Annotated in this window: 53 protein-coding genes, 1 tRNA gene and 1 other RNA gene (1 of these 55 only partly in view); 40 read left to right on the top strand and 15 right to left on the bottom strand. The window is 54.2% G+C overall.

The features are described 5' to 3' along the window. Positions 1–150 precede the first annotated feature (150 nt). Together QWJ10_RS04850 and QWJ10_RS04855 are read right to left on the bottom strand one after the other, a co-directional pair. A complete protein-coding gene (locus tag QWJ10_RS04850; RefSeq protein ID WP_289924609.1) occupies positions 151–1,356 on the bottom strand; it encodes an integrase arm-type DNA-binding domain-containing protein in 1,206 nt (401 codons plus the stop codon). Positions 1,357–1,563: 207 nt separating this feature from the next. After that, a tRNA-Leu gene (locus tag QWJ10_RS04855) sits at positions 1,564–1,650 on the bottom strand. A gap of 103 nt (positions 1,651–1,753) precedes the next feature. Between QWJ10_RS04855 and queA the strand changes: the two genes are divergently transcribed. The 6 genes from queA (at position 1,754) to QWJ10_RS04885 (ending at position 7,746) form a co-directional block, all read left to right on the top strand. Continuing rightward, entirely contained in the window at positions 1,754–2,797 is a 1,044-nt protein-coding gene (gene queA / locus QWJ10_RS04860) for a tRNA preQ1(34) S-adenosylmethionine ribosyltransferase-isomerase QueA (RefSeq protein WP_289924610.1), read from the top strand. Between the two features lie 10 nt (positions 2,798–2,807). Continuing rightward, on the top strand, positions 2,808–3,926 hold the full coding sequence (tgt, locus tag QWJ10_RS04865) for a tRNA guanosine(34) transglycosylase Tgt (protein WP_037030442.1): 1,119 nt from the start codon (positions 2,808–2,810) through the stop codon (positions 3,924–3,926). Positions 3,927–3,956: 30 nt separating this feature from the next. After that, positions 3,957–4,295, top strand: a complete 339-nt coding sequence (yajC, locus tag QWJ10_RS04870) for a preprotein translocase subunit YajC (protein WP_010795334.1) — start codon at positions 3,957–3,959, stop codon at positions 4,293–4,295. 63 nt (positions 4,296–4,358) lie between these two features. Further along, a complete protein-coding gene (gene secD, locus QWJ10_RS04875) occupies positions 4,359–6,227 on the top strand; it encodes a protein translocase subunit SecD (protein ID WP_197870935.1) in 1,869 nt (622 codons plus the stop codon). 9 nt (positions 6,228–6,236) lie between these two features. Beyond that, complete coding sequence (gene secF, locus QWJ10_RS04880; protein WP_010795332.1) at positions 6,237–7,145, top strand: protein translocase subunit SecF; 909 nt, start codon at positions 6,237–6,239, stop codon at positions 7,143–7,145. Positions 7,146–7,200: 55 nt separating this feature from the next. Next, on the top strand, positions 7,201–7,746 hold the full coding sequence (locus tag QWJ10_RS04885; RefSeq protein ID WP_010795331.1) for a glycine zipper 2TM domain-containing protein: 546 nt from the start codon (positions 7,201–7,203) through the stop codon (positions 7,744–7,746). 50 nt (positions 7,747–7,796) lie between these two features. On the opposite strand, the gene QWJ10_RS04890 is transcribed toward QWJ10_RS04885, so the two are convergent. The 4 genes from QWJ10_RS04890 to QWJ10_RS04905 are packed head-to-tail and all read right to left on the bottom strand — an operon-like array spanning position 7,797 to position 11,109. After that, positions 7,797–8,369 carry a BON domain-containing protein gene (locus tag QWJ10_RS04890; RefSeq protein ID WP_010795330.1) on the bottom strand — a complete coding sequence of 191 codons (573 nt, stop codon included), beginning with the start codon at positions 8,367–8,369 and terminating at the stop codon, positions 7,797–7,799. Next, complete coding sequence (locus QWJ10_RS04895) at positions 8,366–8,959, bottom strand: phosphoheptose isomerase (protein ID WP_010795329.1); 594 nt, start codon at positions 8,957–8,959, stop codon at positions 8,366–8,368. The genes QWJ10_RS04890 and QWJ10_RS04895 overlap by 4 nt, the downstream gene beginning before the upstream one ends. A gap of 27 nt (positions 8,960–8,986) precedes the next feature. Next, positions 8,987–9,358 (bottom strand): YraN family protein, encoded by a 372-nt coding sequence (locus tag QWJ10_RS04900; RefSeq protein ID WP_239381374.1) that lies wholly within the window; start codon positions 9,356–9,358, stop codon positions 8,987–8,989. Continuing rightward, positions 9,355–11,109: a penicillin-binding protein activator gene (locus tag QWJ10_RS04905; RefSeq protein ID WP_289924611.1), complete on the bottom strand. Its 1,755-nt coding sequence runs from the start codon at positions 11,107–11,109 to the stop codon at positions 9,355–9,357. Before QWJ10_RS04905 ends, QWJ10_RS04900 begins: the two co-directional genes overlap by 4 nt. A 122-nt stretch (positions 11,110–11,231) precedes the next feature. Here QWJ10_RS04905 and rsmI point away from each other — a divergent pair, with 122 nt between their 5' ends. The 18 genes from rsmI to lpxC all read left to right on the top strand — a co-directional run bounded on the left by rsmI (position 11,232) and on the right by lpxC (position 30,500). Next, positions 11,232–12,080, top strand: a complete 849-nt coding sequence (gene rsmI / locus QWJ10_RS04910) for a 16S rRNA (cytidine(1402)-2'-O)-methyltransferase (RefSeq protein WP_150346847.1) — start codon at positions 11,232–11,234, stop codon at positions 12,078–12,080. A 51-nt stretch (positions 12,081–12,131) separates the two neighbouring features. Further along, positions 12,132–12,489, top strand: an RNA gene (gene rnpB, locus QWJ10_RS04915) — RNase P RNA component class A. 289 nt (positions 12,490–12,778) lie between these two features. After that, the gene (mraZ, locus tag QWJ10_RS04920) at positions 12,779–13,234 is read left to right on the top strand and encodes a division/cell wall cluster transcriptional repressor MraZ (protein WP_010795325.1); all 456 of its coding nucleotides are present in this window, start codon (positions 12,779–12,781) and stop codon (positions 13,232–13,234) included. 2 nt (positions 13,235–13,236) lie between these two features. After that, the gene (gene rsmH, locus QWJ10_RS04925; protein WP_289925050.1) at positions 13,237–14,175 is read left to right on the top strand and encodes a 16S rRNA (cytosine(1402)-N(4))-methyltransferase RsmH; all 939 of its coding nucleotides are present in this window, start codon (positions 13,237–13,239) and stop codon (positions 14,173–14,175) included. After that, the gene (gene ftsL / locus QWJ10_RS04930; protein ID WP_125887729.1) at positions 14,172–14,465 is read left to right on the top strand and encodes a cell division protein FtsL; all 294 of its coding nucleotides are present in this window, start codon (positions 14,172–14,174) and stop codon (positions 14,463–14,465) included. Before rsmH ends, ftsL begins: the two co-directional genes overlap by 4 nt. Then, complete coding sequence (locus QWJ10_RS04935) at positions 14,465–16,210, top strand: penicillin-binding protein 2 (protein WP_289925052.1); 1,746 nt, start codon at positions 14,465–14,467, stop codon at positions 16,208–16,210. Before ftsL ends, QWJ10_RS04935 begins: the two co-directional genes overlap by 1 nt. Beyond that, the gene (locus tag QWJ10_RS04940) at positions 16,207–17,670 is read left to right on the top strand and encodes a UDP-N-acetylmuramoyl-L-alanyl-D-glutamate--2,6-diaminopimelate ligase (protein WP_289925054.1); all 1,464 of its coding nucleotides are present in this window, start codon (positions 16,207–16,209) and stop codon (positions 17,668–17,670) included. Before QWJ10_RS04935 ends, QWJ10_RS04940 begins: the two co-directional genes overlap by 4 nt. Then, on the top strand, positions 17,663–19,030 hold the full coding sequence (gene murF, locus QWJ10_RS04945) for a UDP-N-acetylmuramoyl-tripeptide--D-alanyl-D-alanine ligase (protein ID WP_289924612.1): 1,368 nt from the start codon (positions 17,663–17,665) through the stop codon (positions 19,028–19,030). The genes QWJ10_RS04940 and murF overlap by 8 nt, the downstream gene beginning before the upstream one ends. Beyond that, the gene (mraY, locus tag QWJ10_RS04950; RefSeq protein WP_019366777.1) at positions 19,030–20,112 is read left to right on the top strand and encodes a phospho-N-acetylmuramoyl-pentapeptide-transferase; all 1,083 of its coding nucleotides are present in this window, start codon (positions 19,030–19,032) and stop codon (positions 20,110–20,112) included. Before murF ends, mraY begins: the two co-directional genes overlap by 1 nt. Before the next feature lie 7 nt (positions 20,113–20,119). Further along, entirely contained in the window at positions 20,120–21,466 is a 1,347-nt protein-coding gene (murD, locus tag QWJ10_RS04955; protein WP_289924613.1) for a UDP-N-acetylmuramoyl-L-alanine--D-glutamate ligase, read from the top strand. Beyond that, the gene (ftsW, locus tag QWJ10_RS04960; RefSeq protein ID WP_019366775.1) at positions 21,466–22,665 is read left to right on the top strand and encodes a putative lipid II flippase FtsW; all 1,200 of its coding nucleotides are present in this window, start codon (positions 21,466–21,468) and stop codon (positions 22,663–22,665) included. Before murD ends, ftsW begins: the two co-directional genes overlap by 1 nt. Next, positions 22,655–23,725, top strand: a complete 1,071-nt coding sequence (gene murG, locus QWJ10_RS04965; RefSeq protein WP_019366774.1) for an undecaprenyldiphospho-muramoylpentapeptide beta-N-acetylglucosaminyltransferase — start codon at positions 22,655–22,657, stop codon at positions 23,723–23,725. Before ftsW ends, murG begins: the two co-directional genes overlap by 11 nt. After that, on the top strand, positions 23,718–25,172 hold the full coding sequence (gene murC / locus QWJ10_RS04970) for a UDP-N-acetylmuramate--L-alanine ligase (protein WP_289924614.1): 1,455 nt from the start codon (positions 23,718–23,720) through the stop codon (positions 25,170–25,172). The genes murG and murC overlap by 8 nt, the downstream gene beginning before the upstream one ends. Next, positions 25,169–26,119, top strand: a complete 951-nt coding sequence (locus QWJ10_RS04975; protein WP_289924615.1) for a D-alanine--D-alanine ligase — start codon at positions 25,169–25,171, stop codon at positions 26,117–26,119. The genes murC and QWJ10_RS04975 overlap by 4 nt, the downstream gene beginning before the upstream one ends. A 1-nt stretch (position 26,120) precedes the next feature. Next, entirely contained in the window at positions 26,121–26,981 is an 861-nt protein-coding gene (locus QWJ10_RS04980) for a cell division protein FtsQ/DivIB (protein ID WP_010795313.1), read from the top strand. A 24-nt stretch (positions 26,982–27,005) separates the two neighbouring features. Further along, the gene (ftsA, locus tag QWJ10_RS04985) at positions 27,006–28,253 is read left to right on the top strand and encodes a cell division protein FtsA (protein ID WP_010795312.1); all 1,248 of its coding nucleotides are present in this window, start codon (positions 27,006–27,008) and stop codon (positions 28,251–28,253) included. 53 nt (positions 28,254–28,306) lie between these two features. Then, positions 28,307–29,479, top strand: coding sequence for a cell division protein FtsZ (gene ftsZ / locus QWJ10_RS04990; protein ID WP_010795311.1), 1,173 nt, complete (start codon positions 28,307–28,309; stop codon positions 29,477–29,479). 109 nt (positions 29,480–29,588) lie between these two features. After that, positions 29,589–30,500, top strand: coding sequence for a UDP-3-O-acyl-N-acetylglucosamine deacetylase (gene lpxC / locus QWJ10_RS04995; protein ID WP_019366772.1), 912 nt, complete (start codon positions 29,589–29,591; stop codon positions 30,498–30,500). 39 nt (positions 30,501–30,539) lie between these two features. Here lpxC and QWJ10_RS05000 read toward each other — a convergent pair whose 3' ends face one another. After that, positions 30,540–31,004: a DciA family protein gene (locus QWJ10_RS05000; protein ID WP_019366771.1), complete on the bottom strand. Its 465-nt coding sequence runs from the start codon at positions 31,002–31,004 to the stop codon at positions 30,540–30,542. A gap of 205 nt (positions 31,005–31,209) precedes the next feature. Here QWJ10_RS05000 and secA point away from each other — a divergent pair, with 205 nt between their 5' ends. The 4 genes from secA to QWJ10_RS05020 all read left to right on the top strand — a co-directional run bounded on the left by secA (position 31,210) and on the right by QWJ10_RS05020 (position 36,930). Then, complete coding sequence (secA, locus tag QWJ10_RS05005) at positions 31,210–33,951, top strand: preprotein translocase subunit SecA (protein WP_289924616.1); 2,742 nt, start codon at positions 31,210–31,212, stop codon at positions 33,949–33,951. 90 nt (positions 33,952–34,041) lie between these two features. Next, positions 34,042–35,259 carry a bifunctional glutamate N-acetyltransferase/amino-acid acetyltransferase ArgJ gene (argJ, locus tag QWJ10_RS05010; protein WP_197870951.1) on the top strand — a complete coding sequence of 406 codons (1,218 nt, stop codon included), beginning with the start codon at positions 34,042–34,044 and terminating at the stop codon, positions 35,257–35,259. Between the two features lie 91 nt (positions 35,260–35,350). Continuing rightward, positions 35,351–35,989, top strand: coding sequence for a glutathione S-transferase family protein (locus tag QWJ10_RS05015; RefSeq protein ID WP_289924617.1), 639 nt, complete (start codon positions 35,351–35,353; stop codon positions 35,987–35,989). After that, on the top strand, positions 35,986–36,930 hold the full coding sequence (locus QWJ10_RS05020; RefSeq protein ID WP_122041939.1) for a Nudix family hydrolase: 945 nt from the start codon (positions 35,986–35,988) through the stop codon (positions 36,928–36,930). Before QWJ10_RS05015 ends, QWJ10_RS05020 begins: the two co-directional genes overlap by 4 nt. A gap of 39 nt (positions 36,931–36,969) precedes the next feature. Here QWJ10_RS05020 and QWJ10_RS05025 read toward each other — a convergent pair whose 3' ends face one another. Genes QWJ10_RS05025 through QWJ10_RS05040 form a run of 4 tightly spaced genes read right to left on the bottom strand, consistent with a single transcriptional unit; the run spans position 36,970 to position 41,601 of the window. Further along, entirely contained in the window at positions 36,970–38,025 is a 1,056-nt protein-coding gene (locus QWJ10_RS05025; protein WP_289924618.1) for an ion transporter, read from the bottom strand. After that, positions 38,015–38,605 carry a cob(I)yrinic acid a,c-diamide adenosyltransferase gene (locus QWJ10_RS05030; protein WP_289924619.1) on the bottom strand — a complete coding sequence of 197 codons (591 nt, stop codon included), beginning with the start codon at positions 38,603–38,605 and terminating at the stop codon, positions 38,015–38,017. Before QWJ10_RS05030 ends, QWJ10_RS05025 begins: the two co-directional genes overlap by 11 nt. A 17-nt stretch (positions 38,606–38,622) precedes the next feature. Next, a complete protein-coding gene (locus tag QWJ10_RS05035; RefSeq protein ID WP_019366764.1) occupies positions 38,623–40,644 on the bottom strand; it encodes a HAMP domain-containing sensor histidine kinase in 2,022 nt (673 codons plus the stop codon). A 42-nt stretch (positions 40,645–40,686) separates the two neighbouring features. Beyond that, a complete protein-coding gene (locus QWJ10_RS05040) occupies positions 40,687–41,601 on the bottom strand; it encodes a putative 2-dehydropantoate 2-reductase (protein ID WP_289924620.1) in 915 nt (304 codons plus the stop codon). Positions 41,602–41,761: 160 nt separating this feature from the next. Between QWJ10_RS05040 and QWJ10_RS05045 the strand changes: the two genes are divergently transcribed. Together QWJ10_RS05045 and QWJ10_RS05050 are read left to right on the top strand one after the other, a co-directional pair. Beyond that, on the top strand, positions 41,762–42,241 hold the full coding sequence (locus tag QWJ10_RS05045; RefSeq protein ID WP_010795300.1) for a YajQ family cyclic di-GMP-binding protein: 480 nt from the start codon (positions 41,762–41,764) through the stop codon (positions 42,239–42,241). A 120-nt stretch (positions 42,242–42,361) separates the two neighbouring features. Continuing rightward, complete coding sequence (locus tag QWJ10_RS05050) at positions 42,362–43,207, top strand: mechanosensitive ion channel domain-containing protein (protein WP_019366761.1); 846 nt, start codon at positions 42,362–42,364, stop codon at positions 43,205–43,207. A 29-nt stretch (positions 43,208–43,236) separates the two neighbouring features. Here QWJ10_RS05050 and QWJ10_RS05055 read toward each other — a convergent pair whose 3' ends face one another. Further along, on the bottom strand, positions 43,237–44,973 hold the full coding sequence (locus QWJ10_RS05055; RefSeq protein ID WP_289924621.1) for an AmpG family muropeptide MFS transporter: 1,737 nt from the start codon (positions 44,971–44,973) through the stop codon (positions 43,237–43,239). Positions 44,974–45,002: 29 nt separating this feature from the next. Then, on the bottom strand, positions 45,003–45,356 hold the full coding sequence (locus QWJ10_RS05060) for an MGMT family protein (protein WP_289924622.1): 354 nt from the start codon (positions 45,354–45,356) through the stop codon (positions 45,003–45,005). Positions 45,357–45,542: 186 nt separating this feature from the next. On the opposite strand from QWJ10_RS05060, the gene QWJ10_RS05065 reads away from it, so the two are divergent. The 4 genes from QWJ10_RS05065 (at position 45,543) to groL (ending at position 49,433) form a co-directional block, all read left to right on the top strand. Continuing rightward, a complete protein-coding gene (locus QWJ10_RS05065; RefSeq protein ID WP_019366758.1) occupies positions 45,543–46,556 on the top strand; it encodes a DUF481 domain-containing protein in 1,014 nt (337 codons plus the stop codon). 221 nt (positions 46,557–46,777) lie between these two features. Then, entirely contained in the window at positions 46,778–47,257 is a 480-nt protein-coding gene (locus QWJ10_RS05070; RefSeq protein WP_289924623.1) for an FxsA family protein, read from the top strand. Between the two features lie 196 nt (positions 47,258–47,453). After that, positions 47,454–47,747: a co-chaperone GroES gene (locus tag QWJ10_RS05075; RefSeq protein ID WP_019366756.1), complete on the top strand. Its 294-nt coding sequence runs from the start codon at positions 47,454–47,456 to the stop codon at positions 47,745–47,747. Positions 47,748–47,792: 45 nt separating this feature from the next. Continuing rightward, positions 47,793–49,433, top strand: coding sequence for a chaperonin GroEL (gene groL, locus QWJ10_RS05080; protein WP_010795293.1), 1,641 nt, complete (start codon positions 47,793–47,795; stop codon positions 49,431–49,433). Positions 49,434–49,495: 62 nt separating this feature from the next. Here the strand turns inward: groL and QWJ10_RS05085 are convergent, their stop codons facing one another. After that, positions 49,496–50,224 carry a phosphatase PAP2 family protein gene (locus QWJ10_RS05085; RefSeq protein ID WP_289924624.1) on the bottom strand — a complete coding sequence of 243 codons (729 nt, stop codon included), beginning with the start codon at positions 50,222–50,224 and terminating at the stop codon, positions 49,496–49,498. A 174-nt stretch (positions 50,225–50,398) separates the two neighbouring features. On the opposite strand from QWJ10_RS05085, the gene QWJ10_RS05090 reads away from it, so the two are divergent. The 6 genes from QWJ10_RS05090 (at position 50,399) to pncB (ending at position 55,372) form a co-directional block, all read left to right on the top strand. Then, positions 50,399–51,082, top strand: coding sequence for a response regulator transcription factor (locus QWJ10_RS05090; RefSeq protein WP_010795291.1), 684 nt, complete (start codon positions 50,399–50,401; stop codon positions 51,080–51,082). Further along, positions 51,072–52,367 (top strand): HAMP domain-containing sensor histidine kinase, encoded by a 1,296-nt coding sequence (locus QWJ10_RS05095; protein ID WP_197870965.1) that lies wholly within the window; start codon positions 51,072–51,074, stop codon positions 52,365–52,367. Before QWJ10_RS05090 ends, QWJ10_RS05095 begins: the two co-directional genes overlap by 11 nt. Positions 52,368–52,445: 78 nt before the next feature. After that, positions 52,446–53,126 carry a class I SAM-dependent methyltransferase gene (locus QWJ10_RS05100; protein WP_019366752.1) on the top strand — a complete coding sequence of 227 codons (681 nt, stop codon included), beginning with the start codon at positions 52,446–52,448 and terminating at the stop codon, positions 53,124–53,126. Between the two features lie 2 nt (positions 53,127–53,128). Then, positions 53,129–53,854 (top strand): lipopolysaccharide kinase InaA family protein, encoded by a 726-nt coding sequence (locus QWJ10_RS05105; RefSeq protein ID WP_289924625.1) that lies wholly within the window; start codon positions 53,129–53,131, stop codon positions 53,852–53,854. Further along, the gene (locus QWJ10_RS05110) at positions 53,851–54,078 is read left to right on the top strand and encodes a hypothetical protein (protein ID WP_197870969.1); all 228 of its coding nucleotides are present in this window, start codon (positions 53,851–53,853) and stop codon (positions 54,076–54,078) included. Before QWJ10_RS05105 ends, QWJ10_RS05110 begins: the two co-directional genes overlap by 4 nt. A 94-nt stretch (positions 54,079–54,172) precedes the next feature. After that, entirely contained in the window at positions 54,173–55,372 is a 1,200-nt protein-coding gene (gene pncB / locus QWJ10_RS05115) for a nicotinate phosphoribosyltransferase (protein WP_289924626.1), read from the top strand. Positions 55,373–55,402: 30 nt separating this feature from the next. On the opposite strand, the gene QWJ10_RS05120 is transcribed toward pncB, so the two are convergent. Next, positions 55,403–56,434 carry the 3' portion of a DUF1513 domain-containing protein gene (locus tag QWJ10_RS05120; protein ID WP_125887709.1) on the bottom strand. The gene runs 51 nt beyond the window's last position, so only the last 1,032 of its 1,083 coding nucleotides appear in the window; the start codon falls outside the window, past its right edge; its stop codon occupies positions 55,403–55,405.

Consider the following 56,434-nt stretch of genomic DNA (forward strand, 5'->3'; position numbering starts at 1 on the left):
AATAATTAGATGGCTGGTCAGGCGGATGGGAAGTCCGCTTTTCACCCCGTCGGGCTAGACCAGCAAAGCTTTCACTGCATAGATAAACAGTAGTTTCGATTGTATGGGAAGTATAGGGAATTTTGGAAGGCTATTTGCTACTACAACTATTTATGCTTTTCGTAGCGGCACCACATTAGCGCCAGTGCACAGCGCGTCTATTGAATCAGCCCAGTCCTGCATCATCTGGCGGCGCTGCTCCAGGTAGGTGGCATGGTTATAGGTGTCGCGTATCTCGTCGTTATCGCCATGCGCCAGCTGGCGCTCGATCCAGTCCTTGTTGTAGCCCCATCCGTTCAATTTAGTACTTAACAGATGCCGGAAGCCGTGGCCGGTCTGGCGATCCTTGTATCCCAACTCAGCCAAACACTTGTTTACCGTGTTCTCGCTCATTGGCCGTTGTGCATCGTTTCTGCCAGCAAAAACCAGCTCATATGAGCCGGTGATTTCCTGCAGCTGGCGCAGAAGCGCTATGGCCTGTGAGGGCAGGGGAACGACATGTGGGCGTCTGGCTTTCATGCGCTCGGCTGGAATAGTCCAAGTCTTTGACTCCAGATCGAACTCACTCCAGGGGGCGCTGCGTAGCTCTCCCGGGCGAACGCCTGTGAGTAGAAGCAAGCGAATAGCGAGGGCGGTTGGCCTGTAGCAGTTAGACGAGTCAAGTTTTTCTAAAAGAGTAGGAATTTCAGAAAGCGGAACGTGCGGGTGGTGCTTGGTTCGTGGCGCATGAGCAGCCACTACGTCTAGATCAGTTGCTGGGTTCACTTCTACAAGGCCTTTAGCCAATCCAAAGCGGAAGATCTGGCCTAACCATTGGCGAACCTTTCTTGCAGCATTAAATGCTTCGCGCTTTTCCAGGCGGCGCACCAGCTCTACAAGCTCGGGCCGCGTAATGTCTTTTACAGGCCGGGAGCCAATGACAGGAAGAATGTCGCTTTCCAAGTACTGCAATGCCTTGGTTGCCGTTGCCTCAGCCCAGCGGGGCTTGTTGTAGGCGTACCACTCACGCGCCAGCATCTCTAGGGTGTGAGTTTGTGCTGCTAGAGCTATTTTCTCGGCTTGCTTGTTGGCGCTAGGGTCTATGTCATCCGCTAGGAGTTTTCGCGCATCGTCTCGGCGCTCACGAGCCTTGGCTAGCGTAACGGCAGGGTAGGTACCTAGACCTAGCATTTTAGCCTTGCCAGCGAACCGGTACCGATAGCGCCAAAGCTTGGAGCCGTTGGGCGTAATCTCTAGGCAAAGACCCAGTGCATCGCTTAAGCGATAGAGCTTATCGCGTGGTTTGGCGTTCTTGATGGCGGTATCTGTGAGTGCCACGTTGATTCCCTTCAAGCTGCGCCAGACGTGCCGCTCAGCTAAAAATGTGAGTAGAAAATTTGACCGAACTCGATCTACTCACCAATCTACTCACATTAGATTGGGCTTACAAGGGAAGGCTTGGGAATCATAGGCACAAAAAAACCGGCTCTAGGGCCGGTTCTTCTGGGGTTTCGGGACTTGGTGGGAAGTCCTGAAAACTTTGTATGGTGCCTCGGGAGAGACTCGAACTCTCACTCTGTCGCCAGAAACGGATTTTGAATCCGCCGCGTCTACCGATTCCGCCACCGAGGCAATGGCGGCGCAGTATAGGGATGAGATTGTTTCGAGTCAACGCTTTAAATGGTCTTATTTCATCTCTTCCGGTAAGCTGTGCGACCTTTCGAGATGAGCCTGCATGCAAGTTTCCGATTTTTATTTTGAACTACCTGAATCGCTCATAGCACGTCATCCGCTATCCGAGCGCCGCGCAAGCCGGCTGCTGGTGCTGGACGGACCTTCTGGAGCGATCAATCATCAGCAGTTTTCCGACCTGCTGGACTATCTGCGTCCAGAGGATCTCATGATCTTCAACGATACGCGGGTTATTCCTGCGCGATTGTTTGGGCAAAAAGCCAGTGGCGGAAAGCTTGAAATACTTGTCGAGCGTGTCCTAGATGAATTCAGGGTCTTGGCTCATGTGCGTTCCAGCAAGTCTCCCAAGCCGGGTGCAGTCATCCATGTCGAGGGTGGCGGAGAGGCGGAGATGCTGGCGCGGCATGATGCGCTGTTTGAGCTGCGCTTTGCAGAGCCTGTGCTGGGGCTTCTGGAGCGGGTAGGGCACATGCCGCTGCCGCCCTACATTGATCGCCCGGACGATGAAGAGGATCGTGAACGGTATCAGACCGTTTATGCCCGCAATGCAGGGGCTGTGGCTGCACCGACGGCAGGGCTGCATTTTGACGAAGCCATGCTGCAAGCCATTCGCGAAAAAGGTATCGAAACCGAATTCGTGACGTTGCATGTGGGGGCCGGTACGTTCCAGCCCGTTCGGGTTGATCGCATCGAAGATCATCATATGCATCGAGAGTGGTTGCAGGTCAGTCAGGCGGTCGTCGATGCCGTCGAGCGCTGCAAGGGCCGTGGCGGGCGCGTCATTGCAGTGGGCACGACCAGTGTCCGCTCCTTGGAAAGCGCTGCGCGTGACGGTCAACTCAAGGCTTTTAGTGGCGATACGGATATCTTCCTTTATCCTGGCAAGCCTTTTCACGTTGTCGATGCGCTGGTGACCAACTTTCACCTGCCCGAGTCGACGTTGCTGATGCTGGTTTCGGCTTTCGCAGGTTATCCCGAGACAATGGCTGCCTACGCCGCTGCCGTTGAGCAAAACTACCGTTTCTTTAGTTATGGTGATGCCATGTTCATTACCCGTAACCCAAACGCCAAAGGGCCAGAGTCCTGAAATGAGCTTCATGAAGTTTGAGTTGCTGGCGACCGAAGGCCGGGCCCGTCGAGGCCGACTGAGCTTTCCTCGCGGCGTAGTCGAAACCCCTGCGTTCATGCCGGTTGGCACATACGGCACCGTCAAAGGCATGTTGCCACGGGACATTGAGGCGATTGGGGCACATATCATCCTGGGGAATACATTCCACCTGTGGCTGAGGCCTGGGGTCGAAGTCATTGGTCGTCACGGCGATCTGCATGACTTCATGCAATGGAAGGGCCCTATCCTTACGGATTCTGGCGGCTTTCAGGTATTCAGTCTGGGTGCGCTGCGCAAGATCAAGGAAGAGGGCGTCTACTTTGCGTCGCCAGTCGATGGTGCCAAGGTCTTCATGGGGCCGGAAGAGTCCATGGCCGTTCAGCGAGCGCTGGGATCGGACATCGTCATGATCTTTGATGAGTGCACGCCGTATCCTGCCGACTTCGATACAGCCAAGCGCTCCATGGAGCTGTCGCTGCGCTGGGCCAAGCGTTCACGTATTGCCCATGGTGATAGCCCTTCGGCGTTATTTGGCATTGTCCAGGGCGGAATGCATGAGGAGCTACGTCTGCGTTCGCTGGAGGGGCTGGAAAACATCGGTTTCGATGGTTACGCCATCGGCGGGCTTTCAGTGGGAGAGCCGAAGGAAGAAATGATCAGGGTTCTGGACTTTCTTCCGCCGCATCTGCCTGCTGACAAACCTCGTTACCTCATGGGTGTTGGAAAGCCGGAAGATCTGGTCGAAGGTGTGCGGCGTGGCGTCGACATGTTTGATTGTGTAATGCCTACACGTAACGCACGTAATGGGCACTTATTCATTGATACCGGCGTTCTCAAGATTCGTAATGCTGTCCACCGGCATGACGATTCACCCTTGGATCCGACCTGCGACTGCTATACCTGCCGCAACTTTTCCCGTGCTTATCTGCATCACTTGGATAAATGCGGCGAAATGCTAGGCAGCATGCTGAATACAATCCATAACCTGCGTCACTATCAACGGCTGATGTCTGGTTTACGTGATGCTATTCAACAGGGTAAATTGGCCGACTTCGTCGATTCCTTCTATGCGCGCCGCGGCTTGCCTACCCCGCCGTTGGCAGATTGATTTCCAGACTTTGCAACAGGAGTTATTGCAATGAGCTTTCTGATCCCCGCTGCCTATGCCCAGGAGACTGCTCCGGCGGCTGCCGCACCAGGTGGTGAATATATTCAATTCATTTTCCTGATCGGTTTCGTGGTCATTTTTTACTTTCTGATCTGGCGTCCACAGGCCAAGCGTGCCAAGGAACACAAGAACCTGCTGGGCAATCTGCAGAAGGGTGACGAAGTGGTAACGTCCGGCGGTATCGCTGGACGTGTAGTAAAGGTGACGGATGATTTCGTGGTTATCGAAGTATCCGATACTGTCGAACTCAAGTTTCAGAAAGGTGCGATTGCCGCTACGTTGCCCAAGGGCACGTTGAAAGCTATCTAATCCTACCTCTAGGTATATGCACGGGGCGCGCAAGGCGCCTCGTTTCTTAATCCGGGCGGTGTCATGCTCAATAAATATCCCTTATGGAAATACCTGCTGATCCTGGCAGTGCTGGTGGTCGGCTTCATTTATTCCGCGCCCAATCTCTACCCCGATGATCCTGCTATTCAAATCAGCAGCTCAAGCACGGAACTGACGGTGAGTCAGGCGGAATTGGATAACATTACCAAGGCGCTGGCCGACGCCAATATCAGCGTAAAGGCTGTCGATCTTGCCAGTGATGGTAAGCGCGGGCTCATTCGGTTGAGTAAGGCGGATGATCAATTGCCGGCTCAGGACGTAGTGCGCAAGGCCTTGGGTGATGACTATGTCGTTGCGCTTAACCTAGCCCCGACTACGCCCGAATGGCTGCGCAAGCTTGGCGCAAGTCCAATGAAGTTGGGTCTTGACCTGTCGGGTGGTGTGCATTTCCTGCTATCCGTTGATATGGATAAGGCTGTCGATGCACGTATGAAGGTGTACGACAGCGAAGTGAAGACACTGCTTCGTCGCGAGAGAGTCCGCTACCGCAGTCTTCCCCAGCAGGGCAATGTCATTCAGCTAGGCTTTGCTGATGCGCAAGCACTGGAACAAGCGTCCGATCTGATCCGAAAGAATTACAACGACTTCGTTCTGACAAATGAAGCGCGTGACAATCTTCAGGTGCTACGCCTTGAACTGTCTCAGGCGAAGCTGACGGAGATTCGTGAATATTCCATCAAACAGAACCTTACTACGGTTCGTAACCGTGTGAACGAGCTGGGTGTGGCCGAGCCGCTTGTTCAGCGTCAAGGCGCTAACCGTATCGTAGTAGAGTTGCCTGGCGTACAGGACACTGCAGAAGCGAAGCGTATTCTCGGCAAGACGGCGAACCTGGAGTTCCGTCTGGCAGCAACGCAAGATACTCCACGCAGTGCTACAGAAAGCTTTGAGTTCCGTGATGCCGGTCGTCAATCCGTTCCGCTGGAACGCAGTGTAATCATCACGGGTGATCAGGTTACAGACGCTTCTGCAAGCTTTGATGAAAATGGTCGCCCGCAAGTGAACATCAAACTGGATGGTCACGGTGGTGATCTGATGAGTCGTGCTACGCGTGGGAACATTGGACGCAGCATGGCCGTTGTGTTCATTGAGCAGAAGCCGGTGACTCGCTACGAGCGTCAGATCGTTAATGGTGTTGAAAAGGATGTCGCCGTACCAAGCTTCCAGGAAGATCGCCGTATTATCAGTCTGGCTACCATCCAGTCAGCGCTGGGCAACAGTTTCCGTATTACAGGGCTGAATGGTTCTGGTGAAGCCTCCGAGCTTGCGCTGCTGTTGCGTGCTGGTGGTCTTGCCGCGCCCATGTATTTCGCTGAGGAGCGAACGCTGGGCCCAAGCCTTGGTGCAGATAATATTGCCAAGGGCCTTGATGCTGCGCTCTGGGGAATGGTTTTTGTCTCCCTGTTTATCATCGTGATCTACCGCGTCTTTGGCGTGATCGCGACAGTGGCGTTGGGCTTCAACATGGTTCTTTTGATCGGGTTGATGTCTGTCCTTAATGCAACGCTTACGCTGCCAGGCATTGCCGGTATCGTTCTGACAATGGGTATGGCGGTTGATGCCAACGTATTGATCTTCTCGCGTATCCGCGAAGAACTGGCGAATGGTATGCACGTACAGCGAGCCATTCATGAAGGTTTCAGCAGGGCGTTCAGTGCGATTGTCGATGCCAACCTGACTACGCTTCTCGTCGGCGCGATCCTGTTTGCAATGGGCACCGGCCCGGTCAAGGGCTTCGCTGTCACAATGTCGCTCGGTATTTTCACCTCCATGTTCACAGCCATCATGGTGACTCGCGCAATGGTCAACCTGAGCTTTGGCGGCCGTAACATCAAGAAGCTGTGGATTTGAGGAGCTGCGATGAAACGAACCATTAATTTCATGGGCGTGCGCAATGTTGCGTTCGCCCTGACACTGGTGCTTACATTGATTGCCATTGGTAGCCTGGCTATCAAGGGACTCAATTTTGGCTTGGATTTCACAGGCGGAACCCTGATTGAGCTGCGCTATGAGAAAGCAGCGGATTTGGGAAGCATTCGTACTCAACTGGAGCGTTCGGGCTTTAAGGATGCTGTTGTTCAGAGCTTTGGTGCGACTACCGATGTGCTGGTACGTATGCCCGGCGATGATGCGCAGCTAGGTCAGAAGGTTGCGGCTGCACTGCAGCAGGCCAGTAACGATAATCCGGCTTCTGTTACGCGTGTCGAGTTCGTAGGTCCCCAGGTAGGGGAAGAGCTGCGGGACCAGGGTGGACTCGGAATGCTTCTGGCGCTGGGCGGGGTATTGCTTTACGTCGGCTTTCGTTTCCAGTGGAAGTTTGCGTTGGGGGCGATCCTGTCTCTCGTGCACGACGTTATTGTTACGCTTGGCGTGCTGTCGTTCTTCCAGGTTACGTTCGATCTGACCGTTCTGGCTGCAGTACTGGCTATCATTGGCTATTCATTGAACGACACCATCGTGGTGTTTGACCGGGTACGTGAAAACTTCCGTGTTTTACGCAAAGCAAGCCTGATCGATAACATCAACATCTCTACTACGCAGACACTTCTCAGAACCTTGGCGACCTCCATTTCCACATTGTTGGCAATTACAGCATTGCTGGTTTTTGGAGGCGATAACCTCTTCGGTTTCTCGGTTGCCTTGTTTATTGGTGTGCTCGCAGGAACTTATTCTTCGATCTATATCGCAAACGTTGTGTTGATCTGGCTGAATTTGAACTCGGAAGACCTGATACCACCAGCAGCAAAGGAACTTGATGACAGGCCTTGATGTCCAAGGCTTGGAATAAGGTGGATGCCTTGTTGGTGAATCAGGAGAGATTGACGTGAATAAATCGATGCTCGTTGGAACGGTATTGGGCGCAGTTCTGGTTACGGCTGGAGGTGCTGTTGCCTATGGTGTTTCAGATCGAGGTCCAAAGTTCGCTGAGGTCGTAGCCGTCCAACCGGTCAAGGAAACGATCAAAACGCCCCGTGAAGTCTGTAAGGATGTAGCGGTTACACATCGCCGGCCTGTACAGGATCAGCATCAGATTGCTGGGACTGCCATCGGCGCTGTAGTCGGTGGTCTGCTGGGTAATCAGGTCGGTGGGGGTAATGGCAAGAAGCTTGCTACTGTCGCCGGGGCTGTGGGTGGAGGTTACGTAGGTAACAAAACCCAGGAGCACATGCAGAACTCCGATACCTATACCACCACGCAAAAGCGCTGCAGCACGGTTACAGACGCGAGCGAAAAAGTGGTGGCTTACGACGTCAAGTATCTGCTGGATGGCAAGGTGGGGCAGGTCCGCATGGATCGTGATCCCGGTAAGCAGATCCCCGTACAGGGTGGTCAGCTGGTATTGGCCGAGCAGACTGCTTCCGTACAGTAAAAAAGTAACCACAAAAAAACCCGCCATATGGCGGGTTTTTTATGCTCGAATCAGTCAATGTACTCGAAGAGTTTCACGATCCTTTGAACACCAGAGACGCTCTGAGCAACGTTTGTGGCCAGATTGGCTTCTTGGTGCGTCACCAGGCCAAGCATGTAAACAATGCCATTTTCCGTGACTATCTTGATACGAGAGGCAGGCACACTGTTATCAGTAAGCATCTTGCTTTTGATCTTTGTGGTAATCCAGGTGTCGTTGTTGCGAGCTAGCAAAGAAGAGGGCTCAAGTACCTGGAGTTCGTTATGAACCAGCTTTACACGTTGTACGTTGCGCGCAACCTGCTCGGCCTGTGCCTTGAGTTCTGGACGCGGAGTCTGGCCGGCCAGTAGAACTACTCCGTTATAGCTGACAACGACAATGTGCGACTTATCCAGGTCAGGGTTAGCCTTGGATATATTCACTTTTGCCTTGGTCTCGATCAGTGAATCATCAATCTTGCTACCGATGGTCCGCGTACCGCGGTTGTCCGCGATGGGGTCGTCACGGGTTGCGCTTAGAAAGCCGCTGCAGCCGCTGAGTACGACGGTGAGGGCGAGGCAGGACAGTGCCAAGCATTTTTTCATTCTTCACTCCCGAACAGTTGCTGATCTATCTGGTCGCACAGGCAGTGGATGACTAGCAGATGCACTTCCTGAATGCGTGCTGTTACTTTGGCTGGGACGCGAATCTCGATATCTTCTGGCAGAAGCAGCGAGGCCATGCCGCCCCCGTCTCGCCCGGTAAGCGCTACAACTGTCATCTCGCGGTCATGGGCAGCTTGTATGGCCTGGATTATATTGGCTGAGTTTCCGCTGGTGGAAATGGCAAGCAGTACATCGCCAGGCTGGCCCAGCGCCCGAATTTGCTTTGAGAAGACTTCGTTGTAGCTATAGTCGTTCGCAATTGAGGTCAGGGTCGAGCTGTCGGTTGTCAAGGCGAGGGCGGGCAGGCTTGGGCGCTCACGCTCAAAACGATTGAGAAGCTCTGATGAAAAATGCTGGGCATCTCCTGCGGAGCCACCGTTTCCGCAGGACAGGATTTTTCCTTCATTCAATAGTGCATTGACCATTACCTGGCTGGCATGCTCGATGTGAGGAACAAGCACATCCATGGCCTGACGCTTGGTCTCAATGCTGTCCAGGAAAAGTTTGGTAATGCGGGCTTGCGTGTCCATCGGGTTTGCTTGACCTTGTAAAACTACTCAGGAATCGAATGCGTTCTTGATCCATTCGAGATGCGAAGAGGTACTGCCGGCTGCAGGGCTGAGCGCAACAACATCAAAGCGGCAAGGGGATTTAGCCCAACGAGACTCGCTTTGAAGAAAAAGCTGTGCGGTTGCAATCAGACGTTGACGCTTTCTGGCGTCAATGCTTTCAACGGCTCCGCCCCAGGCAATATGACGCCTGGAGCGTACTTCTACAAATACTACTGTATCCCTGTCGAGCATGACCAGATCAAGCTCGCCGCTACGCCGCGACCAGTTGCGGACTACAAGTTTGAGCCCTTGTTTCTGCAGGTAGGCAAGCGCTTGATCTTCGGCGGCCTGCCCACTTTCTCGCGTCGTGGTTTTCACAGCGTACCGGATTGTGAAACAGGCTGAACCTGCCCATTGACGAACTGGGCCCAAGGTAGTCTGCGCATCACGCGCTGCGTCGGGCTTAGTGTCAGGTCACCTGACAGGCCATTTATTTGCGTATTGGGGAGCGCCTTGAGCTGTGGCAGACGAGTAGAAAGCAAGTAAGCATCTGCTCCCATGGCATATAGGCGACCCAGGCTGCTGGACGCTTGGGGCCACTGAGTGACGACCTTGCGGCGAACAGGATCGTTGGTATTAAGCAGCCACGGTGTTTCGCAGAACTGAATTCCGTTCAGGTCCTGATCCTGAGCAGGGTTGCTGCTGCCGGAATACAGGTGTGAAGTGGCGTAGACGGGTATATCTCCAGCATATTGATACGCCAGCGTAGGCTTGATCTGGCGAGCCTGTTGGGGTGTTGCTGCAAGGAAGATAAAGTCAATGCTTTGCCCGCCCTGACGGTTTTGCAGCAGACGCGTAATCTGGCGTGCCAGCTCTACCGGCTGATCGATTCGCTCGGCTCCAAGCAGCATGCCGCCCTTTGCCCGCCACTCCTGGTCAAAGGCTGCCAGTACACGGTCGCCCCAATCGCCGCGCGGAACCATCGCTACCGCAGTGTGCTTGCCTTCTTCTGCTGCGCGGTCGGCCGCTTCGCGTGCCTCATCCTCTGCCGCCAGACCGAACTGATAGAGCTGCTTTGGGCCTACGCCTTGGCTGTCGCTGTAGTTGAGCGCAAGAGTAGGCAAAGGTAGCTGTTGATGATCGCTGAGTTGCTTGACCAGGCTTTTCTCTAGCGGACCAACCACCAGCTGGGCGCCGTCGGCTTTGGCCTGACGATAAAAGTCGTCAATGGAGCGGACCTGTGTGCTGTCGTAAAAGGATACGGCAGGAGGTGTCTGGCCGTTTTGCTGACTCTCGTAAAGCGAAGCCATGAAGCCGTCCTGTAAGGCGCGGGATACATTGGCAAGTTGTCCCTGTTGCGGTAGCAGCAAGGCGATATGTGTCAGCGGCTGCTGCTCCAGGTTGCGCAGCTTTTCAAGCGCTTGCGGAAGATGCGAGGCGGCTGGATGATTTGGATTCTGCTTGCGCCAGTCATCAATGGCGGCGAGCTGATCATCCAGTGAGCCGTTTGAATGAGTGATAGCGGCCAGTGCCAGCCAGCCATTAAGCTCATTGTTGCCTGCCACAGATTGGAGTTGGTCGGCAGGAAGAGCCGAAATCAGGCTCCAGATGGCTTCGTGGTTGGCGCTGGCCTGATCACTTTTGAGAAGCGGGGCAATAAAAATGCGCTCCTTGGCTGCCGCCAGGGTCTGGTTGTCTGCCTGCAGGGCGCGTGCCTTTACCATGGATACACTGATCTGCTGCTCGACAGGCAGCTCGCTCAGGTGTTCGAAGCCAGGCTGTTGGAGTGCTTTCAGAGCCTCCTTTGGCTGATTTTCCGCTAAAGCAATTTCGCCTCTCAGGGTGCTGGCGTATACCTGCGGTATAGGCTTCAATTGCTGCAGTTGAATGCTGCCCAGTATCTGCTTGGCCTGCGTGAAGTTTTGCTGCTTGTAGGCAATCTCGGCAGCGGAGAGGCGCAGCATGTTGGCCTTCTCTGATGTATCACTACCTGCCTGCTCAAGCAATTGCTGTATGTTGGCCTGGGGGATACGAGGCAGCTCACCTAATGTGTTGGAAGGCGAGCTTGCACAGGCGGCAAGTAGGCTAATAAGTGGAACGCTAACTAGCGTACGCAGGCGAACAGTCATGGCGTAATTCCTGGCGCAAAACAATTAATTGGCTGGATTGTAGCGAGTGCTGGTGAGCGGCGCGAATAGCGATGCCTCGAAACGCGTACAATGGAGGCCTTTATTGATACAAGAGTTTCATTATGAGCACTCCCGGCACGCTTTATATCGTCGCGACCCCCATAGGTAATTTGGAGGACATCAGTGCTCGGGCGCTTCGCATTCTGAAAGAAGTGTCGTTGATTGCCGCTGAAGATACGCGCCATTCTTCGCGCTTGTTGCAGCATTTCGGGATCAATACCCCTCTGGCCGCTTGCCATGATCATAATGAGCGCGAGCAGGGTGGGCGGTTCATCAACCGTTTGCTCGAAGGGGGGAGTGTTGCTCTGGTCTCCGATGCAGGAACACCCCTGATTTCCGATCCGGGTTTCCATCTGGTGCGACAGGCGCGTGCTGCGCAAATCCCTGTTGTGCCAGTTCCGGGAGCCAGTGCTGTCATAGCGGCACTGTCAGCGGCCGGGCTCCCATCTGACCGGTTTATTTTCGAGGGCTTTCTGCCTGCAAAGGCCACGGCGCGACGAAGCCGCCTGGATGCCTTGAAGCAGGAAGAGCGGACCTTGATTTTCTACGAGGCGCCCCATCGGTTGCTGGAAAGTGTTGAAGATCTTGCTGCAATCATGGGAGACGAACGCGTTGCTGTATTAGCCCGTGAACTGACCAAGACGTTTGAAACCATCAAGGACGCACCGCTTGGTGAGCTGGTCGACTGGATCCGATCCGATTCCAATCAACAGCGCGGAGAGTGCGTTTTATTGATCTCCGGTTACGAGTCGCCTGAAAAGGATTCCCTGACGCCCGAGGCGGTGCGAATTTTAAATATATTGCTCGCTGAAATGCCTCTCAAACGCGCGGCTGCGTTGGCCGCTGAAATCACAGGAGAGCGTAAGAACATGCTGTACCAATTTGCTTTGGAGCAACAGAACAAGCATTAGGAAAAGATCAAGGTTGTTATACGCCTGGCATCTAGGTACCCTTGCGCCCGGAGAGTCGATCGGACAGTCGCTGCTCCCGCTGCGCAAGCAGCAGGAGGGGAGGAAAGTCCGGGCTCCATAGGGCAAGGTGCCAGGTAACGCCTGGGAGGCGTGAGCCTACGGAAAGTGCCACAGAAAATAACCGCCTAAGCGCGCAAGCGCCGGTAAGGGTGAAAAGGTGCGGTAAGAGCGCACCGCACGGCTGGCAACAGTTCGTGGCTAGGTAAACCCCACCTGGAGCAAGACCAAATAGGAATCCATAGGCGTGGCCCGCGCTGGATTCGGGTAGGTTGCTTGAGGCAGTCAGTGATGGCTGTCCTAGAGGAATGACTGTTCTCGACAGAACCCGGCTTACAGATCGACTCTCCACTCACTCTTCCTTCTCCTGCTTCACATCCTTGCTGATAACCCTATCTGAGAAATTACTTTAACTAGTCGAGGCAATTAGTTGAGTTAATTTCCGTTTGTCGGAAAAGTATGTTCGTCACCGTTTCGCTAAAAGCCCCATAATTTCTGTAACTCCTTAGTCTGCAAGCCTTTTTGTGCCATGGCCTCGCCTTGACGGTGGGGGGAGCGCGTCAATATAGTGTGCCCGGTGGTACGAAGTGGTTAAAAGTGGGATTTAATGGTAGGGAAAGCCAGCCAAAGGAAGAAGCAACTTGTTCCGTGGAGCGAATGCCATCAGCCTTGACGCCAAGGGGCGCCTTACGATGCCGAGCCGGTATCGTGATGAGCTTCTAGAGCGCTGTGCCGGCCAGCTCATCGTAACGATTGATGCCATTGATACTTGCCTTTGTGTTTATCCCCTTCCCGAATGGGAAATCATCGAAAGCAAACTCCGTGAACTTCCATCTTTAAGAGAAGAAACACGTCGTTTGCAGCGTTTGCTAATCGGTAATGCGGTAGACCTTGAGCTGGATGGGAACGGGCGCTTTTTAGTGCCGCCCCGCTTGAGGGATTATGCTCGTCTGGATAAGCGCGCTGTACTGGTAGGGCAGCTGAACAAGTTTCAGCTGTGGGATGAGGATGCCTGGAATGGTCTGTGTGAAAGCGACCTCAAGGCAATCAAGGAACCCGGCGGTTTGCCGGAAGAACTGCGCGATTTAATCCTGTGAATATGACCACTACGTTCAGCCATGTCACTGTCTTGCTCGACGAAGCCGTCGAAGCCCTGGCTGTGCGTCCCGAAGGCCTCTATGTCGATGGCACATTTGGCCGCGGAGGGCATAGCCGTGCAATTCTTGCACGACTTAAAAGCGGAAGCCTGCTTGGTTTCGACAAGGATCCCCAAGCGATCCAGTCGGGACAAGCACTGGCGGCCGAAGATGGCCGCTTTGTCATTGTGCAGCGAAGCTTTGCCGACATAGGCGAAGAACTGTTGCAGCGCGCCTGGATGGGACGTACGGATGGCGTGCTTCTCGATCTGGGCGTGTCCTCTCCTCAACTGGATGATCCCGAGCGCGGGTTCAGCTTCATGCATGATGGTCCTCTGGATATGCGTATGGATCCCTCTCGCGGTATAAGCGCCGCCGAGTGGATTGCAACCGCACCGGAAGATGAAATCAGTCGCGTATTCAAAGAGTACGGTGAAGAGCGATTCGCCAAGCGGATGGCCAGGGCTGTGGTACAGCGCAGGGACGTCACACCCTTTACGCGTACGGCTGATCTGGCCCAGGTATTGACTGACGCGAATCCTGCTTGGGAAAAAGGCAAGCATCCTGCCACGCGAGCGTTTCAGGGTATCCGGATTTTCATCAATAACGAGTTGGGCGATCTGGAAAGAGGTCTGGAAGCGGCCTTTGAAAGTCTGGCCGTAGGCGGCCGGCTCGTGGTGATCAGTTTTCACTCTCTGGAAGACAGAATCGTCAAGCTCTTCATGCGTCGCCTGGCTAAGGGCGAGGCCGATAAGCTTCCACGAAATCTTCCTATTCGTACGCTGGCTTTTGAGCCCCGCGCCTTGCTGGTAGGCAAGCCTGTGTATGCCTCCGAGGCTGAACTGTCCGTCAACCCTCGGTCCCGAAGTGCAGTCATGCGTATTGCGGAGAAGCTGCGATGAGTAGTCTCTTTGTAAAGCGTCTGCCCAAGGGCAGTACGACCATGTTGGTTCTATTCATGGCCGTCCTGCTGTCCGCTGTTGCTGTCGCTTACAGCGCCCACTGGAACCGGCAGTTGCTTAATACCCTGTATTCCGAGTTAAGCGTTCGAGACAAGGCCCAGGCGGAATGGGGGCGTCTGTTGCTTGAGCAAAGCACCTGGACGGCTCACAGCCGCATCGAGGCATTAGCCAGCGATCAACTCAAGATGCGCATTCCTGATCCTGAAGAGATCAAGATGGTGGCGCCATGATGAAGCTGGAGGGCATTCAACATCCATGGCGATTTCGCCTGGTTGTCATTGGCTTGGCAGGTATGGTCGCCGCTATTGGCTGGCGTGTCGTTGACCTGCATGTCATTGATCGTGCCTTCCTCAAGGGGCAGGGAGATGCCCGAAGCGTCAGAACCATTCCCATTGCTGCCCACCGTGGCCTGATCACGGATCGTAATGGTGAGCCGCTGGCTGTCAGTACGCCTGTCAGCACACTCTGGATAAACCCTAAGGAGCTGGCTGGTGCCAAAGATAAATGGTCGATTCTGGCGGAGTCTGTAGGCCAGCCTTACGGCGATTTGGCAAAGCGTCTGGAGCAGAATTCAAATCGAGAGTTTCTTTACCTGGTTCGGGGAATAACACCGGAGCAGGGCGAAGCCGTCATGGCTACGGTCAAGCAGCACAAGATTCCTGGTGTTTATGACATCGAGGAATTTCGCCGTTTTTATCCGGCGGGTGAAGTGGCTGCACATGTCGTGGGGTTTACCGACATTGATGATCGCGGCCGTGAAGGCGTTGAGCTGGCGTTCAATGATTGGCTGGCTGGTGTCCCAGGCAAACGGCAGGTTCTGAAAGACCGGCGAGGTCGGGTCATCAAGGACGTTCAGGTTGCAAAAAACGCTAAGCCGGGCAATTCGATTGCCTTGTCCATTGACCTGCGCCTTCAGTACCTTGCAAATCGCGAATTGCGCAACGCACTGGCGCAGTTTGGCGCAGTGTCCGGTAGCCTGACGATGGTTGACGTTAAGACTGGCGAGATCCTCGCCATGGTTAACCAGCCTACCTACAATCCGAACAACCGTCGCAATCTGAACCCGGCCAGCATGCGCAACCGGGCCATGATCGATGTGTTCGAGCCAGGATCCACCATGAAGCCGCTTTCGATGAGCGCTGCTCTTGAAAGTGGACGCTGGAAGCCATCGGACACGGTGAATGTTTATCCTGGTTATCTGCAGATCGGCCGTTACACGATTAAGGACGTGGCTCGCAGCCAGGGCCCCCTGGACCTGACAGGTATTCTGATCAAGTCCAGTAACGTGGGCATGAGCAAGATTGCTTTCGATATCGGCGGCGAAACCATTTACAACACCATGCGCCAGTTTGGCCTTGGGCAGGACACTGGTCTGGGCTTTCCCGGTGAGCGTGTAGGCAATCTACCCAACTACCGTAAGTGGCATCCAGCAGAAACAGCCACATTGTCATATGGCTATGGTCTTTCCATCACCGCTATCCAGCTGGCGCATGCCTACGCTACGTTAGCCAATGATGGAAGTTTTATCCCGTTGTCCCTGACACGCGTTGAGCGTTCCCCTCAAGGCTCCCAGGTGGTTCCTCAACAGGTAGCCAAAACCCTTCAGGGAATGCTGCAGCAGGTAGTTGAAGCGCCTACCGGTGTGTTCCGTGCTCAGGTGCCGGGATATCACGTGGCTGGCAAGAGTGGTACCGCCCGTAAGGCCGCAGTAGGTGCCAAAGGATATACCCAGAATTCCTATCGTTCCCTTTTTGCCGGCTTCGGGCCGACCAGCAATCCGCGTATTGCCATGGTGGTCGTCATTGATGAGCCCAGCAAGGGCGGATATTACGGCGGCGTGGTCTCTGCGCCTGTTTTCAGCCGAGTCATGGCGGGTGCTTTGCGACTCATGAATGTTTCCCCCGACAATGTCGCTCCGTTGCCAGAGCAGGAGCAAGCCAGCGCTACTGAAGTATCCAGTGGAGGGCGTGGCTGATGATGTCTCTCACCCGGTTGATACCGCAGGCCAGTAGTGATGTTTCTGTAAAAGCACTTTGCCTGGACAGTCGACGTATCCAGCCAGGATCCGTTTTTTTTGCAGTACCTGGCGGAGTGCGTGATGGGCGTTTACATATTGCCGAAGCGATTGCCAATGGTGCCTCGGCAATCGTCTATGAGGCAGATCAAGCCCCCGATTTGCCTCCCGCTTCGGTACCTCTTGTGCCAGTCAAAGAGCTGGGCGCCGAGCTTTCAGCCATTGCAGGGCGTTTTTATGGCGAGCCCAGCGCTGCTCTTACGCTGATAGGCGTTACCGGTACCAATGGTAAGACCAGCGTGACGCAGCTAATCGCCCAAGCCTGTGATCGCCTAGGGCAGCGCTGCGGCATCGTAGGCACGTTGGGGACAGGGTTTTGGGGAGCACTTGAGGCCGGTCGACATACCACGCCAGATCCCTTTGCGGTTCAGGCAGCGTTGGCTGCACTCAAGGAGCAGGGTGCTCAAGCTGTTGCAATGGAGGTTTCTTCTCATGGTCTGGAGCAGGGCCGTGTGGCGGCTGTGCAGTTTGATGTGGCCGTGTTCACCAACCTGTCTCGAGATCATCTTGATTATCATGGCACGATGGAGGCTTACGCCGCCGCAAAGGCCAAGCTTTTCCAGTGGCCGTCTTTACGGGCACGTGTAATCAATTTGGATGATGAGCAGGGCTGTCGCCTGGCTGAAGTCGAGCATGCCTCTCGGCTTATTACGTTCAGCCTGGAAAATCCCGCCGCTACGCTGTATTGCAAACACATCGCTTTTAGCGATGCGGGTATCGAGGCGAGTCTTGTAACGCCAGAGGGAGAGGCCGGGCTGGTCAGCCCATTGATTGGTCGCTTCAATCTCAGCAACTTGCTCGCAGCGATAGGGGCTCTGCTGGGTATGGGATTCACTTTGAGCCATATCCAGCGTGTAATGCCTGAGCTTCAGGGACCCGTCGGGCGAATGCAGCGCCTGGGAGGCGGTACGCAACCCCTGGTCGTTGTCGATTATGCCCATACTCCTGACGCGCTTGAACAAGTTCTGGTTGCCTTACGACCTCATGCCAAGAGGCGATTGATCTGCGTGTTTGGCTGTGGTGGTGATCGAGACAGTGGCAAGCGCCCGCTGATGGCTCGCATTGCTGAGCGGCTGGCCGATGCCGTTATCGTTACCGATGACAATCCTCGTACCGAGTCCAGCGCTCGAATTATCGACGATATCCGTGCCGGTTTTAATGAACCGGCGCGTGCCACATTTATACCCGCTCGCGACGAAGCCATTGCGTATGCCATTGGAGAGGCTTCCCGTGACGACGTAGTGCTCATTGCTGGAAAAGGGCATGAGGACTATCAGGAGGTCAACGGGGTTAGGATGCCTTTCTCTGATCTGGAGCAGGCCGCTCGCGAGCTGGTTGCAAGGGATGAAAGCCATGCTTAAACCAATGTTTCTCCAGGATTTGACCGAACCGCTTTCAGCTTCCCTGAAAGGTGGAAATGTAAGTTTTACAGCGGTCTCTACGGACAGTCGCACACTTGAGGCTGGACAACTCTTTGTTGCACTTACAGGGCCTCGGTTCGATGGTCACGCGTATCTATCCAGCGTAGCGGCGAAAGGCGCTGTCGCTGCATTGGTAGAAAAAGCGCAGCCTGGCCTGGACATTCCTCAGCTAATCGTCAAAGACACCCGTGTCGCCCTGGGGCAGTTGGGTGAGCTTAACCGGCTCTCGTTTTCTGGCCCTGTGGTTGCCGTGACGGGGTCAAGCGGCAAGACCACAGTCAAGGAAATGCTGGCTGCCATTTTGAATACGCTGGGCTCGACACTGGCAACTCAAGGCAATCTGAACAACGACCTGGGTGCTCCGCTGACGCTATTGAGGCTGGAGCAGAGCCATCAGTATGCCGTTATCGAGCTGGGAGCCTCACGCCTGGGCGAGATCGCCTATACCGTAGGACTGACCCATCCCCACGTCTCGATCATTACCAATGCAGGACGAGCCCATGTAGGAGAGTTTGGTGGCGTCGAAAAGATTATCGAAGCCAAGGGTGAAATCCTGGAGGGGTTGGCAGCAAACGGCACTGCCATATTGAATCGAGACGATCAGGCCTTCGAAATATGGAGAAAGCGTGCCAAGGGGCGCAACGTTATCAGCTTTGGCCTGAATGACACGGCTATATTCCGGGCTGCGAATATTGTTCGTGATGCTCATGGCTGCCCTTCCTTCACGCTGCTCAGCCCGGCGGGTTCTACTGACATTCAGCTAAATCTGCTAGGCGAGCACAATGTTGTCAATGCACTGGCCGCGGCCGCGGCCGCCCATGCCCTGGGTGTGGAGCTTGCACATATTGTCCAGGGGCTTGAGGCGTTGCAGCCGGTCAAGGGGCGGACAGTAAGCAAACTGGGTATCAACGATTCACGTGTTATCGATGACAGTTATAACGCCAACCCCGGCTCCATGAAAGCCGCTGTCGATGTACTGACAGGGTTTTCTGGCCGTACCGTTCTTGTCTTGGGCGATATGGGTGAATTGGGCGAATGGGCTGAATCTGCTCACCGCGAAGTCGGCGAGTATGCGAAAGGTAAGGTATCCGCTTTCTACGCCGTAGGTCCTCTCATGAAGCATGCCGCTGAGGCATTTGGGGCCGATGCACGGCATTTCGATGATCGGGCTGCGTTAATCGAGGCATTGTTTCTCGAGGCGGCTCCTGAATCCACATTTTTGATCAAAGGTTCGCGTAGTGCGGCGATGGATAACGTCGTTTTCGCGCTGTGCAATAAAGATGTTGAGGAGAAACACTGATGTTGCTGCTGTTGGCGGAGTTCCTGCAACAGTTTTACAAGGGCTTCGCGGTCTTTCAGTACCTGACCCTACGCGGCATTTTTGGCGTGTTGACAGCGCTTGTGCTTTCGCTTGCCTTGGGGCCATGGATGATCCGTACCTTGCAGATACGGCAGATTGGCCAGGCAGTACGTAACGATGGTCCGCAGTCGCACCTTTCAAAGTCGGGTACACCTACGATGGGGGGCGCGCTCATCCTAACGTCGATTGGTATCAGCACGCTGCTTTGGGCTGATCTTTCCAATCGATATGTGTGGACCGTGCTGGCCGTTACATTCTTATTCGGTGCCATTGGCTGGGTGGATGACTATCGCAAGGTAATCGAAAAAAATTCTCGAGGCTTACCCAGCCGGTGGAAATATTTCTGGCAATCGGTCTTCGGCTTGGGAGCAGCAATCTTCCTTTATGTGACAGCCAAGACACCTATCGAGACGACATTCATTGTCCCGCTGCTGAAAAACATCGAAATCCCGCTTGGGATTTTCTTCGTTGTGCTGACCTACTTTGTGATCGTCGGATCCAGTAACGCCGTTAACCTGACTGATGGCCTGGACGGTCTGGCCATTATGCCGACCGTAATGGTAGGTGGTGCCTTGGGTATCTTTTGCTACCTATCCGGTAACGTGAAGTTTGCTGATTACTTGCTGATTCCCTACGTAGAAGGTTCTGGTGAGCTAATCGTCTTTTGTGGCGCGCTGATCGGAGCCGGACTGGGCTTTCTGTGGTTCAACACCTATCCCGCCATGGTTTTCATGGGTGATGTGGGCGCACTGGCGCTGGGTGCGGCACTGGGCACCATTGCGGTCATCGTCAGACAGGAAATTGTGCTCTTCATCATGGGTGGGGTGTTTGTGATGGAGACCCTGTCAGTAATGATTCAGGTTGCCTCCTTCAAACTCACCGGCCGTCGTGTTTTTCGCATGGCACCGATACACCACCATTTTGAACTCAAAGGCTGGCCTGAGCCGCGCGTTATCGTCCGGTTCTGGATCATCACCGTAATTCTGGTGCTGATCGGCCTGGCTACGTTGAAGCTGAGGTAAGACAACCATGAGCCTGATCGCTTCCGACCAGTTCCGCATTGTTGTAGGCCTTGGCAAGAGTGGCATGTCGCTGGTTCGCCATTTGGCGCGCCAAGGTGTTCCATTCGCTGTGGTGGACACGCGGGAAAACCCGCCTGAGCTGGAAACACTGCGCACCCACTATCCACAGGTAGAAGTGCGCTGTGGTGAATTGGATGCCGATTTCTTGAGCCGCGCCAGTGAGCTTTATGTCAGCCCCGGCTTGTCATTGCAGACGCCTGCAATTCAGAAGGCGGCGGAGCAGGGCGTCAGGCTTTCCGGTGACATTGAATTGTTTGCCCGTCTGGCCAAGGCGCCTATCGTTGCGATTACTGGGTCTAACGCTAAAAGTACCGTAACGACCCTTGTTGGTGAAATGGCCCGCAAGGCGGGCAAGCACGTCGGTGTAGGCGGAAACCTTGGGACGCCAGCGTTGGATCTGTTGGGCGACAATGTCGACCTTTATGTACTTGAGCTGTCCAGTTTTCAATTGGAAACCTGTGAGCGGTTGAACGCTGAGGTGGCCACGGTATTGAACGTCAGTGAAGATCATATGGATCGCTACAGTGGTATGGCTGCTTACCATCTGGCCAAGCACCGGATCTTCAGAGGCGCACGTCAGGTGGTCGTCAATCGGGATGATCCCTTGTCTCGCCCGTTGGTGTCCGAGCAAGTCCCATGCTGGACATTTGGTTGTGGTCAGCCGGATTTCAACGGCTTCGGCCTGCGTGAGCACGACGGTGAGAAGTGGCTGGCTTTTCAGTTCGATCCGCTCATGCCTGTAAAGGACCTAAAGATTCGTGGCGCCCATAATCAGGCCAATGCCTTGGCTGCGCTAGCCTTGGGACATGCTGCCGGATTGCCTTTCGAGCCGATGCTGGAAGCACTTCGCGAGTTTTCAGGTTTGGCTCACCGTTGCCAGTGGGTAGGTGAGAAGGCTGGTGTGCACTATTACAACGATTCAAAAGCTACCAACGTAGGTGCTGCGTTGGCTGCTATCGAAGGATTGGGAAGCGATATCGCAGGCAAGCTGGTGCTTTTGGCTGGCGGCGATGGCAAAGGAGCCGATTTCGAACCGCTCCGCAAACCGATAAGTGCTTTCTGCCGCGCAGTCGTTCTGCTTGGACGGGACGCTGAACGCTTGGCTGAATCCTTGAATACCGATATCGCGATCGTTCATGTCTCCACACTAGAGCAAGCCGTCGAGAGAGCCGCAGCGTTAGCTGAGCCTGGTGATGCTGTTCTCTTGTCTCCAGCGTGCGCAAGCCTGGACATGTTCCGTAATTTTGAAGAGCGTGGGCGGTTGTTTGCTCAGGCCGTGGAGGCGCTTAATTGATGTTTTCCTTGCTGCGCCCTTATCCTTCGCCGCTCATCAGCCGGAACGGTGTTGATCTTGACTTTCCTTTGCTGGCTGGCTGTCTGGCCTTGCTCGGTTTGGGCTTGGTCATGATCACCTCCGCATCGTCGGAAGTAGCAGCCGCTCAGGCTGGAAATCCGCTGTACTACATGATTCGTCATCTGATCTATCTGGCGATAGGTGTCGTGGGTTGTGGAGCTACGCTCATGATCCCAATGGCTACCTGGCAGCGTTTTGGTGGAACTCTGCTAATTGCAGCATTCGCCTTGTTGATCATGGTGTTGATTCCCGGAATCGGCCGTGAAGTAAATGGATCGTTGCGCTGGATTGGCTTCGGCTTGTTTAACGTTCAGCCTTCCGAAATAGCCAAGGTATTTGTTGTTATTTACCTGGCCGGCTATCTGGTGCGGCGAGAGCAGGAAGTGCGACGTAGTTGGGCCGGTTTTTTCAAGCCTTTCATTGTGCTGCTTCCGCTGGCCATGCTCCTGCTGCGTGAGCCGGACTTCGGTGCGACGGTCGTTATGATGGGGGCAGCCGCTGTCATGCTGTTCCTAGGTGGCGTAGGGTTGTTCCGTTTCATTCTGATGGTGGCCCTGGCTGTTCTGGCGGTGTTTATCCTGGTTCAAACCCAGGAATACCGTATGCAGCGTCTCATCACCTTCACCGATCCCTGGGCTGATCAATTTGGGTCGGGCTACCAGCTCACCCAGGCATTGATCGCCTTTGGGCGAGGAGGCTGGTTCGGACTTGGCTTGGGTAACAGCATCCAGAAGCAGTTCTACCTGCCAGAGGCTCACACTGACTTTGTATTTGCCGTTCTGGCAGAAGAGTTAGGACTTGTCGGAGCCTTGGCCACCGTCGGGTTGTTTCTCTTTGTATGTGTACGCGGCCTTTACATTGGCTATTGGGCAGAGCAGGCCAAACAGTATTTTGCAGCCTATATGGCGTATGGACTTTCCATGCTCTGGATTGGCCAGTTCCTGATCAATATCGGCGTAAACGTCGGGCTATTGCCTACCAAGGGGCTGACACTGCCATTTTTAAGCTATGGCGGAAGTTCGCTGATCATCTGCTGCATCAGCATGGCATTGTTGCTTAGGATCGAGTGGGAAAGACGGACACTCATGAACGACGAGGAAGTTGAGTTTTCGGAAGAGGATTTTGCTGATGTCCGGTAATGTCCTCATCATGGCAGGCGGTACTGGGGGACACGTTTTTCCCGCGCTGGCCTGCGCCAGGGAGTTTGAAAGTCGGGGGTATACCGTTCATTGGCTGGGTACGCCTCGTGGTATTGAAAATGATGTCGTCCCGCAAGCAGGTCTTCCCTTGCACCGTATTACCGTTACCGGACTGCGTGGTAAGGGCATGCAGTCACTGCTGAAAGCTCCCTTTCAGCTCAGCGGAGCCCTAATGCAGGCGCTCGGCATCATGCGTACTCTCAAGCCTGTCTGTGTGCTGGGTATGGGTGGCTTCGTCACGGGGCCTGGCGGTATGGCGGCTCGTTTGTCTGGCGTCCCCCTGATTATTCACGAGCAGAATGCAGTTGCCGGTACTGCAAACCGCCTGCTTGCGCCTATCGCAAAAAAAGTATGCGAGGGTTTTCCTGCCACGTTCGCCGCGTCTCCCAAGCGGTTAAGTACAGGTAACCCTGTTCGCAAGGAGCTTTTCCTGCAAACCGTACGGCCTTCTTTTGAAGGGCGTAGGGCCAATCTGCTGATTTTGGGTGGCAGCCTTGGTGCAGAGCCTATCAATAAACTTGTGCCTGAAGCGCTTGCTCAGGTTTCCGCCGGCCTGCGTCCTAACGTGAAACACCAGGCAGGGCGGCAACATGCTGAAGTAACACTGCAGCGCTATAGCTCCTCGAATCTTGATGCAGAGGTGATGCCATTCATCTCGGATATGGCTCAGGCTTATGCCTGGGCTGACCTTGTGATCTGCCGCGCAGGTGCACTGACGGTAAGTGAGCTTACGGCCGCAGGCTTGCCGGCATTTCTGATCCCACTGCCTCATGCCATTGATGATCACCAGACACGCAATGCTGAATTTTTGGTGAACGAGGGCGCAGCCCTTTTGTTCCCGCAGAAAATGACTGATGCGACGGCAATTGCCGCACAGCTAACTGAGGTTTTGATGCAACCCGAACGATTAACTGCCATGGCCACTCGTAGCCATGCCCTGGCTAAGCCTGATGCAACCCGAGCCGTGGTAGATGCCTGCCTGGAGGTAGCCAATGGTTAAATCCCAGAGCGCAATCCAGGCAGAAGTGCGTCGTATGCGTAGCATTCGGCGAATTCATTTTGTAGGAATCGGCGGCGTAGGCATGTGTGGAATTGCCGAGGTTCTGCTCAATCTGGGGTACGAAGTATCCGGCTCCGACCTCCGGGCTTCTCCTGTTACCGAGCGCTTGCAGCAATTTGGTGCCAAGATTTATATAGGTCATAGCGCCGAAAATCTTGAGCGCGTGGACGTACTAGTCGTTTCCAGCGCTATCAACAAGTCCAACCCTGAAGTGGCAGCTGCCCTGGAAAACCGTATTCCTGTGGTTCCTCGCGCTGAAATGCTGGCTGAGCTGATGCGGTACCGGCATGGAATTGCAGTAGCAGGTACTCATGGGAAAACCACAACTACAAGTCTGATTGCTTCCGTGCTGGCGGCCGAAGGCCTCGATCCTACCTTTGTCATCGGTGGTCGCCTGAATGCAGCAGGGACTAATGCTCAACTTGGAACCAGTCGTTATCTCGTTGCCGAGGCTGATGAAAGTGATGCGAGCTTTCTGCATCTTCAGCCTATGGTGGCGGTAGTAACCAATATCGACGCCGATCACATGGATACGTATGAAGGGGACTTCAGTCGGCTGAAGAAAACCTTTATCGATTTTCTGCATAATTTGCCGTTCTATGGACTGGCTGTACTGTGCGTTGACGATCCGGTCGTACGTGAGATCATTCCTCAGGTTGCGCGTCCCACGGTGACTTACGGCACCGGCGAGGATGCAGACGTCCGCGCAGTCGATATCCGCCAAAAAGGCATGCGTACCTATTTCACCGTGCTTCGCAATGGTCGTGAACCCTTGGCGGTGTCTGTGAACATGCCAGGAGTACATAATGTACTCAACGCGCTGGCAACTATCGCCATTGCAACAGATGAAGGGCTTAGCGATGACGCCATCGTGGCGGGCCTGTCTGAATTCCAGGGAGTAGGTCGTCGCTTTCAGGTATACGGTGAACTGCCTGTCGAAAATGGCAGTGTGATGCTGGTAGATGATTATGGTCATCATCCCCGTGAAGTGGCTGCGGTAATAAAGGCCGTTCGTGGTGGTTGGCCTGAGCGCCGCCTGGTCATGGTTTATCAGCCTCATCGCTATAGCCGTACACGTGATTTGTACGATGATTTCGTGCAGGTCCTGGCTGATGCCAATGTATTGTTGTTGATGGAAGTCTATCCGGCAGGTGAAGAGCCGATTCCAGGTGCCGACAGCCGCCGTCTCTGTCATAGTATCCGTCAACGTGGTCAGCTAGACCCAATCTACATCGAGCGTGGTACCGAGCTTGCTCCTCTTATCAAGCCTCTCCTGAGGGCTGGGGATATTCTCCTCTGCCAAGGTGCTGGTGATATCGGCACTCTGGCTCCGCAATTGATAAAAAGCCCCTTGTTCAATTCTGACTTTCTGAGGAAGTCGCTATGAGCGCCATCCTTGATCCAATGTCGATCCAGCCGGCCGATTACGGTCGTGTTGCCGTGTTGTATGGTGGCAAGAGTGCCGAGCGCGAAGTTTCCCTTAATTCAGGGAAAATGGTGCTGGCTGCGCTGCAGACTGCGGGCGTTGATGCGTTCGGTATCGATGTTGGTCAGGACCTGCTGCAGCGTTTGTACACTGAACAGGTAGACCGTGCCTTTATCGTCCTGCATGGACGGGGTGGGGAAGACGGTAGCATGCAAGGGCTGTTGGAGTGCCTGGGTATACCCTATACGGGAAGTGGGGTGCTGGCTTCCGCATTGGCCATGGATAAGCTGAAAACAAAACACCTCTGGTTGAGTCAGGGCCTGCCCACGCCTAAATACGCCGTTTTGTGCTGTGAGTCTGATTGTCGGAAGGCTGCTGAGGAACTCGGGTTTCCACTTATCGTCAAACCCGCCCATGAAGGTTCCAGCATTGGTATGGCCAAGGTGAACAGTGTTAATGAGCTGATCACTGCTTGGCAGTCCGCCTCGACGTACGATTCGCAAGTTCTTGTCGAACAATGGATTAGCGGTCCTGAGTTTACTGTCGCCCTGTTGGGCGATCAGGTACTGCCGCCTATTCGTCTGGGTACTACCCACGACTTCTATGACTATGACGCCAAATACCTGGCATCCGACACTCGCTATCAGGTTCCGTGTGGCCTTGATGAGGAGCGTGAGTTGGAGCTCAAGGTATTGGCTCGTCATGCCTGTGAGGTCGTGGGGACTGCTGGCTGGGCGCGCGTTGATGTCATGCAGGATAAAGAAGGTCGGTTCTGGCTGCTGGAAGTCAATACTGTCCCTGGCATGACGGACCATAGCCTTGTTCCCATGGCAGCCAAGGCCACAGGCCTTGATTATCAACAACTTGTCCTGACGGTTCTGGCAGGCACAATGGAGTCGAGGGGCTAACATGGTCACGACACTTCGTCATACACAACCTGGATTGGGTCGCACGCCACTTCGTGGCAAGGTACCACCGCGTGGTGCAAGCCGCCTGGTGGAAAAGGAGCCTGTCTCGGCTCGGCTGCCAAAGCCCAGCTTCAATCTCTTCAAGCGTGTGGCCTGGCCACTTCTGCTGGTAGGGCTTGGCTTCGGCACATATGAGCTGTCTCAACAGCTGCTGCCTTATGCGGATCGTCCAATCACGAAGGTGAATGTCGAAGGTGACCTGAGCTACATCAGCCGAGAGGCTGTGCAGCAACGTATCGCGCCCTATGCTGACGGGACATTCTTTTCAATCGATCTGGCCAATATGCGTCAGGCACTTGAGCAGATGCCCTGGATTGCCCATGCAGAGGTTCGCCGTGTTTGGCCGGATGAAGTCGCCATCCATCTTGAGGAGCAGCTCCCTGTTGCGCGCTGGGGGGACGAAGCCCTGCTGAATAACCAGGGCGAGGCCTTTGCACCCAAGGATTTGGCACATTACGACAACCTGCCACGCCTCTATGGGCCGCAACGTGCGCAGCAGCAGGTGATGCAGCAGTATCAATTGTTCAGTCAGATGCTGCGTCCACTTGGATTCACGGTTACGCGGCTAGAAATGCATGATCGGGGGAGTTGGTTCCTGACTACGGGTCAGGGCGTTGAATTGATTTTTGGTCGTGATGACCTCGTGGACAAGATGCGGCGCTTCGTCAAGATGTATGACCAAGTACTCAAGGATCAGATGGCCAATATTGCTCGCATCGACTTGCGTTATCCAAACGGGCTGGCGGTGGCGTGGCGTGAGCCGGTAGCTCCCACAACTGTAGCGTCAGCCCGTGCCGAATAAAGAATTGAGGAGAATTCAATAAACATGGCGAACGTGCAGAGCGGCAAGATGATCGTCGGACTGGACATCGGAACCTCAAAGGTTGTGGCCTTGGTGGGTGAGGTGTCTTCCGATGGTCAGGTCGAGATTGTGGGCATCGGCACGCATCCTTCCCGCGGTCTGAAAAAAGGCGTAGTGGTCAATATCGAATCCACGGTCCAGTCGATTCAGCGCGCAGTAGAAGAGGCCCAGCTCATGGCGGGCTGCCGTATTCATTCGGCATTTGTAGGCATTGCAGGCAACCATATCCGTAGTTTGAATTCCCACGGTATCGTGGCTATTCGTGATCGGGAGGTCAGCCCTGCTGATATCGATCGTGTTCTTGACGCAGCTCAAGCTGTGGCGATACCAGCTGATCAACGGGTCTTGCACACTTTGGCTCAAGACTATGTCATCGACAACCAGGAAGGTGTACGTGAGCCGCTTGGTATGTCCGGTGTTCGTCTGGAGGCTAAAGTCCACGTAGTGACCTGTGCCGTTAATGCTGCTCAAAACATCGAGAAATGTGTTCGTCGTTGCGGACTGGAGGTCGACGACATCATTCTTGAGCAACTGGCTTCTGCATATTCCGTCCTGACGGATGATGAGAAGGAGCTAGGCGTATGCCTAGTAGACATCGGTGGGGGAACCACTGATATAGCCATTTTTACAGAGGGAGCCATTCGTCATACAGCAGTCATTCCCATTGCAGGCGATCAGGTCACAAATGACATCGCCATGGCTTTGCGAACGCCTACACAATATGCGGAAGAGATCAAGATTCGGTATGCTTGTGCTCTGGCAAAACTGGCGGGGGCTGGGGAGACCATCAAGGTGCCCAGTGTGGGAGAAAGGCCGCCTCGCGAACTTTCGCGTCAGGCATTGGCTGAGGTAGTAGAGCCGCGTTACGATGAGCTCTTCACGCTTGTTCAGGCAGAGTTGCGCCGCAGCGGATATGAAGACTTGATTCCGGCAGGGATCGTATTAACCGGCGGTACTGCAAAGATGGAAGGGGCAGTTGAACTTGCCGAGGAGATTTTCCATATGCCGGTGCGTCTTGGCGTACCGCAGACGGTCAAGGGGCTGACCGATGTTGTACGTAACCCAATTTATTCAACAGGTGTAGGCCTGTTGCTCTATGGGTTGCAGAAGCAATCCGACAATGTGCCGGTTGTCACCGGCGGATACAGCAGTGACGAACCCAAGAATTCAGTCCTGGAGCGTATAAAGCGCTGGGTCCAGGGCAATTTGTAATCTAATTCAATCGCGGCAGCAGTAGGCGAAAACCGAGAGGAAGAGAGGGGATTATGTTTGAGCTCGTAGACAATATTCCACAGAGCGCAGTCATTAAGGTCATCGGTGTAGGCGGTGGTGGCGGTAACGCCGTTAACCACATGGTGAAGAGCGGCGTGGAAGGCGTCGAATTCATTTGTGCCAACACGGATGCCCAGGCGCTAAAAAATGTGAGCTCTCGTACAGTGCTGCAACTTGGCCCAGGGGTAACGAAGGGCTTGGGCGCAGGTACGAACCCTGAGATTGGCCGTCAGGCAGCCATGGAGGATCGCGAGCGTATCGCGGAAGTTCTGGAAGGCGCCGATATGGTTTTCATCACTACCGGTATGGGTGGTGGTACAGGTACGGGTGCCGCCCCGATTATTGCTGAAGTTGCCAAGGAGATGGGTATCCTCACCGTCGCCGTGGTAACTCGCCCGTTCCCCTTTGAAGGTCGCAAGCGCATGCAGGTGGCTGATGAGGGTATTCGCTCTCTTTCCGAATGCGTCGACTCTCTCATTACCATCCCCAATGAGAAACTGCTGACCATTCTCGGCAAGGATGCCAGTCTGCTGGCCGCTTTCGCCAAGGCTGACGATGTATTGGCTGGCGCAGTTCGTGGTATCTCGGACATCATGCAGCGTCCTGGCTTGATGAACGTTGACTTTGCTGACGTCAAGACGGTTATGGGTGAGATGGGTATGGCCATGATGGGAACTGGTCATGCCAGCGGCCCGAACCGTGCACGTGAAGCGACTGAGGCCGCTATCCGTAATCCACTCCTGGAAGACGTCAACCTACATGGGGCTCGCGGTATTCTGGTCAACATCACTGCAGGTCTGGATCTATCCCTGGGTGAGTACGCCGCAGTGGGCGAGATCATTGAGGACTTCGCTTCTGAGCATGCAACCGTCAAGGTTGGCGCAGTAATCGACCCGGAAATGCGTGATGAGCTCCACGTTACTGTGGTTGCTACCGGTCTGGGTGCCCGTCTTGAAAAGCCGGTCAAGGTGGTCGATAACTCTACTCAGCAGGCTAACGTTGCGCCGCGTCAGGAGCATGCTGCCGTCAATTATCGTGATCTGGATCGCCCGACAGTCATGCGTAGCCAGAACCATACAAGCTCTGCTGCTGCAGCCAAGATGAATCCAAACGATGATCTGGATTATCTTGATATTCCGGCGTTCTTGCGTCGTCAGGCTGATTGAATAGATTAATCGATGCAATCTGTGTGATTGGTGGGAATTAATGGGTCGTTCTGTTATGATCGACCCATTATTGACAACTATTCGCGATCAGCGATGAACGGCAACTGTCATGATTAGACAACGCACATTAAAGAACACTATTCGCGCTACAGGCGTTGGCCTGCATTCGGGGGAGAAGGTATATCTCACTCTGAAGCCAGCGCCCGTAGACACCGGAATCGTGTTTCGCCGCATTGATCTGGACCCGGTCGTGGAAATCCGCGCCTGGGCCGAGTATGTAGGCGAAACCACGATGTCGACCAATCTCATTCAAGGTGGTGTCAAGGTCGGCACTGTGGAGCATTTGTTGTCTGCACTGGCAGGTCTGGGCATCGACAATGCGTATGTAGAACTGTCCGCCGCTGAAGTTCCAATTATGGATGGAAGCGCCGGTCCGTTCGTGTTCTTGATCCAGTCCGCTGGCATTGAAGAACAGGAATCTGCAAAGCAGTTCATTCGTATCAAGCGTGAAGTCAACGTCGTAGACGGCGATAAGCGTGCGACGTTTGTACCGTTTGACGGGTTCAAGGTCAGCTTTGAGATCGATTTCGACCATCCAGTGGTCAGCGGTCGTACTCAGAAAGCTTCCGTAGATTTTTCCAGCACCTCCTTCCTCAAGGAAGTCAGCCGGGCTCGTACCTTTGGCTTTATGCGAGATCTGGAATTCCTACGCTCTCATAACCTGGCTCTGGGCGGAAGCGTTGAAAACGCTATTGTTGTTGATGAGCACGGTGTACTCAACGAAGACGGTCTTCGTTATGAGGATGAGTTTGTAAAACATAAGATATTAGACGCCATTGGCGATCTTTATCTGCTAGGCAAAAGCTTGATTGGCGAGTACCGGGGCTATAAGTCCGGGCATGCCATGAACAACCGCTTGCTACGTGCATTAATTGCTCAGCCGGATGCGTGGGAAGTTGTAACGTTCGAAGGCTCTAGCGATGCCCCTATTTCTTACATGCGGCCAGCTGCTGCGGTGTAAGGAACGCGTGTTAAAAAAGCCACCTTAAAGGTGGCTTTTTTATTCTTCTGTCTTTTTCGGCTGCGCTCTACTGGCCAGTCGCTCAAGCGCGGCGCGCAGTGAAGGGTCTGAGATACCTTCAGCCGTGGATAGCAGGCTTTCTGCAGCGACATTGGAAAGCTCGCGTCGCGGGCCTGGCTTTCGCTTTGGATCAGGGTTGGGTTTGACCTTGAACAGTATCTTTTGAAGAGCTGTAAACTCTGAAGACTGCTGAAGTTGTCGAAGCAAGCGGCGCTGCTGGTAACGCAAGCGTGTAGCCCAATGTCCATCTGTAATAATGAGCAGAAGGCACCCGTCCTGCCAGGTTGCGACTTTACAGTGCTCGCGTGCTGCAGGTTGTAGCTGTGCATCGACTAGGCGTTGTAGCCGTTCGAGACGCTCTGCCTGGTACAGTAATGGTTTCAAGGGTTTTGCCTGCCGAAGCAAGGTGGCAGGCGCTACGGCAACAATAGGACGAAAAACCATGTGTGCGCACTCCAGACAGGGGTTGGCATGTTAACAGATGAACCTCATGAGTCGGATAAACCTATTTAGAAATCCTACCTTTGAGTGATGTCAACCTTTTCTCGTCGGCGTTTCCGAGTAGAATGCCCCATTGTCTTTTTGACGGCGCGGGCGATGGCACCGATCCGCCGCCCCCCATTTCTCCGAGTGGAAGACCCAAGTCGATATGTTTGCGCCTTTGTTAAAGAAACTCTTTGGAAGTAAAAACGAGCGAGAAGTAAAGCGCATGAGCAAGGCCGTACAGGCCGTTAATGCGTTGGAACAGCAGATTATTGGGTTGTCTGACGAGCAATTGCGTGCCAAGACGTTCGAGTTCAAAGAGCGTTTGGCTAAAGGCGAGACACTGGACGATATCCTGCCTGAAGCCTTTGCTGTAACTCGCGAAGCGGGCAAGCGCGTAATGGGTATGCGCCATTTCGACGTCCAGCTCATCGGCGGTATGACGCTTCACGAGGGCAAGATTGCTGAGATGCGTACCGGTGAAGGTAAGACATTGGTAGGAACACTGCCGGTATATTTGAATGCCTTGTCTGGTAAAGGCGTCCACGTAGTCACCGTGAACGACTATCTGGCTCGCCGTGACGCGAACTGGATGCGCCCGCTGTATGAGTTTCTAGGGCTGACGGTAGGCATTGTCATGCCTTTCCAGCCGCCGGAGGAAAAGCGTGCGGCTTACGCAGCGGATATCACCTACGGCACCAACAATGAATTCGGCTTTGATTATCTGCGCGATAATATGGCGTTCAGTATCGAGGAGAAATATCAGCGTGAGCTGAATTTTGCCGTTGTCGACGAAGTAGACTCCATTCTTATCGACGAGGCGCGTACGCCACTGATTATTTCTGGTCAGGCGGAAGACAGCTCACAGCTGTACATCCAAATCAATAAGCTCATTCCTCGTCTTCAGCAGCACGTTGAGGCTGTGGAGGGAGAGGAGGAGAAGGAAGGCCATTACACCATTGATGAAAAAACACGTCAGGTGGAAATAACCGAGCAGGGGCATCAGTTCATTGAGGAACTGCTTACCCAGGCCGGTCTGCTGTCTGAAGGTGAAAGCCTGTACTCAGCGCATAATCTTTCTCTTCTCACTCATGTCTACGCAGCGCTTCGTGCACACAAGCTGTTCCACCGTAACGTGGAATATATTGTTCAGGACAACCAGGTCCTGCTCATTGATGAGCATACCGGCCGCACGATGCCTGGGCGTCGTCTGTCCGAGGGCCTGCATCAGGCGATCGAAGCGAAAGAAGGTCTGCCTATCCAGGCTGAAAGCCAGACATTGGCTTCTACTACCTTCCAGAACTATTTCCGGCTGTATAACAAGCTGGCTGGAATGACCGGTACGGCGGACACCGAGGCGTTTGAATTCCGTCAGATCTATGGTCTGGACGTTATTGTTATTCCAACCCACAGACCGCTAGCACGTAAGGATTTCAACGACCTGGTGTATCTGACCCAGGAAGAGAAATATGCGGCGATTATCGCTGACGTCAAGCAATGCCAGGAGGCAGGTCGTCCGGTACTGGTAGGTACCGCGTCGATTGAAAGCTCCGAATACCTGTCTCATCTGCTGCAAAAGGAAGGTATTGAGCACAAGGTATTGAACGCCAAATACCACGATCGTGAGGCTGAGATCATTGCTCAGGCGGGGCGTCCCGGTATGGTAACGATTGCTACCAACATGGCTGGCCGTGGTACAGACATCCTCTTGGGGGGTAACTGGGAAGCTGAAGTTGCAGCCCTTGAGAATCCTACTGAAGAACAGATCGCTCAGATAAAGGCCGAGTGGCAGAAGCGTCATCAGCAGGTCATCGAGTCGGGTGGCCTGCATGTGATTGCCTCTGAACGCCACGAATCACGCCGTATCGATAACCAGCTGCGTGGTCGTGCAGGCCGTCAGGGTGACCCGGGCTCCAGCCGTTTCTACCTGTCCCTTGAAGATAACCTGATGCGTATCTTCGCGTCTGATCGCGTGAAGAATTTCATGAAGGCGTTGGGCATGGAAGCAGGCGAGGCCATCGAGCACCGCATGGTAACCAATGCCATCGAGAAAGCTCAGCGCAAAGTGGAAGGTCGGAACTTCGATATTCGTAAGCAGCTGCTCGAATATGATGATGTCGCCAATGAACAGCGTAAGGTGATCTATCACATGCGTAACACCCTGCTGGAATCGCAGGATGTGGGTGAGACGATCAACGAGTTCCGCCGTGATGCGCTGGCGCAAACATTCAGCGCCCATATTCCACCGCAATCCTTGCCTGAGCAGTGGGATGTGGCAGGGCTTGAAGAAGCGATCTATAACGACTTCGGACTCAAGCTACCGATTCAGCAGTGGCTGGATGAAGACGACAAGCTGTACGAGGAAACACTTCGCGAGAAAATTCTTGAAACGCTGGTCGCGGCCTACCACGAGAAGGAAGAGATGGCAGGTGCCGAGGCTCTGCGCAGCTTCGAGAAGCAGATGCTGCTGCGTGTCATGGACGATCTGTGGAAAGATCACCTGACTACAATGGACCATCTGCGTCACGGTATTCACCTGCGTGGCTATGCGCAAAAGAACCCGAAGCAAGAGTACAAGCGCGAGTCCTTCAACCTGTTCCAGGAACTTCTGGAAAGCGTCAAGCGTGACACGATTCGTGTACTCTCTCACGTTCAGGTTCGTCGTGAAGACGCTGCCGAAGAAGAGGCGCGCATGCGTCATGAGGCCGAGGAGCTGGCCAAGCGTATGCAATTCCAGCATGCCGAAGCGCCTTCCATTGCGCAGCCTGAGGTACAGGTACCGGAAGAGGGCGAAGACACGGTCGTACCCCTTGAGCCTGCACGCAACGAGCAGAAAATAGGCCGTAACGAGCCTTGCCCGTGCGGATCCGGTAAAAAGTACAAGCATTGCCACGGCAAGCTGGACTAATGCCTGGCTGACGTGCACACGTTATGACCCTATCGCCGCGACCGGCTCAGCCGCTCGCGGCGTTTCATTGTTAGCTACAGGAGAAACCTCATGGCTGTTGGTCTCGGCCCGTTGTCTACGTTACATCCTGTTCCAGGATTCGAGCTTGGTATTGCATCTGCCGGCATCAAGCGTCCTGGACGCAAGGATGTGGTTGTAATGCGTTGTGAAGAGGGTGCGCGGGTCGCTGGGGTTTTTACGACCAATGCATTTTGTGCCGCTCCGGTTGTTTTGGCGCGTAAACGATTTGCAGGTAATGTGCGTTATTTGCTGACCAACACAGGTAACGCCAATGCAGGTACCGGCGAACCTGGAATGGCCGCTGCGGAACGTACCTGTCAAGCGCTTGCCGATTTGGCCGGGGTGGAGGCCTCAGCCATTCTGCCGTTTTCAACAGGCGTGATTGGTGAGCCGTTGCCTGTCGAGAAGATCGAAGCTGCCCTGCCTGCAGCGCTGGCTGATCTTAAGGCAGACAATTGGGCCCAAGCGGCCAGCGGTATCATGACGACTGATACCCTGCCCAAGGGGGCGAGCCGGCAGTTTACCTTTGACGGGCAAACCGTCACCGTGACGGGCATCAGCAAGGGCGCCGGGATGATTCGTCCCAACATGGCTACCATGCTGGGCTACATTGCGACGGACGCAAAGGTGGCTCAACCCGTTCTGCAGGATTTGTTGCGTGACGCTTCTAATAAATCCTTCAATCGCATCACCATCGATGGCGATACCTCCACCAATGACTGCTGCATGCTGATCGCTACTGGCAAGTCATTGCTCCCCGAGATTGATAGAGCCGAAGGCGAACTCTTCGCACAGCTCAAACGAGCGATTTTCGAGGTGTCCATGGAGCTTGCCCAGGCCATCGTTCGAGACGGCGAGGGTGCAACCAAGTTTGTAACGGTGGAAGTCAACGGCGGCAAGAATCATCAGGAATGCCTGGACGTAGCCTATGCTGTGGCACATTCCCCACTGATCAAGACAGCATTGTTTGCCTCTGACCCCAATTGGGGACGCATTCTGGCGGCAGTTGGCCGGGCAGGCGTTCCGGAGTTGGATGTCAGCCTGATCGATGTTTTCCTTGGTGATGTCTGTATTGCTCAAAAAGGCGGTCGCGCCGCGACCTATACCGAGGCGCAAGGCGCTGAAGTCATGAGCAAAGAGGAAATTGGCATTCGTATTGAATTGGGTCGTGGACATTGCAGTGAGACGATCTGGACAACGGATCTGTCCCATGAATACGTGAAGATCAACGCGGAATACCGCACCTGACGCGAAACATTCCCGATTTATTGAGGAATCGTTTCATAACGCGCCTCTCTTGTGCTCCTATAGATGCATGATTGTGGATAAGGAGAGGCGCGTGTCTCTTACCCTGGTTATCGGTAACAAAAATTACTCGTCTTGGTCGCTGAGAGCCTGGCTGGTCATGGAGCTGTCCGGTGCTACCTATGACGAGCTCCAAATTCCGCTCTACACACCAGACAGCCGTGCGCGGCTTAGACAGCACTCTCCTACCGGTAAGGTGCCTGTCCTGAAAACCCCGGAAGGCGTCATTTGGGATTCTCTGGCAATTGCCGAGTATATGGCCGAAAACTACTCGCAAGCAGGACTGTGGCCGTCTGACGCTGCCGCGCGGGCAATGGCCCGTTCATTGTGTGCTGAAATGCACAGCGGTTTTTCAGCGTTGCGTAATCACCTGCCCATGGACCTGAAGCGCCGCCAACGGCTCGCGACAATACCTGCCGAAGCTGAAAATGACATCAAGCGTATCTGTTCCTTATGGGCAGAGTGCCGTGAGCGTTTTGGTGCAGAGGGGCCGTTCCTGTTTGGTCGTGCCAGTATTGCTGACGCTTTTTATGCCCCTGTCGCTACACGCCTGAGAAGTTATTCTGTGTCTCTTGCATCCGATGCTGATGGATATGTAGATGCCATTTACGCATGGCCTGCATTCCAACGCTGGTATGAGGAGGCATTGAAAGAGAAAGAGGTTATTTCATGAGTCGAGTTCACGTCGCAGCAGCGGTTATTCGCAATCCTCAAGGTGAAATCCTGATAGCAAAGCGATCAAAGGAGCAGCACCAGGGTGGTTTGTGGGAGTTTCCAGGTGGAAAGGTCGAGCCTGGCGAGGATGTTCAGGTCGCCCTGGCTCGTGAGCTGGGCGAAGAGTTAGGTATTCAGGTAGAGGCCTGCCGTCCATTGATCCAGGTTTGTCATGACTATACGGATAAGTCAGTTCTACTCGACGTATGGGAGGTCACTTCATTTGCAGGGGAGGCCAAAGGACTCGAAGGCCAACCGTTGGCTTGGGTACGGCCACGTGACTTGCCCGACTATGAGTTTCCCGAGGCAAACATTCCTATCGTCAAGGCTGCCCGGCTACCACGCACCTATCTGATCACGCCAGGGGATCTTGAGCCGAAGGCGTTGCTTAATGGGCTTGCCAGAGCATTGGATGCAGGTATCGAGCTGGTTCAGCTGCGCACGCCTGCCTCATTCGATCCTCAATACCGTGACCTTGCAGTGGATGCGCAAGGACTCTGTGCTGGCCGTGCTCAGCTCATGCTCAAGGGGCCATTGGAATGGTTGGGTGACTTTCCGGCTGCCGGATGGCATATAACCAGCCAGCAACTGCGCCGTTACGCTGACAATGGGCGACCTTTCCCTGAGCACCGTTGGCTGGCAGCGTCTTGTCATAATGCTGAGGAGCTTGAGCTTGCCAGGCAAATGGGAGTGGACTTCGTAACGCTTTCTCCTGTTCAACCTACCGAGTCTCACCCAGGAGCGCCGACGCTGGGATGGGAAGCCGCGGAGGCGCTTTTGAAGGCATTTAACCATCCTGCATACCTGCTAGGCGGCCTAGGGCCGGCTGACTTGTCCCGTGCCTGGGCGTCGGGTGCCCAGGGGGTAGCGGGTATCCGTGCTTTTTGGCCTGCGGAGTGAATGTTGAGTTCCGGTGCTGATACGGTCACCGGAATCTATCTAACGAGGTCTGCCTGGCCCCGTTAGCTGAGAGGAGTCAGCCAGCGGGGTGGGCAGCAGTAGTTCACCCAGCTCGCTAGCCCGGCGAGCAATAACCTTTTGCTTGAATACTTCAAGGATTTCGACCAGTACTTCATCAAGATCCGTCTGTCCTCGAGGCAGACTTTCATCGAAGCTACGATCAGCAATACGGCTAGCCAACGCCTTGAAGTCTCTTGACTGCAGACCAACAACCGCCTCACGGATCAGGCGATTGACGATATCGGCAAGCGTATTGTCGAGAGACTTGGCGAGGCGATCGCCCATAGGAAGTCGCTTTAGGGATTTGATGTCCTCGTTTTCGGCTACTGCCGAGCTGATCAATTCGCTGACATAGCGATGTAGCGTAGCCTGGTTATGAGCATAGCTTTCATTGATCATGCGTTGTAGCCGCGAGGCGACCGCATCTATCAACTGCTGTTTGCGTGGTCGAATGACATCGTCGATAACGCGGCTGGAAAAGTCGTCCTGCGTACGAAGCTCCTCCTGTATCTCACCGAAGATTTTGATCATGACGCGATCGGAGATTTCCTCCATCAAGAGCTGATAGTAGTGATTGAGAAACTCGTAGAGGCGCCAATGACGAATGTCGATGAGGCCCAGCCGTTGCAGACGAATAAGCAGGGAGGCGACGCGCAAGGCTCTCAAGAGGCGGAAACCACTCAGGGGAATGCAACCTAGAACGTCATACCAGTGAATAAAAGGGTAGTACCACCATTTGCCATGACAACGCTCTGCAATGGCAATCGCCCAGCCCAGCAGTACATCCAGAATGAAAAATGCAACAAAGCAGAGATCGATTGTCTGGAAGTGTGCATGCACATAATGAGCATACCAGCCATGTACAGTGGGGCTGGCCAGCTCAACCAGACGATTCAGCGGGCCAATCGAATAAAGGCTATCAAACAGAATCAACGCCAGATTGGCGCATACCAATACGAGAATGAATCCATCCCAGGCGGCATGGAGCCCTTCGCGGCGACGTGTCGGTGGAATGGTGGTGAGATCAGCCATCATGATGTCCCGCTTTCCGAGCCGGCTTCCACAAGCGCTCGGCAATACCCTGACGTCTACCAATGATGCGTGCGACAACAAACAGCAAGTCCGAAAGGCGGTTGAGATAAGCCATCCCTACACCCTCGAGCGGCTCGCTTAGGTTTAACGTCTGGCAACGCCGCTCGGCACGTCGAGCGATGCTGCGGGCGGTATGAGCCAACGCAACGGCACGTGAACCGCCGGGCAGGATGAAGTTCTCCAGGGGCCCCAGCTCTTCATTCCAGGTATCGATCGCCTGCTCCAGTCGTTCGATCTCATCGTAGTCCAGCGCGTGATAATCTGGCATGGCCAACTCACCACCCAGATCGAACAGGCGATGCTGGCAGGGCGCCAGGACGTCAATGACGGAGGCAAGCTCGGGGATGTGAGCCTGCTGATCCTCCAGCTCTGCAAGCAGAACGCCTAGCATGCTATTGAGTTCGTCCACATCACCAATGGCCTCGATACGAGGATGATCCTTGCGGACGCGGCTGCCGTCTGCCAGACCTGTTTCGCCTGTGTCACCGGTTCGGGTGTAGATTTTTGACAGGCGATAGCCCATGTACAAGCTCCTTGGTATCAGTTGTTGCCTGCCTCCGGCTGATTGAGCGGCAAGCGCAGGGTAAAGCAGGTGCCTTCACCAGGTCTGGAATGGACCTCCATTTGACCCTTGTGGTTGTTGGTAATGATGAAATAAGACACGGACAAACCCAGTCCGGTCCCTTGTCCCACTTCCTTGGTGGTAAAGAAGGGTTCGAAGATCCGCTTGCAAATTGATTCCGGAATCCCGATCCCATTGTCCTCAACCTGAATTTCTGCCCAATCTCCTCGGCGGTATGTACGCAGCACCACACGGCCCGTTTCGCCTTCTTCTTCATCATCCCGTTGATGAATGGCCTGGGCCGCGTTCTTCAACAGATTGAGGAGAACCTGCTCAAGTTCATTGGCAATAACCGGTACGGGGCCCAGATCCGGATCAAATTCACACTGGATATTGAGTGCGCGGAAGTCGAAACCTTCTGCCAGGTCAAAATCATTGCCAGCAATTTCGATGGCTTGGTCGATCAGGGAGGGCAGGTCGCAGGCGACCATCTTGCGGTTGCTTCGACGACTGAAAGCCAGCATGTGACTGACGATTTTGGCGGCACGGCTTCCTGCCTGATGAATCCCATCAAGAAGACGGGGGATTTCCCGTCCCTCCAGGTAGCAGTTCACATCCTCCAGTCCCACGCCGCACTCTGCTGCCTGATCGATATTCTTGGGAAGCTCTGGCGAAAGTCGGCGGCGGATATTCTGGACGTTATGCAGGATGGCACCGAGCGGATTATTGATTTCATGCGCCATGCCCGCAGCCAAGCCACCGACCGAGAGCATTTTTTCGGACTGCACCATCAGCTCTTCCATGTTCAGGCGCTGGGTGATGTCATCGATTCGGATGACGACTCCGCGTCCGGCACCGCCCATGAGTGGATAAAATGTCAGCGTGTAATGTCGGGGAGCGTCAATCAGCGCCCAGGTGACACGCTCTACTTTTTCCACACGCATATGTTCGGCAGCGCGACTTAGCTGGGGAAGAAACGGTTTGATTGAGGGGAAGGCCAGAAAAATAGGTTGATTCAACGCTTCATCCAGATTGGTGCCTGAGAGGTTGGTTGCCTCCTGGTTCCACTGCGTCACATAGAATTGTTCATCGACAGCAATCAGTGCCGATGGCATCGAGTCGATGATGCTGTTGAGGTAATTTTGAAAGCCGGTGAGCTTTTTCTCGATCTTGCCCCGTACCTGAACTTCCAGTTCGAGCTTCCGGTTCGAGCGACGTGTTTCTTCGGCCAAGGTTTGAGCCTGAAGCACTGCGGACTGGGCGTCATCACGGGCGCGTTTGAGCTGTTGCTCGCGGCCCTCGATGCGGGTCAGCATCGTATTGAAAGCATCTGCCAGCCGACCTATTTCGTCGTCGCTACCCTTGCCAGCGCGTAGCGAGTAGTTTTCCTCGCGGGTAACCTGGCGAGACAGCTCTTCCAGCTGAAGGATCGGGCGAGTGATCAGCAGACGAATCTGTCTGGCCACAACAAACCAGAGCAGGAGACTGAACACCAGAATGGCAATACTGGCGGTCAGCGTTCCGGTATAGAAGGCTCCGGGTAACTCGCTGCTGGCGACCAGCAGCAAATGGCCGGAGCGGCCATCTTCTTGAGGAAGCTCGATCAGCACATTCGTACGAAACTCACGCAAGCGCCAGTTTTCAAGACTTGTGTAATGCGTAGGTAGCTTTAACAACGTGCCATTTTGTATTTCGGCAAGTAGATGTCCGTCCTGGTTGTAGATGGCGGCCAGGCGGAGCGGGCTGTAATTGTCGAGTCGATGCAGAAGCGCTTCAGCCCGCTCCTTGGAGCTCAGCGCCTCTTGGCTCAGCGTGGGGATTGCCAGCAGCCTGCCAACCGTTTGCAACGCCTGGGGCGTCATGTTTTCCTGGGAAATCCAGTAGGCTGCAGAGATGAAGGTAATGTTAGCTACCAACAACACAGCGCTTAACAGTACAAGAAGCGCAGCCAACAACTTCTGGCCAACCGGAAGATTTCTGAGTCGCTCGCGCAGAATCATGGCTTACATCGCTGCAATAAGATCGGAAAGGGTAGCCTGCGCTTAGTCTACCGGCAATCCATGGGTCTCCAGATGATCGATCAAGTGCCGATGGAGTTGCTCAAGGGCGCCCAGCTTGAGTCCATGGCGCTGGGCCTCTTGCAGTGCATGGCCAAGCAAAAAACTGATTTCCGTACGACGCCCATGGGTAACGTCCTGAAGCATTGATGAGGTGTTGTCGGCAGTCGCATCAATTACAGCCAGCACCGCTTCCTGAAGGCCAGGGGCAAGGTTTCCGTGCCCGACTGCCTCCAATAACGCGCCCAGTTCAAGGGTGAGGGCTTTGATCTCGCCAGCGTAGGCGTTGAGCTCACCATTACGGCATTTATGGAGCACCGTTAAGGGGTTGATGGCACAGTTGATGGCAAGCTTGCGCCAGAGTTGCCCCATGATTTCTGTTGACCACTGGACCGGTATGCCCGCCTCGTTGAGCTCATCCAGCCACTCCGGCACATGATCGGGATGGGCCGGATCACCCAGCCAAGTGTGGCCTTTCCCAGCCTGGACGATGCTGAAATCGGACTCACGGAAGGCGCCTTCCGTGCTGCTTGCAAGTATGCAGCGAGCCCGCGGTATGCGCGCGACTACGCGTTCCTGGCTGCCAATGCCGTTCTGCAGCAGAACCACTTCAGCGCCAGGAACGAGGCGGGATGCCACGGCTGCGACGGCGTCCTCCGCATCGTAAGCCTTGCAGGCCACCAGCAGGCGTCGGATGGGGGAGGTCTCTTGAGGTGTTTCAGCAGGCAATGGGTAAAGGCTGTCCTGCTTACCCTCACGTAAGGAGAGTCCACCGGCTGACCGGTATTGGGCCAGGCGCAAGCGGTCTTTGAAGATCAGGCGTACCGGGATGCCTGCGCGAAACAAGCGCGCTGCCCACAACCCCCCCAGACTTCCCGCTCCCAGAATGTGCCAGCTCATGACGCTATACCTCGTTAGCAAAAATAGAAGGAACCCATGTTTCACGTCCGGGCAGGATGGAATTCCGGGTAATCGACCACAGTCGTTATAATGGCTGCCCCTTTTTGATCGTCAAGCCAGTCGCATCAAGTCAAGCGACTGGCCTACATGGAGATATGACATGCCTTCTTTTGATGTAGTGTCCGAACTGGATAAACATGAAGTGACCAATGCGGTTGAAAATGCCATGAAGGAACTGGATCGCCGCTATGACCTACGCGGAAAGGGCTCCTTTGAGTTCAAAGAGCTTACCGTCACGCTAACGGCGGAAGCGGATTTTCAACTTGAGCAGATGCTGGAGATCCTGAAAATGAATTTAGCCAAGCGCAAGATCGATGTGCAGTGTCTGGAAGTTAAGGATGCTTATGCCTCTGGCAAAAGTGTCAAGCAGGAAGTTGTACTGCGTGAAGGCATCGATAAGGAGCTTGCCAAGAAAATCGTTGCCACCATCAAGGACAGCAAGATCAAGGTTCAGGCCGCAATCCAGGGTGAGCAGGTCCGCGTGACTGGCAAGAAGCGCGATGAGCTTCAGGAAACCATTGCCATGTTGCGCGGCCAGGAATTAGGCATGCCGCTGCAGTTCAATAATTTCCGTGATTAGCCCTTCTGCATGACTTGGCGTCCCGCGTGACGGGAACCTTCTTAGTACCGGTACGTCGCACTTAGCGTGACCAACTGCTATAGGCCGGTCATCTTCCATTGATTTAAGGAGAATCCAACGATGGATCTAAGTGTGCAGTTCGACCGACTTCTTGCTGCTTCTGAAGCCTGGCTGCCGGTCATACTGCAGTACATAGGGCAACTGCTACTGGCTCTGATTACCCTAGCTATTGGCTGGTGGGTTATTAATAAAGTAACAGACAACATGTCCCGCCTATTAAGGGCTCGTCGCGTTGATGCCGAGCTGCTCGGTTTCGTAGGCAGCTTGGCCAATATTGTTCTCAAAGTACTGCTCGCCGTCAGTGTGGCTTCCATGATTGGCATTGCCACGACCTCCTTTGTGGCCGTGATTGGTGCTGCAGGTCTGGCTGTCGGGCTCGCGTTGCAAGGCAGCTTGGCAAATTTTGCAGGTGGTGTGCTGATCTTGATGTTCCGCCCTTACCGCGTGGGCGAATTCATTGAGGCCCAGGGTGTAATGGGAACGGTTGATTCTGTGCAGATCTTTCATACGATCCTGTTAACGGGGGACAACAAGACAGTTACGATCCCGAACGGAACACTTTCTAATGGCATCATCACTAACTACTCACGCCAGGCCAAGCGTAAGGTGATTTTTGATGTGGGCGTGGACTATGAGGCAGATCTGCAAAAAGGGCGGGAGGTTCTGCTCAAGCTAGCTGAAGATGCACGTGTCCACCGTGATCCAGCACCAGAGGTGGTTGTTTCTGCCTTGGGTGATAGTGCAATTACACTGTCTCTGCGCTTCTGGACTAACAGTGGGGATTACTGGCCGTTGATGTTCATGCTGAACGAACAGGTCCGGGATCGACTTGGCGAAGTTGGTATCGGAATTCCTTTTCCCCAGCGTGTTCTGCATATGGTTTCAGAGAAAAAAGAGGCTGCCTAAGCGAAGCCCGCCTACTGGCGGGCTTTTTATTACGGCGGAGAAATGCTTGGCTCGCCTGTGCTTGTTTGCCGACTGGACTGGCTTCGCTGCTTTAGCCAGAGCACTGCAATCAGAATCAGTGTTGGAATTCCTAATAGGGATGTGATCATGAAGAATGAAACATACCCCACATGCTCAACCATGCTTCCAGAGTATCCGCCTAGCAGGCGTGGCAACAAGAGCATAAGCGAGCTTAGAAGCGCATATTGAGTTGCAGAGAAGCGAAGGTTAGTCAGGCTCGACAGATAGGCAATAAAGGCGGAGGACGCTAACCCAGCACTGAAATTATCGCAACAGATTGCAATCACTAGCAGCATGGTGTTAGCGCCTGTTGTAGCAATCAGGGCAAACAGCAAATTGGTCAACGCTGAAGCAAGACCGCCCAGGAAAAGAATCGGAAGAATACTTATCCGCGCTGTTAATACGCCACCCGCCGCTGCGCCAAGCAGGGTCATGACCACCCCAAATACCTTGCTGACGGTGGCAATAGTCTCTTTGCTATATCCCACATCAATATAAAATACACCCGCCATCACCCCCATAACGGTATCGGATAGGCGATAGGTCGAAATTAGACCCAGCAGCATTAGGGCCTGCCATCGATAGCGCTGTATGAACTCGCTGACCGGTGTCAGAACAGGTCCCATAAGCTTGCGTCCCGAACTGGATAAGCAAAGCGCTGCGATAAGAAGGTACATAAGGCCGCGAGGCCAATAGCCTCCAAAAAAGGACTTGCAGCCCCCCGTTACGGCAATACATAACACGATCAATACGATGACCGAGACTGCTTGGTGTGCAAAGTCAAAGCGTGGCACTTCGTCTGCATTACAGGCGGTCTGGTGCAGATCCATTGGTTGACGGACTTTTTCAAGTAAATCCTTGATGGGCTCATAGATCCGACGACCCCAAGGAGATATGCAACCAATAATAAACAGGGCATAGAGCAGTGCGCGTGGCCAGGCAAAATCAATAATGGCGTTGATCATGGCCGGAATGGAAACCAGCATTACCAACACAAGGGTCACAGACAGTAACTGGTGATTAAAGCCGAATCGAGAATCAGCGAGGCCCATGGGAGCGGCCAGCGGGGGTTCTCGAATCAGGAGGCTGGTAAGCAGCCCAGGCAATACCAGTAAGGCAAACAGCATATAAGTAGTCGCCCAGGCGGACTGACTGTAATTCAGGACACTTGAGCCTAATATTTCAGCCAGGAACAAGGCGCCAGCACTTGCCAGGAGCGAGGCTATTCGGTAGCCCGTCATATAACAGGCGGCCAGCGCAGCCTGATGCGAATCTTCGGCAATCTCCAGCCGATAGGCGTCTACAGCGATATCTTGCGTAGCCGAAGCGAACGCTACCATTACTGCCAATGCAATCATGGCGCTCAAGTCATATTGAGGATTACATAAGGCCATGCCCAGTAGTCCGACCCCCACCAATACCTGTGATAGCACAAGCCAGGAGCGTCGACGGCCCAGACTGCCAATGACCGGCAGGCGCCACTGATCGAGCATGGGCGACCATACCCATTTGAAGGCGTAGGCAAGACCAATCCAACTGGCATACCCGATGGTTTCACGCGAGACGCCAGCCTCCCTCAACCAGACGGACAGGGTTGAGAAAACCAGCATCGTCGGAAGGCCTGCGGCAAACCCCATTAGCAGCAAGGCCAGACAGGCAGGGGACTTGTACGTGGCGAGGGCTTCTCGCCAGAAGTTTCTGATCATGCGAACCGGTATTTACAAAAACACACACTCTACTCGCAAGCCTGAAGTGGATTCCACCTGTGCCGACGCATGTCCACCCGATCATTGTGAAAAATGATGCCTTCAGCCCGTAATCGTTGTCGTTGCTCGATACCCGAAAGGGAATCGGACGGTAAGCTGATTCGGCCATCTGCCCCGATCACTCGATGCCAGGGAAGAGTAGTCCCTTCCGGCAGATGGGAAAGTGTGCGTCCTACCCATCGAGCCGCACGGCCCAAGCCAGCCAGCTCAGCTAATTGACCGTAGCTGACAACCTTTCCAGGCGGTATTTCTGCCATGACGCCGAAAAGCGCTGCCTGGCGAATCTCAGGTGTATCTGAATGCTGGAAAAAGGCGTGGGTCATGGGGCTGAACTCGACGTATTTCAAAAAACAAGCAAAGAAATGCTGGGGTAGTGGAATTTGTTAATGAAAATCAGTCATATGCGCTTGGCGTGAAAAGATTGCTCAACTTCACCCACTTTCATTTCTGCTTTCTTAACAAGAGCCAAACAAGCGCAACCGGCTCCTATCTTTACAATGGCGTCCTTTATGTTGTCACGAACTCTCTTTTGCCTTGCCGCTTTTTCAGCCCTTTCCAGTACCGCTTTTGCGGACACGGTATGGCTGAAAAATGGTGACCGCTTGACCGGGACGATCAAGCTTTTAGACAGCAAGAAGCTATTGTTGCAGACCGATTACGGTGGCTCCATTCCCTTGTCCTGGGACAAGGTGGCTACGCTGCAGCGCGATCAGCCCGTGCTGGTGCAGCGTGGTGAATATGAGGAGGATGTCGAGGTCAAGAGCCTCAAGCCTGCCGGCCAGGGTCAGGTCATTGTCGAAACGGAGCAACAGGGAGCTCAGACTGTAGCGCTTGCCAGCATCAGTCAGATCGTGCCTCCTAGGCCGTTACTGCGTGATTTTACTTGGAAGGGCAATATCGACGCGGCGCTGGATTACAAGCGTGCCGACAGCGATACCGACGACTACGACATCGACTTTAAAACTCAGGCTCGCCATGACATGTGGCGGCACAATGCTGAGGGAAGCTATAACCGCGAAACGGAAGATGGCGTGGTGTCAACAGATAACTGGGCGCTTCAGTACGCGCTTGATCGCTTCTTCAATGAAAAGTTTTTCTGGCAAGGGCGTTTGTCTTATGATCGAGACAAGATCGAAGATATCTCTCGTCAACGTAATCTTGGTACTGGCCCCGGTTACCAGTTCTGGGACAACGAGCTTGGCTCCTTCTCTCTGACAGCCTTACTTGATCGCGCCGATTATCAATACCGCGACGGAGACAAGGACAACTTTTACTCAATATCCATGAAGTGGGATTATAACCGCTACGTATATGGACAGACGGTTCAGCTCTTTACCACCGGCGAGGTGGGAAGACCCTTGGATAACACCGCCAGCTTCAGCCTGGATACCGATGTAGGTCTGCGTTACAAGGTTACTAACTGGGCTTCGCTTAATCTAAAAGCGTCCAAGCAGTTAGTGAGCGGGGCAAAAGGTAATCTTAACGAGACCGAATACACTGCTGGTGTAGGGGTGACCTGGTAATTTTGCTGTTCGTAAAGGCGCCACTAAGGCGCCTTTTTTATACGCGCCGTATTTGTTTTACCCCTAATAGCACTCGCTTAGCATACATGGGGCCCCGCTCCCGCTAAGTTCAGGACGTACTAGACATATTTGCTCAAACGGTAAGGGTTGAATTACGTCTTTGCCATCGCCACCTTTGAGTTTCGATCTGTTTGGCCCTGGAGGCCCCAAAGGACACTGCGATGCGCAAATTCCTGTTTCTGTTTTTACTGTTTCCCCTGTTGGAACTGGCAGTCATGATCAAGATTGGCAGTTCCATTGGAGTCGGCTGGACGTTGATCCTCCTGGTCCTGAGCACTCTCATTGGTATTGGCATGCTTCGGGTGGCCGGCTTCACGACGCTTTGGCGGGCTCGTATACGTATTGCCATGGGTGAAGTGCCTGAGAAAGAGATCATGCAGGGACTGACGATGGCCGTCAGCGGCTCCTTGTTTGTCTTGCCCGGCTTTATCAGTGATGTGCTGGCGCTGCTGGTGCTGTTACCTATTACACGCAAGGTGCTGATAGGGTCTGTAATGGCGCGGATCAATGTGCGCGGAGGCGGGCAGACTTATCAGCACAGACCGGGTGATTTTCATCAGAATCATCAGCGCCCCGAGGCCCCTCGCGTGATCGAAGGTGAGTACGAACGGCGAGATGATAAGAAGCCGTTTAATCACTGAATTAGAAAATTTTTTTGCTCTGCCCCTTGAAATGATTTTCTACAACCTCATGTAGCGGACACCGTAAGGTTCTTGCCATTGGCAGGCTGAATTCGCACCTTGCATTGCAGGGTGCACCCGGCGAAGCCGGTTAAAACAAAACAGCCGGTGGTCTTCACCGGTAATTGGAAACGCTTACATATTAGGAGATACGACTATGAAGCTTCGTCCTCTGCATGATCGCGTCGTGATCCGTCGCAGCGAAGAAGAAACCAAGACTGCTGGCGGCATCGTGCTGCCGGGCTCGGCTGCCGAAAAGCCGAATCGTGGTGAAGTCGTTGCGGTAGGAACCGGTCGCGTTCTGGATAACGGCGAAGTTCGCGCTCCAGCTGTAAAGGTTGGCGACAAAGTAGTATTTGGCCCCTATTCCGGCAGTAACACCATTAAGGTTGATGGCGAAGAGCTGCTGATCATGGCTGAGTCCGAGATCTTGGCTGTAATGGAAGGCTAATTGCCGATCCCTGTTTCCACCGAATTCGTTTAGAGGAAAAAGAACATGGCTGCTAAAGAAGTCAAATTCGGCGACTCCGCCCGTAAGAAAATGCTGGTTGGTGTAAACGTTCTGGCTGACGCTGTAAAAGCAACGCTAGGCCCGAAAGGTCGTAATGTCGTTCTGGACAAGAGCTTTGGTGCTCCGACCATCACCAAGGATGGCGTTTCCGTTGCCAAAGAAATCGAGCTGAAAGACAAGTTCGAAAACATGGGTGCTCAGCTGGTCAAGGACGTTGCGTCCAAGGCTAACGATGCAGCCGGTGACGGTACTACCACTGCTACCGTTCTGGCTCAGTCCATCGTGAACGAAGGCCTGAAGGCTGTTGCTGCTGGCATGAACCCAATGGATCTGAAGCGCGGCATCGACAAGGCAACCATCGCCATCGTTGCTCAGCTTAAGGAACTGTCCAAGCCTTGCGCCGATTTCCGTGCCATCGCTCAGGTAGGTACCATTTCCGCCAACTCCGACGAATCCATCGGCAGCATCATTGCTGAAGCCATGGAAAAAGTAGGCAAGGAAGGTGTGATCACTGTTGAAGAAGGTTCCGGCCTGGAAAACGAACTGTCTGTCGTAGAAGGCATGCAGTTTGACCGTGGCTACCTGTCTCCTTACTTCATCAACAAGCCGGACACCATGTCCGCCGAGCTGGACAACCCGCTGCTGCTGTTGGTTGACAAGAAGATCTCCAACATTCGCGAAATGCTGCCGGTGCTGGAGTCTGTTGCCAAGGCTGGCCGTCCGCTGCTGATCGTTGCTGAAGACGTTGAAGGCGAAGCGCTGGCTACTCTGGTCGTCAACAACATGCGTGGCATCGTCAAGGTTGCTGCTGTTAAGGCGCCTGGCTTCGGTGATCGCCGCAAGGCCATGCTGCAGGATATCGCTATCCTGACTGGCGGCACTGTGATCTCTGAAGAAGTAGGCCTGAGCCTGGAAAGCACCACTCTGGAGCACCTGGGTCAAGCCAAGCGCGTTGTTATCAACAAGGAAAACACCACTGTTATTGACGGTGCTGGCGTTCAGGTTGATATCGAAGCTCGCGTTAAGCAGATCCGTGCTCAGATCGAAGAGACTTCTTCCGATTACGACCGCGAAAAACTGCAAGAGCGTCTGGCCAAGCTGGCCGGCGGTGTTGCTGTGATCAAGGTAGGTGCGGCAACTGAAGTTGAAATGAAAGAGAAGAAGGCTCGCGTTGAAGACGCCCTGCACGCAACTCGTGCAGCCGTTGAAGAAGGCGTGGTGCCTGGCGGTGGCGTAGCCCTGGTTCGTTCCCTGCAGGCCATCGAAGGTCTGAAAGGCGACAACGAAGATCAGAACGTAGGTATCGCTCTGCTGCGTCGTGCTGTTGAAGCACCTCTGCGCCAGATCGTTGCCAACGCGGGTGGCGAGCCAAGCGTCGTAGTTGACAAGGTCAAGGCCGGTGAAGGCAACTACGGCTTTAACGCTGCGACTGGCGAATACGGCGATATGATCGAGATGGGTATTCTTGACCCGGCTAAAGTGACTCGTAGCGCCCTGCAGGCTGCTGCCTCCATTGGCGGTCTGATGGTAACTACCGAAGCCATGGTTGCTGATATCCCAGAAGACAAGGCTGCTCCGGCAATGCCTGACATGGGCGGCATGGGCGGTATGGGCGGCATGATGTAAGCCACCCAGCTACCTAGCTAAAAAAGCCCGGCCTAATGGTCGGGCTTTTTTATGGGCAATACTTAAAGCGCAGACGGGGCGGGAGCAGTCTTTTCTAGTGAGGAGGCCGGGCGGTAAAGCATCAATCGGTAAAAAGCCAGGCACACCAGCCAATCAAAAAGTGCCGTCCATATGTTATGGGAAAGAAAGTGGGCCCCTTGCATCATCCGTCCGATGGAAAAGATGCAGCCCAGCGCGAAGGCTGCAGCCAGCGCGCCGCGTGCCAGCCGTGCACGGCGATCGCGCAAAAAGAAATAGAATGCAAACAAGGTAAAACCACTGGAAGCATGGCCGCCGGGCCAGCACAGATTGTTCTTGTTGGTCGCAGGGCGCTCTGACAATAACGGGGAGTAAACCTGGTCACCTCCATACTGAACCAGACTCCAGGGGCAGGGGACGTCGGTCAGCTTTTTTAGTGGCATGACAAGCGCTGTACACGTACCCATTGCAAGCACCAAGTATCCTAACGACTTGCGCCAGGGTTTTAGAGGTGTCCAGAAAAAGCTCAGGATCGAACCTACAATGGCAATAATACCGATCAGGATAACCAGCTGTTTGGCCCGATCATGCAGAATATCCTCAAGAAAGGCACTGTGTCGCCCAATAAACCCTGTGCCTGGATCATAGAATGCATCGGCCAGTGCAAAGTCGAGGCGTGTGGGCTCAACACTCAATAAAAGAATCATTACTGCCAAAGGCAGACCCAGAGCCCAGAAAAAGTTGAGCGGGCGAGAGTAAGCAGAAGCGTTCATGGGTATCCTAGAAGGAGAGAGGCAATTGTTTACAGGGAAGGCAGTTTCTATCCGAGCAGATGAAACAGGGTGCTCCTGTACAGTGCGCTGTGCCTTGTCATGCCCAGGTGAATGGGTAGTGAAAAAAATGTTAAACAGGCCTGCTGCAACCGCGCGAGGCTATGAGGTGAGTTCATGCGTATTCTGGTGGTTGAAGATAACCGCGATATCTTGAGTAATCTGATGGATTACTTGAGTCTCAAGGGATATACAGTCGACTGTGCCCAGGATGGGCTCTCAGGTCTGCACTTGGCAGCAACCGAACATTATGATCTGTTAATTCTCGATATCATGTTGCCGGGAATCGACGGGTACACGTTGTGCCAGCGCTTGCGTGAGGATGCCCGGCGCGATACTCCGGTCATCATGCTGACGGCGCGAGATCAGCTGGATGACCGCCTCAAGGGGTTTCGCTCTGGCGCAGACGATTACCTGATCAAGCCTTTCGCCTTGTCGGAGCTGGCTGCCCGGATCGAAGCGGTAATGCGCAGGACGCGTGGAGGAGGCAGGCGGCAGCTCCAGGTGGCTGATCTTGTCTATGATCTCGACACGCTGGAAGTTAGCCGTGGGGGTAAATCGCTCAAGCTAAATCCCATCGGTCTCAAGCTGCTTGCGGCGCTCATGCAAAAAAGTCCGCATGTGATTCGGCGAGAAGTCTTGGAAGAGACGCTTTGGGGGGATGATTGCCCTGACAGCGATAGTCTGCGCAGTCATATTCACCAGCTCCGCCAAGTTATAGACAAGCCCTTTGAAACGTCCTTGCTCCATACGGTACATGGTGTGGGCTACCGCCTGACGAACGATAGCAATGGAGTATAAGCAGAGCCTTTTACGCCGGATCATCATTGCGTTTGTGCTGATGACCGTAGTGGTGGGCGGCCTGTTTTCCTTTGGTATTGTCGAGGTCGTACATCTTGTTGAAGAACAGCTGATCTCCGAGGACATGAGTAATGAGCTGAATCGCATGTTGCGACGAGATATGCGAAACGGTGGTCAGCCGGTGCTGGATCCTGGCATGAAGCTCTACTACGCGCCGGAAAATGAACCGCAGTCATTACCGCCGGATCTGGTGGGGCTCAAGCAGGGCTTCAGTGAGGTCAAGGAGGGTGGGCGGTACTACTATGCCTGGGTTCGGTTCCAAGATGGGCGGCACTACATCCTTTTGCAGGATCAAAGTGATTTTGAGCGACGGGAAAAGGCTCTTTACCGGGTCGTGCTCAAGGGGTTTCTGCTCAGTGTGGCGTTGTCAGGCCTTCTCGGCTGGTTGCTAGCGCGCCGAGTCATTGCTCCGGTCAGTCGTCTGGCTCGTCAGGTTCGGCATCGTGACCAGATGCTGTTGATGGCTCCCCCGTTGGCCCCGGATTATGCCAATGATGAAGTAGGGGAACTGGCAGCGGCGTTTGACGATGCATTAGGTCAGTTGCGTGATGCGCTTACCCGGGAGCAGTTGTTCACCAGTGATGTGAGCCATGAGTTGCGAACACCACTGATGGTGATTGCCACATCATGTGAGTTGCTGGCTGAGGATCCAGGCCTGGGTCCCAGAGGCAAGGCACAGCTGCAGCGAATGGTGAGCGCTACCGAAGAAATGCGGGATCTGGTGCAAACCTTTCTCCAGTTGGCCAGAGCACAGCGCGACGGGGCGGTCATTGCGCCTCGCAGTTCGCTCAGAACGATTGCCGATGAGCTGGCGCTGCAGTGGCAGGGAGCAATCGAGGCCAAGGGGCTAACCTTGAGGTATGAACCAGGGGCTTATGAACATCAGCAGACCTACAACGCCCCGTTCCTGCGATCTGTCATGAGTAATCTGCTGCGTAACGCACTTCATTACACGGATGCGGGTGAGATTCGCCTGACGTTGGAGGAGGCTGCTTTTACGGTGGAAGACACGGGCAGCGGCATTCCTGAAGCTCAACATGATGAGGTCTTCAAGCCCTTTGTACGAGGTAGCGCAAGACGTGGTGAGGGATTAGGGCTTGGCCTCTCACTGGTCCATCGTATCTGCCAGTTGCAGGGATGGAAGGTTGCATTGACCAATCGTCAGCCAAACGGCTGCTGTTTCCGGGTTGAGTTAGCATTGCCAGAAAGCGGCAAAAACGATTGACGTAATTTTCACATCACCTTGACCCTGATTTAACGGCGCGCTCCATAAGGTGGCTTCATCTAAATTATGGAGTGCGCCATGAAACCCACGATTGAGCTTCCCTTCTCCGAGAAGTATGACCGCGCGCATGCCGAGCAGTACTTCAAGAAACACCAGGATGGCATGGCTCGCCGCTTGTCTCATTGGCGAGATGAGCAACTTGCCCGCCGCGCCTTGAGGTTGGCGGGACAGCCCAATTTAGTCCTGGATCTGCCAAGCGGCGCCGGTCGTTTCTGGCCGCTGCTCGCGGAAAAACAGAATCGGATCATTATTGGCGCTGATAACTCGGCGGATATGTTGGCCGTGGCATGTGCCTCCCAGCCCAAAGAAGTAGTTCAGCGTGTGCGTACTTTGCAAACATCCGCTTTTGCTATCGATCTTCCTGATAACGCAGTGGACAGCATTTTCTGCATGCGCCTGGTGCATCACATTGCTGATAGCGAAGACCGCTTGGAAATGTTCAAGGAATTCAATCGTGTAACACGCGATACAGTCATTCTGTCATTATGGGTGGACGGTAATTTCAAGGCATGGCGCCGCAAGCAGCTAGAAGCCAAGCGGCAGCTCCGCAACAAAAGTACGGGTTATCAAAATCGCATTGTTCTAAATGCCGAGCAGGTCGAGCACGAATTCGTACAGGCTGGTTTTAAAGTCGAAAAGCATCTTGATTTCTTGCCGCATTACTCAATGTGGCGTGTTTATGTTTTAAGAAAGGTTTGATTATGTCCGATATGTCTTTCCCACAGGGTACAACGTTGTCCAAGGGTACAGAGCGTTCCTTTGAAAACTGGTGGGGCATGTCGGGGGAGTGGGTCGAGGCGCCTAATGAGCGGCGGGGTGGAGAAAGCGGCGTCCAACGTATCCAGATCAATGACGGTACTATTGCCTATGCCAAGCGTCAGATAGGGCATATCTATCGGAGTCTGCGTCATCCGTTTGGGCGGCCAACGGCCCTGCGTGAGCGAGATGCCTTGACTTCTATCGCCGCGCTGGGCGTGGGCGTACCGGAGCTCTTGTTTTGCGAGGCTCGACGGGATGAGCAAGGCTGGCGTGCGCTGCTGGTAAGTGCCGAACTCGATGGGTATGTATCGCTGGAAGACTGGTACGCCAGCGGTGCCCAGACGCGGTATGACCAGGCGACCCGCAATATATTCCTGAAACAACTCGGCGCTATGCTGGCCCGGCTGCATAAGGCGCGCTGGCAGCATGGCTGCCTGTATGACAAGCATGTGTTCTTGCGCGTTCGTGAAACACTAGGCGAGGTTGAGTTCGATGTTGCATTACTGGATCTCGAAAAATGCCGCCGTCGTTTCTCAGCGCGTCGTGCCGCTCGGCGGGATCTTCTGCAACTTAAGCGCCATTCGTCGCTCAGTCATGCGGACTGGCAGGCCTTGGTCTACGGTTACCAAGCAGTATTTGGCAGGGTCATCAAAGGGTTGCAGCCATGAACTTAACAATCACAAGAACTTTGCTTTTAGTGGGTGCCCTCGGCGTTACAACAGTGGCGTTTTCGGCTTGGCATGAGCCGGGTGCAACGGTAGTCCAAGGGCATGAAGGAATCTCCTATTGCCAGACTCCGGCCAACGCACGAATGGTTAAAGCGGTTCCGTCCGATGAAAACCTCATGCTGTTCTTGTATGGGATGACCCAGCGCGCGGCAGGCGCTTATTGATATTTAACGCTGCGAAGTACGGGAAAAGGGTTTTTATTCATTCAGAGCTCGGGCATGCTGTGGATGTTTGATTTGATTACCTCGAGCGAAACCTATGGCTGATGGTATTTTTTCCCGGTGCAGCGTTCAAAGCCTTCTGGATACGGACTTTTATAAGCTCACTATGATGCAGGCTGTCCTGCATAACTATCCCAATGCGGAAGTCGAGTGGGCATTTAAATGCCGAAACAATGAAGATCTTCGACCCTACGAGGCCGAGATTCGCGCCGAGATCGAACGGCTTGCCGATATCAGTATCAGTGATGAGCAGTTGGCGTTCCTCGAGCGTATCCCTTTCATCAAGCCCGACTTTATCCGCTTTCTTCGCCTGTTCCGCTTCAATCCGCGCTATGTGCATATTGGTGTTGAGAACGGTGCGTTCAGCCTGCGCCTGCGAGGCCCGTGGCTGCATCTGATCCTTTTTGAAGTGCCGATCCTTGCGTTGATAAGCGAGGTGCGCAACCGCAATCGCTACCCTGAGCAGACCTTGGAGCAAGCCCGTGAGCAGCTCTATCGCAAATTTGATTGGCTGAAGCAGGAAGCCAGTCCGGCCGAGTTGGCCGATTTCAAAATGGCGGACTTCGGGACGCGCAGACGTTTCTCGTTTCCGGTTCAGGAGATGGTGGTCAAGGCGCTGCGAGATGATTTTCCCGGGCGTTTCGTAGGGACCAGCAACGTGCATCTGGCCCTTAGCCTGGGCGTAACCCCCCTGGGTACCATGGCGCATGAGTGGTTCATGGCGCACCAGCAACTAGGGCCAAGACTGATCGACAGTCAGATCGCTGCACTGGACTGCTGGGTGCGTGAATATCGTGGACTTCTGGGTATTGCCCTGACCGACACCGTGACCATGGATGCCTTCCTTCGCGATTTCGATCTGTATTTTGCGAAGCTGTTCGACGGCCTGCGCCACGACTCTGGTGATCCACTGACATGGGCCGAAAAAGCGATCAGGCATTACGAAAGCCTGGGCATCGACCCGATGAACAAGACCTTAGTGTTCTCCGACTCGCTGAACCTGGAAAAGGCGCTGAATCTTTACCGCGCCTTGAAGGGCCGAATCAAGGTGAGCTTTGGTATCGGCACCAACTTCACGTGTGATTTGCCGGGCGTTGCGCCAATGAATATTGTGCTCAAAATGACATCCTGCAATGGTCAGCCCGTCGCCAAGATCTCTGATGTGCCTGGCAAGACCCAAAGTGAAGATCAGGATTTTGTTTATTACCTGAAACACGTTTTTCGGGTTACTTCCTGAGTGAAAGGCTTGATGGGTACGCAGTACCCATCAATGCAACAGCAAATGGTTATCCCACAGGCCGGAAGGCAGTTCGAGTGGCTTCATCACGATCTGTGTCTGTCTGCAGTCATAATGGCGGCAGCGGCCCTGACCTGAAGTCACGACAAACCCGCTTTCCACTGCGCCTACGCCTGCACAATCTGGTAAAGGTGCGTCCAGCCGCAGCATGCCACTGTCCAGGTCCCAGATAAAAAAGCGGTTGCCTCGAGGGGCTGTCAGGGCAACCAGTCTCAATTCGTCATGTACTGCTACGCTTGCCGTGTATTGGACCATGGATTGACGCTGCGTCTCTGCCACCGGAAAGGCTTTAAAAGCTTCTCCGGGACGCTTGATTCCGAGCATGGCGGCTGCGTCGGTGGCTGCGCCCATATATTGCTGACAGGCCAGAATGGTGCCGTCCTTTGCAATGGCCAAGTGGCGAACGCTGTTCATCTGCAGGTCCAACGTCTCCTTGGAAAGGAGCTCACCTGAGCGGCTCATCAAGACTAGGCTGGGTTCCATGGCATCCAGGTTCATTTCTACCCGGCTTTCAGCCTCGGTGCGAATTCCCCCGTTGGCAACAACAAACGTCTCTCCATCCGGCATCCAGGCTACTTCATGGGGGCCCAGACCATGGGTGCTTAGCTCATGAGAGCGAATCAGAGCTCCATCACTGAAGCGATAGGCACTTAGCAGGCCACGGCCAGGGTCCGTCGTGTCGTTCTCGGTAGCGTAGAACCACGTGCCTTCTGCGTGGAAAACCCCGTGCCCATAGAAATGACGATTTGCAGGCGAGTCGAGCGTCTGGACAAGTTTTCCATCGCGCAGGTCGATTACATAGCTCTGCGTACCTGGGCGGCGAGCCACGAAGACAGCAAAGGGCTCGCTGGGGTGCGTGACGATGGCATGGCATCGTTGCGCAACCTCGGTGGCGAAAACAGGCTTACCGGTGAGGCGATAGCCCACAGCAAAGTGACGGCCATCTACATCGTCGCGAGCAGAAAGCAGCAAGGGTTGCTGGGACCCTGATGTAAACGTCCA

The organism is Pseudomonas sp. WAC2, from assembly GCF_030403525.1.
Lineage (GTDB): Bacteria > Pseudomonadota > Gammaproteobacteria > Pseudomonadales > Pseudomonadaceae > Chryseomonas > Chryseomonas luteola.

Coding starts and splice junctions, on each gene's coding strand:
- queA (WP_289924610.1), top strand. CDS start 1,754: ATGCAAGTTTCCGATTTTTATTTTGAACTACCTGAATCGCTCATAGCA.
- tgt (WP_037030442.1), top strand. CDS start 2,808: ATGAAGTTTGAGTTGCTGGCGACCGAAGGCCGGGCCCGTCGAGGCCGA.
- yajC (WP_010795334.1), top strand. CDS start 3,957: ATGAGCTTTCTGATCCCCGCTGCCTATGCCCAGGAGACTGCTCCGGCG.
- secD (WP_197870935.1), top strand. CDS start 4,359: ATGCTCAATAAATATCCCTTATGGAAATACCTGCTGATCCTGGCAGTG.
- secF (WP_010795332.1), top strand. CDS start 6,237: ATGAAACGAACCATTAATTTCATGGGCGTGCGCAATGTTGCGTTCGCC.
- QWJ10_RS04890 (WP_010795330.1), bottom strand. CDS start 8,369: ATGAAAAAATGCTTGGCACTGTCCTGCCTCGCCCTCACCGTCGTACTC.
- QWJ10_RS04895 (WP_010795329.1), bottom strand. CDS start 8,959: ATGGACACGCAAGCCCGCATTACCAAACTTTTCCTGGACAGCATTGAG.
- QWJ10_RS04905 (WP_289924611.1), bottom strand. CDS start 11,109: ATGACTGTTCGCCTGCGTACGCTAGTTAGCGTTCCACTTATTAGCCTA.
- rsmI (WP_150346847.1), top strand. CDS start 11,232: ATGAGCACTCCCGGCACGCTTTATATCGTCGCGACCCCCATAGGTAAT.
- rsmH (WP_289925050.1), top strand. CDS start 13,237: ATGACCACTACGTTCAGCCATGTCACTGTCTTGCTCGACGAAGCCGTC.
- ftsL (WP_125887729.1), top strand. CDS start 14,172: ATGAGTAGTCTCTTTGTAAAGCGTCTGCCCAAGGGCAGTACGACCATG.
- QWJ10_RS04935 (WP_289925052.1), top strand. CDS start 14,465: ATGAAGCTGGAGGGCATTCAACATCCATGGCGATTTCGCCTGGTTGTC.
- murF (WP_289924612.1), top strand. CDS start 17,663: ATGCTTAAACCAATGTTTCTCCAGGATTTGACCGAACCGCTTTCAGCT.
- mraY (WP_019366777.1), top strand. CDS start 19,030: ATGTTGCTGCTGTTGGCGGAGTTCCTGCAACAGTTTTACAAGGGCTTC.
- murD (WP_289924613.1), top strand. CDS start 20,120: ATGAGCCTGATCGCTTCCGACCAGTTCCGCATTGTTGTAGGCCTTGGC.
- ftsW (WP_019366775.1), top strand. CDS start 21,466: ATGTTTTCCTTGCTGCGCCCTTATCCTTCGCCGCTCATCAGCCGGAAC.
- murG (WP_019366774.1), top strand. CDS start 22,655: ATGTCCGGTAATGTCCTCATCATGGCAGGCGGTACTGGGGGACACGTT.
- murC (WP_289924614.1), top strand. CDS start 23,718: ATGGTTAAATCCCAGAGCGCAATCCAGGCAGAAGTGCGTCGTATGCGT.
- QWJ10_RS04975 (WP_289924615.1), top strand. CDS start 25,169: ATGAGCGCCATCCTTGATCCAATGTCGATCCAGCCGGCCGATTACGGT.
- QWJ10_RS04980 (WP_010795313.1), top strand. CDS start 26,121: ATGGTCACGACACTTCGTCATACACAACCTGGATTGGGTCGCACGCCA.
- ftsA (WP_010795312.1), top strand. CDS start 27,006: ATGGCGAACGTGCAGAGCGGCAAGATGATCGTCGGACTGGACATCGGA.
- ftsZ (WP_010795311.1), top strand. CDS start 28,307: ATGTTTGAGCTCGTAGACAATATTCCACAGAGCGCAGTCATTAAGGTC.
- lpxC (WP_019366772.1), top strand. CDS start 29,589: ATGATTAGACAACGCACATTAAAGAACACTATTCGCGCTACAGGCGTT.
- QWJ10_RS05000 (WP_019366771.1), bottom strand. CDS start 31,004: ATGGTTTTTCGTCCTATTGTTGCCGTAGCGCCTGCCACCTTGCTTCGG.
- secA (WP_289924616.1), top strand. CDS start 31,210: ATGTTTGCGCCTTTGTTAAAGAAACTCTTTGGAAGTAAAAACGAGCGA.
- argJ (WP_197870951.1), top strand. CDS start 34,042: ATGGCTGTTGGTCTCGGCCCGTTGTCTACGTTACATCCTGTTCCAGGA.
- QWJ10_RS05020 (WP_122041939.1), top strand. CDS start 35,986: ATGAGTCGAGTTCACGTCGCAGCAGCGGTTATTCGCAATCCTCAAGGT.
- QWJ10_RS05025 (WP_289924618.1), bottom strand. CDS start 38,025: ATGATGGCTGATCTCACCACCATTCCACCGACACGTCGCCGCGAAGGG.
- QWJ10_RS05030 (WP_289924619.1), bottom strand. CDS start 38,605: ATGGGCTATCGCCTGTCAAAAATCTACACCCGAACCGGTGACACAGGC.
- QWJ10_RS05035 (WP_019366764.1), bottom strand. CDS start 40,644: ATGATTCTGCGCGAGCGACTCAGAAATCTTCCGGTTGGCCAGAAGTTG.
- QWJ10_RS05040 (WP_289924620.1), bottom strand. CDS start 41,601: ATGAGCTGGCACATTCTGGGAGCGGGAAGTCTGGGGGGGTTGTGGGCA.
- QWJ10_RS05045 (WP_010795300.1), top strand. CDS start 41,762: ATGCCTTCTTTTGATGTAGTGTCCGAACTGGATAAACATGAAGTGACC.
- QWJ10_RS05050 (WP_019366761.1), top strand. CDS start 42,362: ATGGATCTAAGTGTGCAGTTCGACCGACTTCTTGCTGCTTCTGAAGCC.
- QWJ10_RS05055 (WP_289924621.1), bottom strand. CDS start 44,973: ATGATCAGAAACTTCTGGCGAGAAGCCCTCGCCACGTACAAGTCCCCT.
- QWJ10_RS05060 (WP_289924622.1), bottom strand. CDS start 45,356: ATGACCCACGCCTTTTTCCAGCATTCAGATACACCTGAGATTCGCCAG.
- QWJ10_RS05065 (WP_019366758.1), top strand. CDS start 45,543: ATGTTGTCACGAACTCTCTTTTGCCTTGCCGCTTTTTCAGCCCTTTCC.
- QWJ10_RS05070 (WP_289924623.1), top strand. CDS start 46,778: ATGCGCAAATTCCTGTTTCTGTTTTTACTGTTTCCCCTGTTGGAACTG.
- QWJ10_RS05075 (WP_019366756.1), top strand. CDS start 47,454: ATGAAGCTTCGTCCTCTGCATGATCGCGTCGTGATCCGTCGCAGCGAA.
- groL (WP_010795293.1), top strand. CDS start 47,793: ATGGCTGCTAAAGAAGTCAAATTCGGCGACTCCGCCCGTAAGAAAATG.
- QWJ10_RS05085 (WP_289924624.1), bottom strand. CDS start 50,224: ATGAACGCTTCTGCTTACTCTCGCCCGCTCAACTTTTTCTGGGCTCTG.
- QWJ10_RS05090 (WP_010795291.1), top strand. CDS start 50,399: ATGCGTATTCTGGTGGTTGAAGATAACCGCGATATCTTGAGTAATCTG.
- QWJ10_RS05095 (WP_197870965.1), top strand. CDS start 51,072: ATGGAGTATAAGCAGAGCCTTTTACGCCGGATCATCATTGCGTTTGTG.
- QWJ10_RS05100 (WP_019366752.1), top strand. CDS start 52,446: ATGAAACCCACGATTGAGCTTCCCTTCTCCGAGAAGTATGACCGCGCG.
- QWJ10_RS05105 (WP_289924625.1), top strand. CDS start 53,129: ATGTCCGATATGTCTTTCCCACAGGGTACAACGTTGTCCAAGGGTACA.
- QWJ10_RS05110 (WP_197870969.1), top strand. CDS start 53,851: ATGAACTTAACAATCACAAGAACTTTGCTTTTAGTGGGTGCCCTCGGC.
- pncB (WP_289924626.1), top strand. CDS start 54,173: ATGGCTGATGGTATTTTTTCCCGGTGCAGCGTTCAAAGCCTTCTGGAT.